54 protein-coding genes and 3 tRNA genes (1 of these 57 only partly in view) are annotated in these 56,619 nt (G+C 68.5%); 14 read left to right on the top strand and 43 right to left on the bottom strand.

All coding sequences use genetic code 11. The features are described 5' to 3' along the window. The 3 genes from G5C66_RS08535 to G5C66_RS08525 form a co-directional block, all read right to left on the bottom strand. A protein-coding gene (locus G5C66_RS08535; RefSeq protein ID WP_165110537.1) for a glycerophosphodiester phosphodiesterase family protein crosses the window boundary here: on the bottom strand, window positions 1-512 show its beginning. 559 nt of this gene lie to the left of the window's left edge; 512 of the gene's 1,071 nt are visible here — the first part of the coding sequence; the start codon lies at window positions 510-512; the stop codon falls past the left edge of the window. A gap of 30 nt (window positions 513-542) precedes the next feature. Then, entirely contained in the window at window positions 543-1,004 is a 462-nt protein-coding gene (locus tag G5C66_RS08530) for a DUF4232 domain-containing protein (RefSeq protein ID WP_165110536.1), read from the bottom strand. A 305-nt stretch (window positions 1,005-1,309) separates the two neighbouring features. Continuing rightward, complete coding sequence (locus G5C66_RS08525) at window positions 1,310-1,711, bottom strand: winged helix-turn-helix transcriptional regulator (RefSeq protein ID WP_165110535.1); 402 nt, start codon at window positions 1,709-1,711, stop codon at window positions 1,310-1,312. Between the two features lie 109 nt (window positions 1,712-1,820). Between G5C66_RS08525 and G5C66_RS08520 the strand changes: the two genes are divergently transcribed. Then, the gene (locus tag G5C66_RS08520) at window positions 1,821-2,702 is read left to right on the top strand and encodes an alcohol dehydrogenase catalytic domain-containing protein (RefSeq protein WP_165110534.1); all 882 of its coding nucleotides are present in this window, start codon (window positions 1,821-1,823) and stop codon (window positions 2,700-2,702) included. A 54-nt stretch (window positions 2,703-2,756) separates the two neighbouring features. On the opposite strand, the gene G5C66_RS08515 is transcribed toward G5C66_RS08520, so the two are convergent. The 15 genes from G5C66_RS08515 to rplJ all read right to left on the bottom strand — a co-directional run bounded on the left by G5C66_RS08515 (window position 2,757) and on the right by rplJ (window position 23,578). Further along, window positions 2,757-6,632, bottom strand: a complete 3,876-nt coding sequence (locus G5C66_RS08515) for a DNA-directed RNA polymerase subunit beta' (protein WP_165110533.1) — start codon at window positions 6,630-6,632, stop codon at window positions 2,757-2,759. An 88-nt stretch (window positions 6,633-6,720) separates the two neighbouring features. Continuing rightward, window positions 6,721-10,191 carry a DNA-directed RNA polymerase subunit beta gene (gene rpoB, locus G5C66_RS08510; protein WP_165110532.1) on the bottom strand — a complete coding sequence of 1,157 codons (3,471 nt, stop codon included), beginning with the start codon at window positions 10,189-10,191 and terminating at the stop codon, window positions 6,721-6,723. Window positions 10,192-10,529: 338 nt separating this feature from the next. Continuing rightward, complete coding sequence (locus G5C66_RS08505) at window positions 10,530-11,459, bottom strand: J domain-containing protein (protein WP_165110531.1); 930 nt, start codon at window positions 11,457-11,459, stop codon at window positions 10,530-10,532. Between the two features lie 8 nt (window positions 11,460-11,467). Continuing rightward, window positions 11,468-12,100, bottom strand: coding sequence for a hypothetical protein (locus G5C66_RS08500; RefSeq protein ID WP_165110530.1), 633 nt, complete (start codon window positions 12,098-12,100; stop codon window positions 11,468-11,470). Window positions 12,101-12,240: 140 nt separating this feature from the next. After that, window positions 12,241-13,509: an MCE family protein gene (locus tag G5C66_RS08495; protein ID WP_165110529.1), complete on the bottom strand. Its 1,269-nt coding sequence runs from the start codon at window positions 13,507-13,509 to the stop codon at window positions 12,241-12,243. Beyond that, the gene (locus G5C66_RS08490) at window positions 13,506-14,999 is read right to left on the bottom strand and encodes an MCE family protein (RefSeq protein ID WP_165110528.1); all 1,494 of its coding nucleotides are present in this window, start codon (window positions 14,997-14,999) and stop codon (window positions 13,506-13,508) included. The genes G5C66_RS08495 and G5C66_RS08490 overlap by 4 nt, the downstream gene beginning before the upstream one ends. After that, complete coding sequence (locus G5C66_RS08485) at window positions 14,999-16,141, bottom strand: MCE family protein (protein ID WP_165110527.1); 1,143 nt, start codon at window positions 16,139-16,141, stop codon at window positions 14,999-15,001. The genes G5C66_RS08490 and G5C66_RS08485 overlap by 1 nt, the downstream gene beginning before the upstream one ends. Next, window positions 16,138-17,112, bottom strand: a complete 975-nt coding sequence (locus tag G5C66_RS08480) for an MCE family protein (RefSeq protein WP_165110526.1) — start codon at window positions 17,110-17,112, stop codon at window positions 16,138-16,140. The genes G5C66_RS08485 and G5C66_RS08480 overlap by 4 nt, the downstream gene beginning before the upstream one ends. Beyond that, window positions 17,109-18,161, bottom strand: a complete 1,053-nt coding sequence (locus G5C66_RS08475; protein ID WP_165110525.1) for an MCE family protein — start codon at window positions 18,159-18,161, stop codon at window positions 17,109-17,111. Before G5C66_RS08475 ends, G5C66_RS08480 begins: the two co-directional genes overlap by 4 nt. After that, window positions 18,158-19,519, bottom strand: coding sequence for an MCE family protein (locus G5C66_RS08470; protein ID WP_206443863.1), 1,362 nt, complete (start codon window positions 19,517-19,519; stop codon window positions 18,158-18,160). The genes G5C66_RS08475 and G5C66_RS08470 overlap by 4 nt, the downstream gene beginning before the upstream one ends. Continuing rightward, window positions 19,516-20,343 carry an MlaE family ABC transporter permease gene (locus G5C66_RS08465; protein WP_165110524.1) on the bottom strand — a complete coding sequence of 276 codons (828 nt, stop codon included), beginning with the start codon at window positions 20,341-20,343 and terminating at the stop codon, window positions 19,516-19,518. Before G5C66_RS08465 ends, G5C66_RS08470 begins: the two co-directional genes overlap by 4 nt. 12 nt (window positions 20,344-20,355) lie before the next feature. After that, a complete protein-coding gene (locus G5C66_RS08460; protein ID WP_165110523.1) occupies window positions 20,356-21,141 on the bottom strand; it encodes an MlaE family ABC transporter permease in 786 nt (261 codons plus the stop codon). Next, window positions 21,141-22,124 carry an ABC transporter ATP-binding protein gene (locus G5C66_RS08455; RefSeq protein ID WP_165110522.1) on the bottom strand — a complete coding sequence of 328 codons (984 nt, stop codon included), beginning with the start codon at window positions 22,122-22,124 and terminating at the stop codon, window positions 21,141-21,143. Before G5C66_RS08455 ends, G5C66_RS08460 begins: the two co-directional genes overlap by 1 nt. Window positions 22,125-22,516: 392 nt before the next feature. After that, window positions 22,517-22,906: a 50S ribosomal protein L7/L12 gene (gene rplL / locus G5C66_RS08450; protein ID WP_045547017.1), complete on the bottom strand. Its 390-nt coding sequence runs from the start codon at window positions 22,904-22,906 to the stop codon at window positions 22,517-22,519. Window positions 22,907-22,996: 90 nt separating this feature from the next. Next, window positions 22,997-23,578, bottom strand: a complete 582-nt coding sequence (gene rplJ / locus G5C66_RS08445) for a 50S ribosomal protein L10 (protein ID WP_165110521.1) — start codon at window positions 23,576-23,578, stop codon at window positions 22,997-22,999. A 245-nt stretch (window positions 23,579-23,823) separates the two neighbouring features. On the opposite strand from rplJ, the gene G5C66_RS08440 reads away from it, so the two are divergent. Then, on the top strand, window positions 23,824-24,813 hold the full coding sequence (locus G5C66_RS08440) for an aldo/keto reductase (RefSeq protein ID WP_165110520.1): 990 nt from the start codon (window positions 23,824-23,826) through the stop codon (window positions 24,811-24,813). A gap of 110 nt (window positions 24,814-24,923) precedes the next feature. Next, a complete protein-coding gene (locus tag G5C66_RS08435) occupies window positions 24,924-26,177 on the top strand; it encodes an MFS transporter (RefSeq protein ID WP_165110519.1) in 1,254 nt (417 codons plus the stop codon). Here the strand turns inward: G5C66_RS08435 and G5C66_RS08430 are convergent. The 3 genes from G5C66_RS08430 to G5C66_RS08420 are packed head-to-tail and all read right to left on the bottom strand — an operon-like array spanning window position 26,122 to window position 28,293. Then, window positions 26,122-26,832, bottom strand: coding sequence for a maleylpyruvate isomerase family mycothiol-dependent enzyme (locus tag G5C66_RS08430; RefSeq protein WP_165110518.1), 711 nt, complete (start codon window positions 26,830-26,832; stop codon window positions 26,122-26,124). The genes G5C66_RS08435 and G5C66_RS08430 overlap by 56 nt on opposite strands. A 32-nt stretch (window positions 26,833-26,864) precedes the next feature. Then, entirely contained in the window at window positions 26,865-27,737 is an 873-nt protein-coding gene (locus G5C66_RS08425) for a phosphotransferase family protein (RefSeq protein ID WP_165110517.1), read from the bottom strand. Window positions 27,738-27,747: 10 nt separating this feature from the next. Then, window positions 27,748-28,293: a CGNR zinc finger domain-containing protein gene (locus G5C66_RS08420; RefSeq protein WP_338144114.1), complete on the bottom strand. Its 546-nt coding sequence runs from the start codon at window positions 28,291-28,293 to the stop codon at window positions 27,748-27,750. 64 nt (window positions 28,294-28,357) lie between these two features. Between G5C66_RS08420 and G5C66_RS08415 the strand changes: the two genes are divergently transcribed. Next, window positions 28,358-29,563 carry an MFS transporter gene (locus tag G5C66_RS08415; RefSeq protein WP_165110515.1) on the top strand — a complete coding sequence of 402 codons (1,206 nt, stop codon included), beginning with the start codon at window positions 28,358-28,360 and terminating at the stop codon, window positions 29,561-29,563. 10 nt (window positions 29,564-29,573) lie between these two features. Here the strand turns inward: G5C66_RS08415 and G5C66_RS08410 are convergent, their stop codons facing one another. The 6 genes from G5C66_RS08410 to rplK form a co-directional block, all read right to left on the bottom strand. Beyond that, entirely contained in the window at window positions 29,574-30,329 is a 756-nt protein-coding gene (locus tag G5C66_RS08410; RefSeq protein WP_165110514.1) for an amino acid ABC transporter ATP-binding protein, read from the bottom strand. After that, window positions 30,329-31,141 (bottom strand): amino acid ABC transporter permease, encoded by an 813-nt coding sequence (locus G5C66_RS08405; RefSeq protein WP_338144113.1) that lies wholly within the window; start codon window positions 31,139-31,141, stop codon window positions 30,329-30,331. Before G5C66_RS08405 ends, G5C66_RS08410 begins: the two co-directional genes overlap by 1 nt. Continuing rightward, complete coding sequence (locus G5C66_RS08400; protein ID WP_165110513.1) at window positions 31,138-31,929, bottom strand: transporter substrate-binding domain-containing protein; 792 nt, start codon at window positions 31,927-31,929, stop codon at window positions 31,138-31,140. Before G5C66_RS08400 ends, G5C66_RS08405 begins: the two co-directional genes overlap by 4 nt. Window positions 31,930-32,007: 78 nt before the next feature. Further along, entirely contained in the window at window positions 32,008-33,582 is a 1,575-nt protein-coding gene (locus tag G5C66_RS08395) for a carboxylesterase family protein (protein ID WP_165110512.1), read from the bottom strand. A gap of 150 nt (window positions 33,583-33,732) precedes the next feature. After that, window positions 33,733-34,449, bottom strand: a complete 717-nt coding sequence (gene rplA, locus G5C66_RS08390; RefSeq protein ID WP_165110511.1) for a 50S ribosomal protein L1 — start codon at window positions 34,447-34,449, stop codon at window positions 33,733-33,735. A 62-nt stretch (window positions 34,450-34,511) separates the two neighbouring features. Beyond that, window positions 34,512-34,940, bottom strand: a complete 429-nt coding sequence (rplK, locus tag G5C66_RS08385; RefSeq protein ID WP_165110510.1) for a 50S ribosomal protein L11 — start codon at window positions 34,938-34,940, stop codon at window positions 34,512-34,514. A gap of 235 nt (window positions 34,941-35,175) precedes the next feature. Here rplK and G5C66_RS26435 point away from each other — a divergent pair, with 235 nt between their 5' ends. From G5C66_RS26435 to G5C66_RS08370, 3 genes are all read left to right on the top strand, one after another. Further along, complete coding sequence (locus G5C66_RS26435; RefSeq protein ID WP_165110509.1) at window positions 35,176-36,375, top strand: lytic murein transglycosylase; 1,200 nt, start codon at window positions 35,176-35,178, stop codon at window positions 36,373-36,375. A 111-nt stretch (window positions 36,376-36,486) separates the two neighbouring features. Continuing rightward, a complete protein-coding gene (locus tag G5C66_RS08375; protein WP_165110508.1) occupies window positions 36,487-38,199 on the top strand; it encodes an alpha-glucosidase in 1,713 nt (570 codons plus the stop codon). Between the two features lie 108 nt (window positions 38,200-38,307). Continuing rightward, window positions 38,308-39,465, top strand: coding sequence for a glycosyltransferase family 4 protein (locus G5C66_RS08370; RefSeq protein WP_165110507.1), 1,158 nt, complete (start codon window positions 38,308-38,310; stop codon window positions 39,463-39,465). Window positions 39,466-39,640: 175 nt separating this feature from the next. Here G5C66_RS08370 and nusG read toward each other — a convergent pair whose 3' ends face one another. From nusG to G5C66_RS08355, 3 genes are all read right to left on the bottom strand, one after another. Continuing rightward, window positions 39,641-40,438 carry a transcription termination/antitermination protein NusG gene (gene nusG, locus G5C66_RS08365; RefSeq protein WP_338144112.1) on the bottom strand — a complete coding sequence of 266 codons (798 nt, stop codon included), beginning with the start codon at window positions 40,436-40,438 and terminating at the stop codon, window positions 39,641-39,643. Between the two features lie 62 nt (window positions 40,439-40,500). Next, entirely contained in the window at window positions 40,501-40,746 is a 246-nt protein-coding gene (gene secE, locus G5C66_RS08360; protein ID WP_420901732.1) for a preprotein translocase subunit SecE, read from the bottom strand. A 46-nt stretch (window positions 40,747-40,792) separates the two neighbouring features. Beyond that, window positions 40,793-40,865 (bottom strand) — tRNA-Trp (locus G5C66_RS08355). A gap of 129 nt (window positions 40,866-40,994) precedes the next feature. Here G5C66_RS08355 and G5C66_RS08350 point away from each other — a divergent pair. The 5 genes from G5C66_RS08350 to rlmC are packed head-to-tail and all read left to right on the top strand — an operon-like array spanning window position 40,995 to window position 45,559. Further along, window positions 40,995-42,278 (top strand): aspartate aminotransferase type Ic, encoded by a 1,284-nt coding sequence (locus G5C66_RS08350; protein ID WP_165110504.1) that lies wholly within the window; start codon window positions 40,995-40,997, stop codon window positions 42,276-42,278. Then, the gene (locus G5C66_RS08345; RefSeq protein ID WP_338144111.1) at window positions 42,275-43,336 is read left to right on the top strand and encodes an adenosine deaminase; all 1,062 of its coding nucleotides are present in this window, start codon (window positions 42,275-42,277) and stop codon (window positions 43,334-43,336) included. The genes G5C66_RS08350 and G5C66_RS08345 overlap by 4 nt, the downstream gene beginning before the upstream one ends. Before the next feature lie 15 nt (window positions 43,337-43,351). Further along, on the top strand, window positions 43,352-44,026 hold the full coding sequence (locus G5C66_RS08340) for a DUF4190 domain-containing protein (RefSeq protein WP_165110503.1): 675 nt from the start codon (window positions 43,352-43,354) through the stop codon (window positions 44,024-44,026). A gap of 3 nt (window positions 44,027-44,029) precedes the next feature. Next, window positions 44,030-44,428, top strand: coding sequence for a DUF4190 domain-containing protein (locus tag G5C66_RS08335; protein ID WP_165110502.1), 399 nt, complete (start codon window positions 44,030-44,032; stop codon window positions 44,426-44,428). Window positions 44,429-44,431: 3 nt separating this feature from the next. Then, complete coding sequence (rlmC, locus tag G5C66_RS08330) at window positions 44,432-45,559, top strand: 23S rRNA (uracil(747)-C(5))-methyltransferase RlmC (protein WP_165110501.1); 1,128 nt, start codon at window positions 44,432-44,434, stop codon at window positions 45,557-45,559. A 226-nt stretch (window positions 45,560-45,785) separates the two neighbouring features. Here rlmC and G5C66_RS08325 read toward each other — a convergent pair whose 3' ends face one another. From G5C66_RS08325 to G5C66_RS08275, 11 genes are all read right to left on the bottom strand, one after another. After that, a complete protein-coding gene (locus G5C66_RS08325) occupies window positions 45,786-46,814 on the bottom strand; it encodes a UDP-N-acetylmuramate dehydrogenase (protein ID WP_165110500.1) in 1,029 nt (342 codons plus the stop codon). Beyond that, complete coding sequence (locus G5C66_RS08320) at window positions 46,807-47,205, bottom strand: MaoC/PaaZ C-terminal domain-containing protein (RefSeq protein ID WP_165110499.1); 399 nt, start codon at window positions 47,203-47,205, stop codon at window positions 46,807-46,809. Before G5C66_RS08320 ends, G5C66_RS08325 begins: the two co-directional genes overlap by 8 nt. Further along, a complete protein-coding gene (locus G5C66_RS08315) occupies window positions 47,205-47,612 on the bottom strand; it encodes an FAS1-like dehydratase domain-containing protein (RefSeq protein WP_165110498.1) in 408 nt (135 codons plus the stop codon). The genes G5C66_RS08320 and G5C66_RS08315 overlap by 1 nt, the downstream gene beginning before the upstream one ends. 215 nt (window positions 47,613-47,827) lie before the next feature. Beyond that, window positions 47,828-47,998, bottom strand: a complete 171-nt coding sequence (gene rpmG / locus G5C66_RS08310) for a 50S ribosomal protein L33 (RefSeq protein WP_091042824.1) — start codon at window positions 47,996-47,998, stop codon at window positions 47,828-47,830. Window positions 47,999-48,044: 46 nt separating this feature from the next. Next, window positions 48,045-48,118 (bottom strand) — tRNA-Met (locus G5C66_RS08305). A 50-nt stretch (window positions 48,119-48,168) separates the two neighbouring features. Next, a tRNA-Thr gene (locus G5C66_RS08300) sits at window positions 48,169-48,241 on the bottom strand. Between the two features lie 73 nt (window positions 48,242-48,314). Continuing rightward, window positions 48,315-49,745 carry an amidase gene (locus G5C66_RS08295; protein ID WP_165110497.1) on the bottom strand — a complete coding sequence of 477 codons (1,431 nt, stop codon included), beginning with the start codon at window positions 49,743-49,745 and terminating at the stop codon, window positions 48,315-48,317. A 28-nt stretch (window positions 49,746-49,773) separates the two neighbouring features. Beyond that, complete coding sequence (locus G5C66_RS08290) at window positions 49,774-50,451, bottom strand: LrgB family protein (protein WP_165110496.1); 678 nt, start codon at window positions 50,449-50,451, stop codon at window positions 49,774-49,776. Next, a complete protein-coding gene (locus tag G5C66_RS08285; RefSeq protein WP_165110495.1) occupies window positions 50,448-50,837 on the bottom strand; it encodes a CidA/LrgA family protein in 390 nt (129 codons plus the stop codon). Before G5C66_RS08285 ends, G5C66_RS08290 begins: the two co-directional genes overlap by 4 nt. Further along, window positions 50,834-51,772 carry an ROK family protein gene (locus tag G5C66_RS08280; protein WP_165110494.1) on the bottom strand — a complete coding sequence of 313 codons (939 nt, stop codon included), beginning with the start codon at window positions 51,770-51,772 and terminating at the stop codon, window positions 50,834-50,836. The genes G5C66_RS08285 and G5C66_RS08280 overlap by 4 nt, the downstream gene beginning before the upstream one ends. Before the next feature lie 207 nt (window positions 51,773-51,979). Continuing rightward, window positions 51,980-53,011 (bottom strand): pirin family protein, encoded by a 1,032-nt coding sequence (locus tag G5C66_RS08275; RefSeq protein ID WP_165110493.1) that lies wholly within the window; start codon window positions 53,009-53,011, stop codon window positions 51,980-51,982. Between the two features lie 157 nt (window positions 53,012-53,168). Here G5C66_RS08275 and G5C66_RS08270 point away from each other — a divergent pair, with 157 nt between their 5' ends. Then, complete coding sequence (locus tag G5C66_RS08270) at window positions 53,169-54,287, top strand: glycosyltransferase (protein WP_420901735.1); 1,119 nt, start codon at window positions 53,169-53,171, stop codon at window positions 54,285-54,287. Window positions 54,288-54,383: 96 nt separating this feature from the next. Beyond that, window positions 54,384-54,614 carry a hypothetical protein gene (locus G5C66_RS08265; RefSeq protein ID WP_165110491.1) on the top strand — a complete coding sequence of 77 codons (231 nt, stop codon included), beginning with the start codon at window positions 54,384-54,386 and terminating at the stop codon, window positions 54,612-54,614. On the opposite strand, the gene G5C66_RS08260 is transcribed toward G5C66_RS08265, so the two are convergent. Beyond that, window positions 54,615-55,502 carry a DMT family transporter gene (locus G5C66_RS08260; RefSeq protein ID WP_165110490.1) on the bottom strand — a complete coding sequence of 296 codons (888 nt, stop codon included), beginning with the start codon at window positions 55,500-55,502 and terminating at the stop codon, window positions 54,615-54,617. Window positions 55,503-55,571: 69 nt separating this feature from the next. Next, window positions 55,572-56,619 (bottom strand): hypothetical protein (locus G5C66_RS08255; protein ID WP_165110489.1); only part of this gene is annotated, 1,048 nt, incomplete at its 5' end.

Raw genomic sequence — 56,619 nt, 5'->3', positions numbered from 1 at the left:
GCCTCGACCTTCGTCTCCACGTTCAGCGTGACCTGGCCGGCGTGGTAGCTGTTGACCAGCGCGAACACCTCCGAGAGCAGCGGCATCCGCTCCCCCGGCGACAGCTCCTGCTCGGGGTACTGCGGCTGCCGCAGCGACCCGCAGTCGATCGTGCGCACCTGCGCGAGCGTGAGGTCCTTGATGTAGGTCCGGTTCGGCACGTACGGGAACTCCGGATCACCGGGGAACGCCGGCGCGGTGTCGACGCACTTGGCCGGGTTCGGGTCCCGGTCGTGCGTCACCACCGCATACCCGTCCTCGGTGATCTGGACGTCGAGCTCGAGGGTGCTCACACCCAGCTCGAGCGCCCGCGCGAAGGCCGGCAGGGTGTTCTCCACCGTCAGCGCGATGCCGCCGCGGTGTGCCTGGAGGTCGAAGGTGCGCGGGTCGTTCTCGGCGTACGCCGGGGCGCTGACGACGCTCGCCAGGAGCGCTGCGGACACGAAGAGGAGGCCGGCTCGGACACGTCTCATGCGCGCCAGGATCCCGCCTGCGGATGGCCGCTAGTGGAACGCGCGATGAGACAGGAGCGACACGTTCTTGTCGGCACAGCCGGTCGTCTCGTGACGGACGAACTGGGAGTCGTAGGAGTCCGGGACGTAGACCCGGAAACCGTCCACCTTGGTCGGCTTGCAGTCCGAGGCCGGGTAGTTCTGGGCCGTCGACTCGGCGACCGCGCTCACCGCGACCTGCCCCGGCTTCATGATGATCCTGCGCCAGGAGCCCTCACGTCTCGCCGGCGCCCCGACCTGGGTGCCGTCGCCGCCCCCGACGTACGAGAGCCCGCCGAAGCCGCCCAGGGAGCATGCGTGGTCGGAGACGTTGGTCAGCGTGATCTCGCCGAACCGCGACCCCGCACCTGCCTCGGTGGGTCGGTAGCCGGCCTTCAGGTCGGTGTTGGCGCACTTCGGCGTCACCGGGTCCGCCGCCGGGTCGGAGGAAGAAGCTGAGGACTCAGTCCTCACCGGCGAACCCCCCGTGGCCGCCGGTGAGGACTGAGTCGGGGACGATGGTGTGCTGCTCTGCGAGGTCGAATCCGCGGTCCCGGAAGCAGATGGTGACGCGTCGACCGCCCCGTCCATCGTCGACCCGCAACCTCCCACCGCGAGCACGCCGAGGATCCCGACTACGACCACCATCAGCCGAGCGTGCCGCATCTTTGCTCCTCGAGTAGCAGATGCCCAGCCGGACAAGCCGGTTGGTTGACCCATCGTCCTACCCCTGAGACGCGCGGACGCCACGGTTCGTTGCGTCCGATCTCGAGAAAATCTCAGACCTTCGAGTCGTACGCCGTGCGGGCCTCGTCCACCTCGGCCATGTGGTCCTCGGCCCACTCCTTGAGGTGCGCGAGGACGGGCAGCAGCGTCTGCCCGAGCGGAGTCAGCTCGTAGTCGGTCCGCACCGGCACCGACGGCGTGACGGTGCGCGTCAGCAGGCCGTCGCGTTCCATCTTCCGCAACGACTGGGTCAGCATCTTCTGGCTGACCCCTTCGATCTGCGAGGCCAGCTCCGAGTACCTCAGCGGCCCACGCAGCCCGAGCGCCACGATCGCCAGGCTCACCCACTTGTCGCCGATCGTGTCCAGCAGCCGCCTGCTCGGACACAGCGCCGTGAACGCGTCGAATCCGCTCTGCTCGAATCCACTGGGCCGCTCGGCCGTCGTCGTCCCCATGGCAGACCTCCAGGTGCGTACGCCACTTCAAAGTGCCTTCTTCCCAAAGGAGAGTAGGGCACCGAAAGTAGTGCGTGCAACCAGTTGACCAGACCCAAGGACGAACACCATGTACGCACTCATCTCCCGTGCCGGCGACCCGACCCCGCACCTCGAGGAGCTCCCGGCGCAGCCGCTCGGCCCCGACGAGATCCGGGTCGAGGTGGCCGCCGCCGGCTTCACCCTCTTCGACGCCTTCGTCGCCGCCGACCACGCACCCATCGGGCTCCCCGACGTGGTCGGCCTCGGCTTCGACTTCAGCGGTGTCGTCACCGAGATCGGCGAGGCGGTCTCCGGCTTCGCGGTCGGTGACCGGGTCGCCGGCTTCCACGGCAACCCGGCGGCAGGCGCCCGCGCCCACGCGACGGAGGTCGTGCTGCCGGCCGCCGACGCGGCGCCGCTGCCCGAGGGGCTCACGCTCGATGCCGCTGCCGCGGCTCCGCTCAACGCGCTCACCGCCCGCCAGGCGCTCGACCTCCTCGGCCCCGAGCGGGGCAGCCTGCTCGTCACCGGTGCCGCCGGAGGCGTCGGCCTGTGGGCACTGGCGCTCGCGAAGTCCGACGGCTGGGCCGTCGACGCTCTCGTGCGGCCCGGCACCGAGCACCTCGCCACCGGCGCCGACCGTGTCGTCACCGAGATCGAGCCGCACGCCCACGACGCCGTCCTCGATCTGGCGGCGCTCAACGACCCCGCCCTGGCAGGCGTACGCGACGACGGCCGCTACATCAGCGTCAAGCCCGGCCGGGAGCCGGAGCCCGAGCGCGGCATCGAGGTCTCGACCGTGATGAGCCATGCCGACGGGGCGACTCTCGCCGGCCTGCTGCGGCTGGCGGCCGACGGCACCGTACCGACCCGGATCGCTGCGACCCGTCCGCTCAGCAAGGCCGCCGAGGCCTACCAGGAGGCGACGGCGGCACCGGGCTCGGACGGCCGATGGCTCCTCATCCCCTGAGCAAAGGCGAAGGCCCCGCCACCCGAAGGTGGCGGGGCCTTCCAGACCATTCGATCAGCTCTGGTAGGAGCCGAAATCGAAGTCGTCCAGCGCGACGGCCTGGCCGCCGGTGTTGCCGAACTCGTAGTCGTAGTTGTCGTAACCGGTCACGGAGTACGCCGCGGCACGAGCCTCGTCGGTCGGCTCGACCTTGATGTTGCGGTAGCGCTCCAGGCCGGTGCCGGCCGGGATGAGCTTACCGATGATGACGTTCTCCTTCAGACCGCGCAGCGAGTCGGAGCGGCCGTTGATGGCAGCGTCGGTGAGGACGCGGGTGGTCTCCTGGAAGGAGGCCGCCGACAGCCAGGACTCGGTGGCCAGCGAGGCCTTGGTGATACCCATCAGCTCCGGACGACCCGAGGCCGGCTTGCCGCCCTCGGAGACCACGCGCCGGTTCTCCGACTCGAAGTCGATGCGGTCGGCCAGGTCGGACGGCAGCAGGTTGGTGTCACCCGACTCGAGCACGGTGATCCGGCGCAGCATCTGCCGCACGATGATCTCGATGTGCTTGTCGTGGATGGACACACCCTGCGACCGGTACACGGCCTGGACCTCGTCCACGAGGTGCTGCTGCGTCTTGCGGACACCGAGGATACGGAGGACCTCCTTGGGGTCCGGCGTACCGATGGTCAGCGCCTGGCCGACCTCGATGTGGTCGCCGTCGGCGACCCGCAGACGCGAGCGACGGGAGACGACGTACTCCTTGACGTCCGAGCCGTCGTCCGGGGTGACCAGGACCTTGCGGGCCTTGTCGGTCTCCTCGATCTCGACGCGACCGGCGACCTCGGAGATCGGCGTGACACCCTTCGGCGTACGCGCCTCGAAGAGCTCGACGACACGCGGCAGACCCTGCGTGATGTCGTCGGCCGAGGCCACACCACCGGTGTGGAACGTACGCATGGTCAGCTGGGTGCCCGGCTCACCGATGGACTGCGCGGCGATGATGCCGACCGCCTCACCGATGTCGACGAGCTTGCCGGTGGCCAGCGAGCGGCCGTAGCACTTGGCGCACGTACCGGTGCGGGCCTCACAGGTGAGGACCGACCGGACCTTGACCTCGGTGATGCCGGCGCGAACCAGCTCCTCGATCTTGACGTCGCCCAGATCCTCACCGGCGACCGCGAGAACCTCGCCGGTCTCCGGGTGCTCGATGTCGACGGCAGCCGTGCGAGCGTACGCAGCGGTCTCGGCGTTGTCGTCCTTGACGACGACGCCGCCCTGGTCGACACCGATGACCTTCGGCAGACCGCGCTCGGTGCCGCAGTCGTCCTCACGGATGATGACGTCCTGCGAGACGTCCACCAGACGACGGGTCAGGTAACCCGAGTCGGCGGTACGCAGCGCGGTGTCGGCCAGACCCTTACGAGCACCGTGGGTGGAGATGAAGTACTCCAGGACGGAGAGACCCTCGCGGAAGTTCGACTTGATCGGCCGCGGGATGATCTCGCCCTTCGGGTTGGCCACCAGGCCTCGCATGGCGCCGACCTGACGGATCTGGTTGAAGTTACCCGAAGCGCCGGAGGTGACCTGCATGAAGATCGGGTTCTTGCGGTCGAACGCCTCCTCCATCGCAGCACCGACGACCTTGGCGGCCTCGGTCCAGATCTCGACGAGCTCCTGACGGCGCTCCTCGTCGGTGACCAGACCACGCTCGAACTGCTTCTGCACCTTGGCAGCCTGCTTCTCGAAGCCCTCGAGGATCTCGGCCTTGTTCGGCGGCGTGGTGACGTCGTCGATGGAGACCGTGACACCCGAACGGGTGGCCCAGTGGAAGCCGTTGTCCTTGAGCGCGTCCAGCGACGCCGCGACCTCGACCTTGGTGTAGCGCTCGGCCAGGTCGTTGATGATCGCGCCGAGCTGCTTCTTACCGACCTCGTAGTTCACGAAGGGGTAGTCGGCGGGGAGGGTGTCGTTGAAGATCACCCGGCCCAGCGTGGTCTCGAGGACGAGCGGGTCGCCCGCGGTCCAGCCCTCCGGCACGTCGTAGCCGATCGGCGGGACGATGTCGTCGAGGCGGATCTTGATCTTCGACTGCAGCGTGATCTCGAGGTGGTCGAAGGCCATGATGGCCTCGGCCGGGGACGAGAACGCACGACCTTCGCCGACCTCACCCTCGCGGTCGGAGGTGAGGAAGTAGAGACCGATGATCATGTCCTGGGTCGGCATGGTGACCGGACGACCGTCGGACGGCTTGAGGATGTTGTTGGTCGACAGCATCAGGATGCGAGCCTCGGCCTGGGCCTCCGCCGACAGCGGCAGGTGGACAGCCATCTGGTCACCGTCGAAGTCCGCGTTGAACGCGGTGCAGACGAGCGGGTGCAGCTGGATGGCCTTACCCTCGATCAGCTGCGGCTCGAAGGCCTGGATGCCGAGTCGGTGCAGGGTGGGCGCACGGTTCAGCAGAACCGGGTGCTCGGTGATGACCTCTTCGAGGACGTCCCACACGACCGGGCGGGCGCGCTCGACCATCCGCTTGGCGGACTTGATGTTCTGAGCGTGGCTCAGGTCCACCAGACGCTTCATCACAAACGGCTTGAACAGCTCCAGCGCCATCTGCTTCGGCAGACCGCACTGGTGCAGCTTGAGCTGCGGACCCGACACGATGACCGAGCGGCCGGAGTAGTCGACGCGCTTACCGAGCAGGTTCTGACGGAAGCGACCCTGCTTGCCCTTGAGCATGTCGGAGAGCGACTTCAGCGGACGGTTGCCCGGCCCGGTGACCGGACGGCCACGACGGCCGTTGTCGAACAGCGAGTCGACGGCCTCCTGCAGCATCCGCTTCTCGTTGTTCACGATGATCTCGGGGGCACCGAGGTCGAGGAGACGCTTGAGGCGGTTGTTGCGGTTGATCACACGACGGTAGAGGTCGTTGAGGTCGGAGGTCGCGAAGCGGCCACCGTCGAGCTGCACCATCGGGCGCAGGTCCGGCGGGATGACCGGGACGGCGTCGAGCACCATGCCGGTCGGCTGGTTGCCGGTCTTGCGGAAGGCGTCTACGACCTTGAGGCGCTTGAGCGCACGGACCTTGCGCTGACCCTTGCCGGTGGCGATGGTCTCGCGCAGGTTCTCGACCTCGGCGTCGATGTCGAAGTTCTCGAGGCGCTTCTGGATCGCCGTGGCGCCCATGTGGCCCTCGAAGTACTTGCCGAACCAGGTCTTCATCTCGCGGTAGAGCAGCTCGTCGCCCATGAGGTCCTGGACCTTCAGGTTCTTGAAGGTGTCCCAGACCTCGTCGAGGCGGTTGACCTCACGCTCGGTGCGGTCGCGCAGCTGCTTCATCTCGCGCTCGGCGCCGTCCTTGACCTTGCGCTTGGCGTCGGACTTGGCGCCCTCGGCCTCGAGCGCGGCCAGGTCGGTCTCGAGCTTCTTGGCGCGGTCGTTGATCGCCACGTCGAGCCGGCCGGTCAGCATCTTGCGCTGCTGGTCGACCTTGGCCTCGAGCGAGGACAGGTCGCGGTGACGCGCGTCCTCGTCGACCGAGGTGATCATGTACGCCGCGAAGTAGATGACCTTCTCCAGGTCCTTCGGGGCGAGGTCGAGCAGGTAGCCCAGCCGCGACGGAACGCCCTTGAAGTACCAGATGTGGGTCACCGGAGCGGCGAGCTCGATGTGGCCCATGCGCTCGCGGCGTACCTTGGAGCGGGTGACCTCGACGCCACAGCGCTCACAGATGATGCCCTTGAAGCGCACGCGCTTGTACTTGCCGCAGTAGCACTCCCAGTCCCGGGTGGGACCGAAGATCTTCTCGCAGAAGAGGCCGTCACGCTCGGGCTTGAGCGTGCGGTAGTTGATGGTCTCAGGCTTCTTGACCTCGCCGTGGCTCCACGCGCGGATCTCGTCCGCGGTGGCCAGGCCGATCTTGAGCTGATCGAAGAAGTTGACGTCGAGCACGGTGGCTTCCAGTTCCTTCGTTAGTTCTTGGAAAGTTCAAAGGGGACTGAGAGGGGGGAGGTGCGCCCGCAGGCGCACCTCCCGCTCGTCAGACTTCCTCTACGGAAGAGGGCTCGCGGCGGGACAGGTCGATGCCGAGCTCCTCGGCGGCGCGGAAGACGTCTTCCTCCGCGTCACGGAGCTCGATCGCCGAACCGTCCTGGCTCAGCACCTCGACGTTCAGGCACAGCGACTGCATCTCCTTGACGAGAACCTTGAACGACTCCGGGATACCCGAGTCGGGGATGTTCTCGCCCTTGACGATCGCCTCGTACACCTTCACGCGGCCGGGCACGTCGTCCGACTTGATGGTCAGGAGCTCCTGCAGGGCGTAGGCGGCGCCGTACGCCTCCATCGCCCAGACCTCCATCTCACCGAAGCGCTGGCCACCAAACTGGGCCTTACCGCCGAGCGGCTGCTGGGTGATCATCGAGTACGGACCGGTCGAACGCGCGTGGATCTTGTCGTCGACCAGGTGGTGCAGCTTCAGGATGTACATGTAGCCCACGGCCACCGGCTCCGGGAACGGCTCGCCGGAGCGACCGTCGAAGAGGCGGGCCTTGCCGTCGGTGCCGACCACACGCTGACCGTCCCGGTTCGGGAGGGTCGAGGCGAGCAGACCGGTGATCTCGTCCTCACGCGCACCGTCGAAGACCGGCGTGGCCACCTTGGTGCCCGGCTCGGCCTTGTCGGCGTGGATCTTGATCAGGCGCTGCTTCCAGGCGCTGTCGTCGGGGTCGTCGGAGAGGTTGAGGTCCCAACCCTGCTTGGCGAGCCAGCCGAGGTGGAGCTCCAGGACCTGTCCGATGTTCATACGACGCGGAACACCGAGCGGGTTGAGCAGAACGTCGACCGGGGTGCCGTCCTCCATGAACGGCATGTCCTCGACCGGCAGGATCTTCGCGATGACACCCTTGTTGCCGTGACGGCCGGCGAGCTTGTCACCCACGGAGATCTTGCGCTTCTGCGCCACGTAGACACGAACCAGCTGGTTCACGCCCGGGGGCAGCTCGTCGCCCTCCTCACGGTCGAAGACGCGGACACCGATGACGGTGCCCTCCTCGCCGTGCGGAACCTTCATCGAGGTGTCGCGGACCTCGCGCGCCTTCTCACCGAAGATCGCGCGGAGCAGGCGCTCCTCCGGGGTCAGCTCGGTCTCGCCCTTCGGGGTGACCTTGCCGACCAGGATGTCACCGGTGGTGACCTCGGCGCCGATGCGGATGATGCCGCGCTCGTCGAGGTCGGCCAGCATCTCCTCGGAGACGTTCGGGATGTCCCGGGTGATCTCCTCCGGGCCCAGCTTGGTGTCGCGGGCGTCGACCTCGTGCTCCTCGATGTGGATCGAGGTGAGGTAGTCCTGCTGCACCAGACGCTGGGACAGGATGATCGCGTCCTCGTAGTTGTGGCCCTGCCACGACTGGAAGGCGACCAGGAGGTTGGCACCCAGCGCCATCTCGGCACCCTGGGTCGCCGGACCGTCGGCCAGCGGGGAGCCGACCTCGACCCGGGCGCCCTCGTCGACCAGCGGCTGCTGGTTGACGCAGTTGCCCTGGTTGGAGCGCTCGAACTTCGCCAGCTTGTAGGTGGTGTAGGTGCCGTCGTCGTTGAGGGTCTCGATGACGTCGGCGGAGACCTCCTTGACGACACCGGCCTTCTTCGCGACGAGCACGTCACCGGCGTCGACCGCGGCGCGGTACTCGATGCCGGTGCCGACCAGCGGCGAGTCGCTGCGGACCAGCGGAACGGCCTGACGCTGCATGTTGGCGCCCATGAGCGCACGGTTGGCGTCGTCGTGCTCGAGGAACGGGATCAGCGCGGTCGCGACCGACACCATCTGGCGCGGCGAGACGTCGATGTAGTCGACCTCGTCGGCCAGGAGCTCGGAGACCTCGCCGTCGCGCTGGCGGACCAGGACGCGCTCGGTGGCGAACCGCATGTTCTCGTCGACGGCCGCGTTCGCCTGCGCGATGACGTACTTGTCCTCGTCGTCGGCGGTCAGGTAGTCGATCTGGTCGGTGACGACGCCGTTGACGACCTTGCGGTAGGGCGTCTCGACGAAACCGAACGGGTTGATCCGGCCGAAGGAGGCCAGCGAGCCGATCAGACCGATGTTGGGACCTTCAGGGGTCTCGATCGGACACATCCGGCCGTAGTGCGACGGGTGGACGTCTCGGACCTCCATGCCGGCGCGGTCACGGGAGAGACCACCCGGGCCGAGAGCCGACAGACGACGCTTGTGCGTCAGGCCCGCGAGCGGGTTGTTCTGGTCCATGAACTGCGACAGCTGCGAGGTGCCAAAGAACTCCTTCAGCGCAGCGACCACGGGACGGATGTTGATCAGGGACTGCGGGGTGATCGCCTCGACGTCCTGGGTCGTCATCCGCTCGCGCACGACGCGCTCCATACGAGCCAGGCCCGTACGCAGCTGGTTCTGGATCAGCTCGCCGACCGTCCGCATCCGGCGGTTGCCGAAGTGGTCGATGTCGTCGGCGGCGATGTCGATCGTGCCCTGCGGGGTCTCGAGCTGCGTACGCCCGTCGTGCAGCGCCACGACGTACTTGATCGTCGCGACGATGTCGTCGACGGTCAGGGTCTGCTGGTCGAAGGCCTCGGTAAGACCGAGCTTCTTGTTGACCTTGTAGCGACCGACCTTGGCGGTGTCGTAGCGCTTCGGGTTGAAGTAGTAGTTGTTCAGCAGCGTCTGCGCGGCCTCACGCGTCGGGGGCTCGCCCGGGCGCAGCTTGCGGTAGATGTCGAGCAGCGCGTCGTCCTGGGCGGTGGTGCTGTCCTTCTCCAGGGTCAGCATCATCGACTCGTACTCGCCGAACTCCTCGCGGATCTGCTCGTTGGTCCAGCCGAGGGCCTTGAGCAGCACCGTGACGTTCTGCTTGCGCTTGCGGTCGAGGCGGACGCCGACCAGGTCGCGCTTGTCGATCTCGAACTCGAGCCAGGCGCCGCGGCTCGGGATCAGCTTGGCGGTGTAGATGTCCTTGTCGGACGTCTTGTCGGCGGTGCGCTCGAAGTAGACGCCCGGGGACCGGACGAGCTGCGAGACGACGACACGCTCGGTGCCGTTGATCACGAAAGTGCCCTGGTCGGTCATGAGCGGGAAGTCACCCATGAAGACCGTCTGGCCCTTGATCTCACCAGTGTCGTTGTTGGTGAACTCCGCCGAGACGTAGAGCGGTGCGGAGTAGGTGAAGTCCTTCTCCTTGCACTCCTCGACGGTGTACTTGGGGTCGTAGAAGACAGGACTCTCGAACGAGAGGGACATCGTCTCCGAGAAGTCCTCGATCGGAGAGATCTCCTCGAAGATCTCCTGAAGACCGGACTTGTGAGACACGTCCTCACCCGCTGCTTCGCGGGCGGCAACCTGCTCCTGCCAGCGCTCGTTGCCGATCAGCCAGTCGAAGCTGTCGGTCTGGAGGGCGAGGAGCTGAGGAAGCTCGAGAGGCTCTGAGATCTTAGCGAAAGAGATGCGGCGAGGGGTGGAGTCACCCGACGAGGTGCGCGCGGCCAAGAGGAATCCTTCGACAAGGTTCGCAGGTGGATTCGCGCTGCCGACCACCGAACAGCCACCGGGCAGGCTGAGGGGCATATGAAGGCATGCGCAAAGCGCCATAGTAGGGCACAAAAGCGCACTTCACAACACCGGGCCTCATTTTAAAGTCCGGCGTCTCTTCATTCACACCTGCGGCACCCGAACGTCAGCCTGGTCGATCGTTGCCTTGTCGTGCATCGCGGATGATCATGCGCCCCTTCGGCACCCCGGGTCAAGCATCCGCGCCAATCGGTCCGCTCGCCGGAAAGGTTATTCCAATCACTTGACAGGTAGCGCAAAGGCGCGGATGGCGGCCACTAGTCCTTGCTGGGCTGCGTCTCGACCTTGTCCACCAGCCACTCGTCGCCGACCTTGGCCATCGTGAGCATGGCGTACTCCTGGTAGCCGATCGGGGTGCTCCGCTGGGCGTTGGTGACCTGGCGGTCGACCAGCACCAGGATCTGCACGGTGTCCTCGGAGACCCGGATGACGCCGGCGTCGACCGGGGCGAGCGTCTTCACCACGGTCTTCGTCTCGGGGACGTTGTCGACGAGGACCGCGAAGAGCCGGTCGTAGTCCTCGCGGTAGTCCTTCGTCATCACGTCGTGAGCCTTGCTCTTCGACTCGTCCATCTTGCTGTAGTCGTAGGACAGCAGCGGGATCACGGCCTTCTTGGCCGCCTCGAGCGCCTCGGCGCCCTGCTCCTCGACGAGCAGCTTGTGGTTGCGGGTGATCTGCTTGCCCACCGCACCCTGGACCGTGCTGGTCGTGACGTTGTTGTTGGAGACGGTCTCCACCTTCTCCTGCCCGAAGAAGACCACACCTGCGGCGACGACCGCGGCCACTGCGAGCACGCCGGCGGCGACCAGGGCCCACGTGGGCAGCGCCGGGAGCGTACGTCCGGCGGACTCCTCCGCCTCGGCGACCGGCTCCTCCTCGTCGGCGTCGGGTGCGTCGTCAGCGGCGTCGTCCTCGACGGGCGCGGTCTCCACGGCGTCGTCCTCAGCCTGAGCCTCGGCCTCGGCGTCCTCGTCCGTGGCGGCGGCCTCCTCGAGCGCGGCGAGCTCGGCGTCGTACGCGGCCCGCTTGTCGGCGTCCAGCAGGACGGCGGCGGCCTCGTTGAGGGTGCGGAAGCGGCGGTCGGTCGGGTCGAGGTCGGCGATCGCGGACTTCCACGCCGCCCGGATGTCGTCGGTGGCGGCATCGGGCTCGACGTCGAGCAGGTCGTACCAGGTCGGAGAAGTCATCGTGGACCTCATGGTGTCACCCCTTCACTGCTTTCCGAAGTAGGAGTCTCTTCGGCGGGGTACCAGTCGTCGACCAGCCACTTCCCGTTCTGCTTCACGAGCTCCACCTCCGTCCGCGCGAGCTGGCGCGCCGACTCCACGCGCTCCTCGGACCCCTCGGACTTCGGGTAGCTGATCGCGAGCTCGGCGACGACCAGCACGGTCGCGCTGTCCTCGTCGAGACCGGCGACCGCCGTGCCGTGCACGTCGGTGGTGCGACCCACGCCCTGCTGGACGACGGTCGCCTCGGCGAACGCTACGTTGCCGAGGAAGCTCTTCTCGAACTTCGGCGTCAGCAGCGCGCCGACCTCCTTGCGGTAGTCGGGCATCGTCTTCTTGTCGCTGCCGATGTCCTCGGGACCGTAGGTGTTGACCCGCGCGACGAACTTGTCGGCCGCGGCCATCACCTGCTCGCGCTGGCTCACCACGGACTCGTCGGCGCCGCGGGTCAGCTGCCAGCCGACGTAGCCGACGGCGGCGATGATGACGGCGACCAGCAGGGCCAGGATGCCCCAGCGGAGCAGAGCGCCCTGCCTCGGCGCTTCCTGGTCGGTCTGTGAGCCGGTCTCCGCATCGGGGCCGGGGTCGGTCGTGGTGCTCAAAAGGATCACTCTCTGTGGTCAGTGGCTCGACGAGCCATTTCCAAGCATCCTCACCGTACGCCGCAGGCGAGTCGGTCGATGCGGCAGCACTCCCGGGGCCCCGACCCCGGTCGGCTGCGTGTTGGTCGAACGCGTCCGGACTACTCGGTCTCCATCGGCTGGAGGTAGAGCCACTTCCAGGCGTCGTCGCCGTAGGAGGACGGGGCCGCGGTCGACACCGAGGTGTCCTCCGCGTCGTCCCAGGTCAGCGTGCCCGTCTCCGGGTCGAAGGTCGCCACGGAGCTGGGCGCACCGACCGCGGCGCGCGGGACCTGGCTGGAACCACGGGCGTTGGAGTGGGACGGGTCCTCGGTGCAGGTGACCTGGGTGTTGAACGGACGGCTCTGCAGGTCCAGCGGGCTACGCTTCTTGGTGCTCTCGTAGCCCTGCTTGCACGGCGGCTGCGTGGTGATGGCCATCCCGAAGTGCGCCTGGGCCAGACCCGGGTGGCCGACGTCGACGACGGCGAAGCTGCCTTCCACGACGATCGGGAAGATCGAGAGGATGTGCTTGACGCCCGGCAGGTTCTTCCGGACGACCTTGCCGGTCACCAGGACCTGGTTGAGAAGCTCGCCGATCTCCACCTGGTTCTGCTCCAGGAACAGGCGCAGTTCCGTGGCGCCTGCGGAACCACTCTCGATCAGCTTGATCAGGTCCTTGTTGGAACCGGCCAGCGTGCCGGTGAACAGCTCCAGGTCGGTCGCGAACGACTTGATCGCCGAGGAGCTGTCCAGCTGTCCCTGGAGGACGGTGTTGCTGTCCCGGATCAGCTGCGTGGTGAGCCCGAAGTTCTGGTCGGCGGTCTCGACGAAGGCGGTGCCCGTGTCGATGATGGTCTGCAGATCGCGCCCGGTGCCGGCGAAACCCTTGCCCAGCTCGTCGACCGTGGTGGTCAGCGCCTGCTTGTCGACGGAGTTGACCGTCGTGGTGATGTCCTCGAGCAGCTTCTCGGTCGGCAGCGGGGTCATCGTCGCCGCGCGGGCGATCTCCGAGCCGTCCTCGAGGTAGGGGCCGCCCTTCGACTGCGGCTGCAGCTCGACGTACTGCTCACCGACGGCGGAGCGGTTGCCGACCACGGCGAGGCTGTCGGCCGGGATCTTGTCCTTCCACTCGTTGTCGATCTTCAGCGTGACGTCGACACCGCTGCGGTTGAGCACCAGGTCACCGACCTGGCCGATCTTGACGCCGCGGTAGTCGATCTCCGCATCCTCGTAGATGCCGCCGGACTGCGCGAAGTGGGCCATCACGACGTAGTGGTCCTTGACGAACAGGGACCCCAGGCGGGCGTAGCGCGCACCGACGAAGCTGACCCCGAGAAGGGTGATCAGCAGGAAGACCATGAGCTGCATCTTCGTACGGCGGGTGATCATGAGACGCCCTCCATGTTGGTGTTGCTGGGGGTGCTCAGCGCCGGGATCATCAGCGAGGTCAGGCCCGGATCGAGCTCCTTGCTCAGCTCGTCGTAGGTCACCGCGTGCGTGCCCGGTGTCGCCCCGGCTCGGCAGAAGAGCAGCAGTACGCAGCCCGAACCGTCCCCACCGGACGTCCCACCGCTCGTGCTCGGGGTCAGATCGAGGTCGAGCCCGAGGAGGTCGGTCAGCGTGCTGATCAGACCGGACGGCAGCGCGTTGCAGGCCCGGCGTACCTCGGCGGTGGTGCCCTTGCCCGAGAGGGCTCCGGTCAGCACCTCCTGGCACGCCGACAGCGACTTCGCGAAGGCGCCGTCACAGACCTTGTCCAGCGCCCCGTTCAGCGCGTCGAGGAGCTCCTGACCCTCTCGGCCCTGGAGGTGCCGGATGACCTCGTCCTTCGCCCAGCACACGGTGGCGGGGACATCCGGCGCGTTGTCGAGCAGGGTGTCGAGGTTGAGGTCGAGCGTGACGTCGAGGTTGACGAAGTCACCCTGGTGCAGGTTGCGGGCGGTCTGGGGCGAACCACCGACCGCAGCGTCGACGAACGGGTACGTAAGGATCGTGTTCATCGCCCGGACGAAGTCGTCCCCGGAGTCGGCCAGGTTCGACAGGACCGGCTCGAGGTCCTTGATGATGGCGATGGTGTTGTCCTTGGACGCCCTGATCACGCGTACGCCGGTCTCCCCGAGCCGCTCCAGCGCCTGGAGCATCTTCACCAGGTCGGCGCGCTGCTTGTCGATGCTCGAGAGCGCCGAGGGCAGCTCGTCGAGCGCCGCGTCGATGGAGCCCATCTGCGCGTTGGTGGCCTTGGCCAGAGCGTCGAGCGCCTCGATGGCCGCGACGATCTTCTCCTTGTTGTTGTCGAGATCGCGCGCCAGCTTCTCCACCTGGTGGAGAACGGAGCGGGCCGAGTCCTCGCGACCGGCGAGAGCCCTGTTGAGCTCGGTCGAGATCGTCTTCAGCTGCGCGACGCCGCCGCCGTTGAGCAGCAGGCTCAGCGCACTGAAGACCTCTTCGACCTCCGGGTTGCGACCGGTCTGGGACAGCGGGATCACGGAACCGTCGGCCAGCTTCGTCGCCTCGGGCTCCGCCGGCCGCTCCAGCGAGATGAACTTCTCGCCGAGCAGCGACGTCTGCTGGATCGAGGCGCGCACGTTGGCGGGCAGGTCCACGTCCTTCTTCAGCAGCATCTCGACCGTGGCGACACCGTCATCGAGCCAGATCTTCTCGATCTTGCCGACGTCGATGTCCTCGAGCTTGACGGTCGACTGCGGCACCAGGTCGAGGGTGTCCTGGAACTGCGCCGTCACCGAGATCGCATCGTCTCCGGCGTCCACGCCACCCGGGAGCGGGAGGTCGTAGACGGAGAAGCTGCCACAGCCGGTCAGCACCAGGGCGCCGACGATCACGCCGACGAACGCCTGGAGAGCACGCTTCATGGTCGTCATCATTCGGTCACCTCCACCAGACCGCCGAGCGACATGTCATAGGGCACCCCGTAGGACGAACCCGTGCCGGGTCCGATCGCCGCGGAGCGGTTCAGGCCCGGCATCTGCCGGATCTGGCTGCAGATCTCGGCGCTGCTGCCGTTGGTCGCCTGGTCGACGAGGCTGCACAGGAACGCGGCGGGGTTCTGGGTGATCTCGTCGATGACCATCGACATGTTGGCCTGGGTGTCGAGCGTCCCGGTCTCCGGGTTGTAGGCATGCCCCAGGTTGGTCAGGGCCAGCGGCGCGGTCCGCAGGCTCTCGTCGAGCGCCTTGCGCTGCTTCACGAGCACCTTGCTGACCCGGTTGAGACCCTGGATGTCTTCACGCAGGATCGACTTGTTCTCCCTGACGAACTGGGTCACCTTGGTCAGCGCCACCGACAGGTTCCTCAACGAGGTGGCGAGCTCTTCGCGCTCGCCCTCGAGCATGGAGGAGACCTCTGCGAGCGCCTGGGCGAAGTCGCGTACGGTCTGGTCGTTCTCCGCGAGCGTGCCGATGAAGCCCTCGAGTTGTTCGGCCGAGTCGAAGAACTGCTCGTCACGGTTGTCGAGCGTCTCGGTCAGCTTGCCGAGGTCGCCGACGGTCGAGTTGATCTTCTCGCCCTGGCCACCGAGGTTCTTCGCGGTCTGCTGCAGCAGGTCGGTGAGGGCGCCGTTCTTGTTGGCGCCGTCCGGGCCGAGCGCGACGACCAGGTCGTCGACGCTGGAGTAGATCTGGTCGAGCTCGACCGGGACCGAGGTCTTGTCGGTGCTCAGCACCGCACCGTCGGCCATCTTCTCGCCGCCGTCGTAGGCAGGCGTCACCTGGACGTAGCGGTCACCGACGATGGAGGGCGAGATGATCACTGCCTTCCCGTCGGCCGGCAGGTCGACGTCCTCCTCGTACTCCATGGTGACCTTGACGTCGGTGCCGTTCGGCTCGACCGAGGTCACCTTGCCGACGGCGACGCCGAGCACCCGCAGGTCACTGCCCTCGTAGAGGGAGACCGTGCGCGGGAAGTGCGCCACCAGCGTCTTCTCGCCGGTGTCGCGGACCAGCGCCCAGGCGCCGACGCCGAGGACGAGAGCACCGATGATGATCGGGATCACGAACTTGTTCATGGGGTCCTCCCAGTGACTGCCGGGACGGGAGGCATGTTCTGGACGTAGGTGTCCCACCACGGGCCGTTGCCCAGCGTGTTGTTGAAGACCCGGTAGAACGGGGCCATCAGGCGCAACGACTTCTCGAGGTTCTCCTCGTTCTTCGTGAAGACGTCGAGGATCACGTCGAGGCTCTCGAGCGCGGGCTTGAGATCTGCGCGGCTGTCGTCGACCAGCTGGGAGAGCTCCTTGGAGAGCTGCTGGGTGGACAGCAGCAGGTTGTGGACCGCGTCGCGTCGCTCCACCAGAGCCATGAAGAGCTGGTTGGCGTCGTTCATCAGCGTGATCAGATCTTCGTCGCGCTCGTCGAGCACCTTGGTCACCCGGTCGAGCTGGGTGAGCAGCGACTCGATGCGCTCGTCCTTGGCGGCCAGGTTGCGGGAGAGGTCCGAGACGCCGGTGAGGGCGGCCTGGAACTCCTCCGGGGTCGACCGGGTCAGGTCGGCGAGCGTGGTGAGCGCGGCAGCGAGCTGGTCCTTGTCGATGTTGGCGGAGGTGTCGGCCAGGCCCTCGAACGCCTGGACGACGTCGTAGGGCGACTCCGTACGGTCCACCGGGATGGTGGCTCCCGCCTTCATCTGACCCTCACCGGCCGGCTGGAGCTCGAGGAACATGTCGCCGAGCAGCGTCTTCACGCGTACGCTGGCACCGGAGTTCTCGCCGAAGCTGACCTTCTCACGGATCTTGAAGCCGACCTTGACCTTGTTGCCGTCGAGCTCGATCGAGTCGACCTTGCCCACCCGGACACCGGCCACCCGGACCTCGTCGCCGGCCTTCAGGCCACCGGCCTCGGAGAAGTTGGCGTAGTAGAGGGTGCCGCCACCGATCAGCGGCAGGCTGTCGGCCTTGAACGCCATCACCATCAACAGGGCGAGGACGGCGATCGAGACGGCACCGATCTTGACGGGGTTACGTTCGCGGAACGGAATCATCCGAGATTGCACCTCGCTTGGCCGGGCTGGTAGATCGGGATGTCGAGGTCCTTCCCCTCGGGATCGCGGATCGTTCCCCGCAGACCGCACAGGTAGAAGTTGAACCAACCGCCGTAGGTGGCCGTCGCGCCGATCTTGTCCAGCTTGATCGGCTGGAGCTCGAGGGCGTCGTCGAGCTGCCTCTTGTCCTTGGCGACCTCGTCGGAGAACCTCCGGGCCTCGCGCAGGTCCTCCAGGAGCGGGTCCTTCGCGTCGTGCACCAGACCGGCGGTCTCCACCGAGAGCGCCGAGATCTGGTCGAGGGAGCCGAGGATCGCCTCGCGGTCCTTGTTGAGACCGCCGACGAAGTCACGGAAGGTCACGATCAGGCTCGACAGCTCCTTCTCGCGGTCGCCCACGTGCTCGAGCACCTCGGTCAGGTTGTCGATCAGGGCGTTGATGATCTGGTCCTTCTCCGCCAGCGTCGAGGTCAGCGACGCGGTGTGGGAGAGCAGGCTCTCCAGCGTGCCGCCCTCGCCCTGGAAGACCTGGACGATCTCGTAGGACAGCGTGTTCACGTCGTTGGGCGACAACGCCTGGAACAGCGGCTTGAACCCGTTGAAGAGCACGGTCAGGTCGAGCGCCGGGTGGGTCTGTCCGACCGGGATCGTCTGGCCCTCCTGCAGCGCCGAGGCGTCGCCGACCAGCTGGTTGGTCAGCGCGAGGTAGCGCTGACCGATCAGGTTGCGGTATTTGATCGTCGCCTCGGTCGTGGTCGCGAGCTGCTGCTCGCTGTCGACCGTGAAGGTGACCACCGCGCTGCGGGCGTCGTCGGAGATCTCGATCTCCTTCACCGACCCGACCTTGACCCCCGAGATGCGTACGTCGTCGCCCTTGGTCACGCCGGTGACGTCGGTGAAGACCGCCTTGTATTCGTCGGTCCGGCCGAAGGTGACGTTGCCGATCGTGATCGCGAGCAGGGCGGTGGCCACTGTCGTGACGACGATGAAGACGAGCAGCTTCCAGAAGTCCTGGAAGGTCTTGGCATCGAAGAGCTTGACCGCGCTCACTGGTAGCTCACCTCCGCTCCACGCGCCGCCGGACCGAGCATCAGTGCGCCGAGGTCGGGGACCTCGTCGGAGGTCATGCCCAGACCAGGAGCGAACAGCTCGTTGATGACATCGGCCTCGGCCGACGTACCGACGTAGGACAGGGCCGAGAACTCGGTGGTCCCGGTGGCTGCACGCATGGTGCCCTTTCCGGTGGGCTCATCGACGCCGTCGTCGACGTTGGGAACCTGGGTGAAGGGGTTCTTCTGGTTCCACGGGGCGTTCGGGAGCTGGCCGCACTCGGCGCCGATGTCCGCGCCGTAGCGCGGCTTGTCCTTGGTCGACCAGGGACGTGACTGGTGCGGGATGGTCTCCAGGGTGATGTGGACCGTGTAGTTGCGGAACACCTCGGTGAACTCGTCGGTCAGGATGTCCATGCCTCCGATCAGGCACGGGAACATCGGGGCGTAGCGGGCGAGCGCCTGGGTGACCGGCCGACCGACCTCACCGAGCTGGATCAGCGTGTCGCCGTTGTCGTCGAGGAATCCGTCGGCGGTGTTGGAGAACGCGGTCACGTCGGTCAGCATCTTGTTGAGCTGGACCTCGCGATCCTCGAGCGTCGTCGCGGTGACGATGGTGTTGCGCAGGATCTGCCCCAGCTCGGGCAGCACGGCCTGGTAGGTGCCGGAGACCTGCGTCGCGAGCTCGAGATCCTCGATCAGCGCCGGGATCTCGGGGTTGAGCCGCTTCAGGTAGGAGTCGAGGGTGTCGAGCGACTCGCCGAGCTTCTCGCCGCGGCCCTCGAGCGCGGTGGCCATCGCGTTGAGCGTCATGTTGAGGTCGGCAGGCTGGATCGTCCGCAGCAGCGGGTAGAGGTCGCGCAGCACGGCCTGGACCTCGGTGGCCATCTCCGTCTTCTCGATCACGGCGCCCGGCTGGATCGGCTCGTCGAAGTCGGTGTCGGGCGGGACCAGCGAGACGTACTTCTGCCCGAAGAGCGTCTTGGGCAGGATCGCGCCGGTCACGTCGGGGTGCACCTTGCTGATCTCCTCGGGGAACAGCCCCAGGGTCAGCTCGGCACCGTCGTCGGTCGGCTTCATCTCGAGGACCTCGCCGACGATCAGGCCACGGACCTTGACGTCGGCGCGCTGGGGAAGCTGCAGCCCGATGCGGTCGGCCTTGAGGGTGATCTCCTCGAAGTTGCCGAACCTGTTGGTGAACTGCGCCCAGGTCAGAACCAGGGCGGTGAGCACCAGGGCGATGAAGGCGATCCCGAGGATCTTGCCCTTCTGCCGCGCCCAGGCGAGGGCCACCGCGCTCCTCTTGTGAGGAGCGGGCACGTGGTGCTCGATGCCTTGACGGCTGAGTGTCTGCGTCATCCCGCCAACCTCACTGTCGTCGTGCTGCCCCAGATCGCCATCGAGAGCATCAGGTCGAGCACGTTGACCGCCACGATGCTCGTGCGTACGGCCTTGCCGACCGCGACGCCGACGCCGGCCGGGCCGCCGGAGGCGTTGTAGCCGTGGTAGCAGTGGATCAGGATCACCACGACCGCGAAGATCAGCACCTTGCCGAAGGACCACAGCACGTCGACGGGTGGCAGGAAGGTGTTGAAGTAGTGGTCGTAGGTGCCGGCGCTCTGGCCGTAGAAGAAGATCACCGTGAACCGGGTGGCGACGTAGGAGGAGAGCAGACCGACCACGTAGAGCGGGATGATCGCGATCAGGCCGCCGATCATCCGGGTGGTGACCAGGAAGGGCAGCGAGGGCACCGCCATCACCTCGAGCGCGTCGACCTCCTCGGAGATCCGCATCGCGCCGAGCTGGGCCGTGAAACCGCAGCCGACCGTCGCCGCGAGCGCGATGCCCGCGACCAGCGGAGCGATCTCGCGGGTGTTGAAGTAGGCCGACACGAACCCGGAGAACGCACTCGTGCCGAGCTGGTCGAGGGCGGTGTAGCCCGAGAGACCGACCTGGGCTCCGGTGAAGAACGTCATCGCCAGGATGACGCCGACGGTGCCGCCGATGACGGCCAGCGCCCCGGAGCCGAGAGTGACCTCGGCGAGGATCCGGAGGATCTCCTTCTTGTAGCGCCTGAGCGTGCGCGGGAACCACGACACCGCGCGCAGGTAGAAGCCGAGCTCGTCACCGAGGTGGTCGAGGCTCTTGGCCGGCTTCTCGTAGATCGCCTTCATGTTCGCCATTCGTCTCGCCTCCTAACCGGTCTTGCTCGGGATGATCTGCAGGAAGATCGCGGACATCACGAAGTTCACGATGAACAGCAGCAGGAACGTGATCACGACCGACTCGTTCACGGCGTCACCGACGCCCTTCGGACCGCCGCCGGCGTTCATCCCCTTGTAGGACGCCACGATCGCGGCGATCAGACCGAACACGAGCGCCTTGGCCAGGCCCTGCCACAGGTCGGCCATCTGGGCCAGCGCGGTGAAGCTCGCCAGGTAGGCGCCCGGGGTGCCGCCCTGGATGATGACGTTGAAGACGTACCCACCCATGACGCCGACGATCGAGACCAGGCCGTTGAGGAAGACCGCGATCATCATCGCGGCGAGTACGCGCGGGACCACCAGCCGCTGGATCGGGTCGATGCCCAGGACCATCATCGCGTCGAGCTCTTCACGGATCTTCCGGGCACCGAGGTCGGCGGCGATCGCCGAGCCGCCGGCACCGGCGACCAGCAGCGCGGTCGCGATCGGGGCGGCCTGCTGGACGACTGCGAGGACCGCGGCCGACCCGACGAACGACTGCGCGCCGAACTGCGCGACGAGGCCACCGACCTGCAGCGCGATGACGGCACCGAACGGGATCGCGACCAGAGCGGTCGGGATGATCGTCACCGACGCGATGAACCACGCCTGCTGGATGAACTCGCGGAACTGGAAGGGGCGCCGGAACAGGGCTCTCCCCACATCCAGCCCGAATGCGAACAAGGTGCCAGCGGTCCCGATCGGTTTCAGGACCCTGGCAGCGGTCAGGGAAGACATCAGTACGGAGCCTCTGCTGGGTCTGCTTTCACGCCGCCGGGAGCCATGGCGGCATCAGGTCGGAACGAGCCCGGCGGCGGGGTGACACCGTTCTCCCTGCACCAGGCGCCCGGCGGACGCTGGTAGCGGCGAGGGATGCCGTTGGACGGCTCGAGCTGCAGCGGGATCGGCGGGAGCGGCGGCAGGCCCATGTCCTTCTCGGCGGCCAGCTCGTCGGCGTCCTTCTCCTCGGACATGCCGATCGGGCCGATCGTCTGGGCGTTGAGGAACTGGCGGACCACCGGCTCCTCGGAGCTGAGCAGCATCTCGCGGGGACCGTACATCGCCAGGTGCTTGTGGTAGAGCAGGCCGATGTTGTCCGGCACCGTACGCGTCGAGTTGATGTCGTGGGTGACGATGAGGAAGGTCGCGTCGATCTGCGCGTTCAGGTCGATGAAGAGCTGGTTGATGAATGCCGTACGCACCGGGTCGAGGCCGGAGTCGGGCTCGTCGATCAGCAGGATCTCGGGGTCGAGGACGAGGGCACGCGCCAGGCCGGCACGCTTGCGCATACCGCCGGAGATCTCACCGGGAAGCTTGTTCTCGGCGCCGATGAGACCGACCAGGTCCATCTTCTCCATGACGATGTTGCGGATCTCGGACTCGCTCTTCTTGGTGTGCTCACGGAGCGGGAACGCAACGTTGTCGAAGAGGTCCATGGAGCCGAACATGGCGCCGTCCTGGAAGAGGACACCGAACAGCTTGCGGACCTCGTAGAGGTCCTTCTCCGAGCAGCTGGCGATGTCGACGCCCTCGATGATCACCGACCCCTGGTCCGGCTTGATCAGACCGATCAGGGTCTTGAGAAGCACCGACTTACCGGTGCCGGACGGCCCGAGCATCACGCTGATCTCGCCCGCGGGCAGCGTCAGCGTGACGTCCTTCCAGATGAGCTGCTTACCAAAGCTCTTGGTCAGCCCTTCGATCTTTACGTCTACACCCATCCGGGCCGGCTCCCTTCCTGTTCGCGGAGGTCTCCCTCAAGTCCCCCACTGCCCGACTAACGGCAGAGTGTGACGGGGGTTACGCACTTCCTGCGACACGCGTCACACTTTTGTAAACCATAGCGGCTGCGAACGGCGACGGTGATCGCCACCCGAGACGGGTCCTCTCGGCGAACACATCAGCGGTCGGATCACGACCTTCGCGCTCGGCGTGTGTTCAAGATAACGAAACAGAACGCGGGAGGCTACTCCCGAGTAGCCTCCCGCGGTTGGAACGATCGGAACGCTGCGCTGCAGCTTGACCGATCTGTGGCGGAACTGTTTCCGCGATGTAGCAAGCCGGGCCCGGCGGAAACCGCCAGGCCCGGCTGCGAAGGGCCGAAGCCCTCAGATCACTTGACGGTGACCGTGGCGCCGGCGGCCTCGAGGGCCTCCTTCGCCTTGTCAGCGGTCTCCTTGTTGGCGCCCTCGAGGACGGCCTTGGGCGCACCCTCGACCAGCTCCTTGGCCTCCTTCAGACCGAGGGAGGTGAGGCCGCGCACCTCCTTGATGACGTTGATCTTCTTGTCGCCAGCGGACTCGAGGATGACGTCGAACTCGTCCTTCTCGGCAGCGGCCTCGCCGGCCGGGGCGCCCGGGGCGCCGGCAGCAGCGGCAACGGCAACCGGAGCGGCAGCGGTGACACCGAAGGTGTCCTCGAAGGCCTTAACGAACTCGGAGAGCTCGATGAGGGTGAGCTCCTTGAAAGCGTCGAGCAGCTCGTCGGTGGAGAGCTTCGCCATGATGGCATTCCTTTCGTGGTGGCCCAGGACGGTTGGTTATCGGATCCGCGCCGGGGCCGGGTTACAGGTGGTGTTAGTTACGACCGGGGCTCACGCCTCGGCCGGAGCCTCCTCGGCGGCAGCCGGCTCAGCGGCACCACCTGCGAGGATCGAGGGGTCCTCCGCGGCCTTGGCCTCGAGAGCGGCAGCGAGCTGCGCGGTCTTCGAGGGCAGAGCGTTGAAGGCGTACAGAGCCTGGGACATCGTCGCGGTGAACGCGCCCGCAAGCTTGGCGAGCAGGACCTCGCGCGACTCGAGGTCGGCAAGCTTGCCGACCTCAGCAGCGTCGATGGCCTTGCCGTCGAGGTACCCGCCCTTGATGACAAGGTTGGGGTTGGCCTTGGCAAAGTCACGCAGACCCTTGGCCGCCTCGACGACGTCACCCTTGATGAAGGCGATCGCGGTCGGGCCGGTCAGCAGGTCATCGAAGCCTTCGATGCCGCTCTGGGAGGCAGCGATCTTGGCCAGCGTGTTCTTGACCACGGCGTAGTTTGCGCTCTCACCGAGCGAGCGACGAAGAGTCTTCAGCTCGCCAACGGTGAGACCACGGTACTCGGTCAGCACGACGCCGCTCGAGGCGCTGAACTCGTCAGCGATCTCGGCAACGGCGGCCTGCTTGTCAGCCCGCGCCATGGGTCTCCTTCTTCCGGGAATCGATCCCACCGGCGAGGGCCCGCGAATGACAAACGCCCCGAGCGCAGGCTCAGGGCGTGACGTACGATCTCGTCTTGCTCATCACCTACGCTGGCCGTCCGCATCTCAGCGGTACCTTCGATCGGGTGCATGCGCACCTGACAACCGGCGGTCTCTGGTTTCGAACAACAATTATGCGTGCGCCGCAGAGCGCCGCCAAATCGGCGGCCAGTACCTTTGCGATCATGGAGAGCCACACCTTCGGAAGGATCGGGCGCTCGGCGTCGGTCATCGGTCTCGGCACCTGGCAGCTCGGTGCCGACTGGGGCGAGGTCAGCGAGTCGGACGCGCTGGCCGTGCTCGAGGCGGCGGTGGGCGATGGGGTGACCTTCCTCGACACCGCGGACGTCTACGGCGACGGCCGGAGCGAGCAGGTGATCGGACGGTTCCTGAAGTCTCACGACGGGATCTTCGTCGCGACGAAGATGGGGCGACGAGCCGAGCAGGTGCCTGCCAGCTACACGCTCGACGCCTTCCGTGAGTGGCTGGACCGGTCCCGATCGAACCTCGGGGTCGACACGATCGACCTGGTGCAGCTGCACTGCCCGCCCTCGGAGACGATCGAGTCCTCGGCGACCTACGACGCGCTCGACACGCTGGTCGCGGAGGGTGTGATCGCCGCGTACGGGGTCAGCGTCGAGACCTGCGACCAGGCGCTGGCTGCGATCGCGCGGCCCCACGTGGCCTCCGTCCAGATCATCCTGAACGCGTTCCGGCTCAAGCCGCTGGACGAGGTGCTCCCCGCCGCCGCGGAGGCCGGGGTCGGGATCATCGCGCGGGTGCCGCTGGCCTCCGGGCTGCTGTCGGGGCGCTACACCGAGTCGACGACCTTCGCGGCCGACGACCACCGCACCTACAACCGCCACGGCGAGGCCTTCGACGTCGGCGAGACCTTCTCCGGCGTCGACTTCGCCACCGGCGTCCGGGCGGCTCAGGAGTTCGCCTCGCTGGTGGCCGAGCACGGCCCCGAGGGTGCGACCCCGGCCCAGGTCGCCCTCGCCTGGGTGGCCCAGCAGCCCGGGGTCACCACCGTCATCCCCGGCGCCCGCAACCCCGCCCAGGCCCACGCCAACTCCGCCGCCGGCTCCCTCCCGCCGCTCTCGGACGCGCTGCTCTCCGGCGTACGCCGGATCTATGACACCCACTTCCGCGAGGCCGTGCACTCCCGCTGGTGATCCCCGCCGAAGCGTCAGCCGCGTCGGCCGAGGCGTCGCCCGACCGGGCTGACGTCTCGGCTGGCGCTAAAAATAGTGAGCCTTGGTAACGAATAGGGCAGAGTAAAGGGGTGACGACCGAGACGACGAGCGAGGAGTTCCGGTTCCGAGACATCGCGGTGGTGGCGTACGCACCGTCGATCGTCAGCTCCATGGGGCACGGGGCGGTGATGCCTGTGCTCGCGCTCCGGGCCTCCGACCTGGGTGCGGACGCGTCCATGGCGGCGTTCGTGGTCGCCCTGCTCGGGATCGGGTCGCTGGCCACCTCGCTGCCCGCAGGGTCGCTGGTGGCGCGGATCGGCGAGCGGCGCACGTTGATGGCAGCCGGGGCGCTCGACGCGGTCGCGATGACCGTGGCGTTCCTGAGCAGCTCGGTCGCCGTGCTCGCCGTCGCCGTCTTCGTGAGCGGGATGAGCTGGACGGCGTTCCTGATCGCACGGCAGGGCTTCCTCATCGACGCGACCCCGCTCTCCCACCGGGCCCGGGCGATGTCGCTGCTCGGCGGGTCGTTCCGGCTCGGCGTCTTCGTCGGGCCACTCCTCGGCGCCGGCCTCATCCACCTCTTCGGTGTCCCGGTGGTCTTCCTGTTCGCGGCCGCGATGTCGCTGACCTCGGCGGTGATCGGCGGCTGGATGCCCGAGCTCGGCCGGACGCGCTCGCGCGAGCAGGGGCATCTGAGCGTACGCAGCGTGCTCTGGACCCATCGCCGGACCTTCGCCACGCTCGGCATCGCGGTGGTGATCATCGGGATCTCACGGTCGGTACGCACCGGTCTGCTCCCGCTCTGGGCCGACCACATCCACCTCGAGGCCTCGGTCGTCTCGCTCCTCTTCGCCGGGGCGGCGCTGGTCGACATCGCCCTCACCTTCCCCGGCGGCTGGCTGCTGGACCATCGTGGGCGTCAGGTCGTGGCGATCCCGGTCGTGCTCGCCGTCGGTCTCGGCTGCCTGCTGCTCCCCCTCACCCACGATGCGCTCAGCCTGGGCGCGGTGATGGCGCTGATCGCCATCGGCAACGGCCTCGGCTCGGGCATCGTGATGACGCTCGGCGCCGATGCCGCACCCGCTGACGGGCGCGCCCAGTTCCTCGGCGGCTGGCGGCTGTGCGGCGACCTCGGTGGCACCGGCGGCCCGCTCCTGGTCTCCGGCCTGGCCGCGGTCTTCTCGATCGCCGCCGCACCCCTCGCGCTCGGGCTCTTCTCGCTCGCGGGGGCGGTCTGGGTCGGTCACTGGACCGGCCACGCCGACCGAGCCCGCCTTGCAGCTGCAGCTACGGAACGATCGCCCGAGACAGTGCCTCAGCCAGGGCTGCCTCGTCGCCGGTGACGGTCAGCTCGGCAGCGGTGGGCGGCGTACGCCGCCAGAGAAGCAGCGCCAGGTCGCGAGCGGGGCCGGCGACCGCCACCTTCTGCACCGCGTTCGGGGCCCCGATCGCCCAGGTCCGGTCGACATCGGTGGCGGTGAGCTCGATGCGGGTGACGACCTTGCGGATGCGCTTGAGAGCGATCTGCCGCGGGTACATCACGGTCAGCACCTCGTCGACGGTGTCCGCCCAGAGCTCCGGCGTCGCCTCGGGCGCTCCGAGCCCGAGCGCCCAGCGGATGTCCCAGAGGTGGATCAGGGTCTCGTGCACCTGGCGTCGGAACCAGAACGAGGCCGGCCCGAGGCCGTCGTCGGTCAGACCGTTGAGGATCCGGCCGGCCGTCTCCGGGCCCAGCGTCGAGAGCGTCTCGCGCAGCTCGGCGGCCTGTGCCTCGTAGTTCGCAACCAGGTCGAGCGGCACCGGCAGCGGCACCTCATCCTCGTCGCGCGCCATCGCCGCGGCCCAGTGGTGCACGCCGGCCAGATGGTCGGCCAGGTCCCCCACCGACCAGTCGCCGCAGGACGGCACCGGCAGGTCCGGGTCGGCCTGCTTCAGCGCGGCGGCGAACTCGGACTGCAGCTCGCCGAGGGTCACGAAGTAGTCGTCAGGCGTGGGCACGCCGCCGACCCTACTGTCATCAGAGGCCCGCCTCAGCCGCATCTCGTCAGGACCGCGGCCAGCCTCTCCTCCAACCGGGTCAGCTCGGCCGGGTCAGTGATGAACGACGCCCTTCCCGGTGGCGGCAGGAAGCCGACGACGTCCATCACGTCGAAGTACGGCTGCCGCGGGCGGCCGGTCGTCGTGACGTACGCATCGGCGAAGCGGTCAGCGATCTCGGTGCCGTGCGTGAGGGCGAGGTTCGTCGAGCAGTGGGCCACGTCCAGCCAGGCCGGCCCGATCGAGGTCTCGACCCAGTCGACGACCCCCGTGATCTCGTCGCCGTCCCACAGCACGTTGCGCGGCTGGAAGTCACGATGGATGAAGCAGGGCTCGTACGCCGGTGGTTCACCACGCAGCAGCTCGAACGCGTCCTCCCACAGGCGGGCATCGCTCGCCCACTCCGGGACGACGTACTTCGCCTCCCACGCCCACGACTGGTAGCTGCGTACGTCGATCGTCGGGCGGACGGCATGGATGCTCGCCAGCATGCCCGCGAGCCGGGCCAGCGAGGCGTCGTCCTTCCGGTCCGGGGCGATCGCTCCCGGCAGCAGCGTCATCAGGTGCGCGGGATGTCCGCAGTGCTCGCCCGTCGCGTCGAGCGCGAGCGACCGAGGCGCGGGCACCGCGGTGGTCGCGAGCATCCGCTGGATCTCGCTCTCCCGGGTGGTGAGCGGCTCGCCGTGCGTACGCCACGGCTCGTTGGTCATCAGCCGGAGCACCGCAGGCTCGCGGCCTGTCGCCGTGACCGCCAGCATGGTCGAGGTCCATCCACCGGAGAGACGGCGTACGTCACCGACCTCCCCCAGCGTGCGTCGGGCCCACTCGAGCGCGGCGGACCAGTCCACCCCGGGATCGGCTCGCATGCCGCACACTCTAGGAGGTCGCCCGGCGGGCGCGGTGCGCGGCAGCCTTCACGCGGCTCTGGCAGCGGGTAGAGCAGAAGCGTCGGCCGGCGTTCTTGGAGGTGTCCACGAACACGCGGTCACAGGGGTCGGCCTGGCACACGCCCAACCGGCCGGCCAGGTCGGAGCCGATCGCCAGCGCGAGCCCGGCGGCGATGCCTGCACCCCAGCCGACGACGAGACCCGGCTCACGGCCGTGGAAGTGGAGAGCCCACCCTCCGCCGCGGGCCCTGTCGAGCTGCGGGACCGAGCCCATCTCTCGCAGGAGCGCATTGACCGTGGTGGCGGCGGTGTCGAGATCTCCTCTCGCAGCGGCCTCGAACACGACGCGCAGCGACTCGGCGAGGGCGACCATCCCGTCGGCCGCGGTCGCGTCGACCCTCGGGGAGTAGTCGGGACGGGTCAACAGGTCGCGCACGAGATCGGCACGCCGGCCGGGCGGCGGAGGTTCGACCGCTCGGGCGCCGTCGCGGCCTGGCGTCAGGGCGTTGACGAGCTTGCAGGCCTGATCGGTCACGGTGTGCACGTGACTGTCGAAATGTATTTGACCAGTCACCATCGTCGGATCTACCGTCTCGCTCATGACTGTCATTCAATCATTGACCAGTCACCAGCGCGCGCGATGGCCGCGGTCTCTCGTCGCGCTGGTCATCGCCCGAGCGGTCAACCGCCTGGGTTCGTTCGCGATGGCCTTCATGGCGGTCGCCCTGGTCGAGGTGCACGGCGCATCCCTCACCACGGCCGGAGCCGTCGTCACGGCGTTCGGAGCCGCCACCATCCCGTCGCGGCTGCTCGGCGGCTGGATGGCCGACACCGTGGGCCGTCGGCCGACCATCGTCGCAGGACTCGTCGCCTGCGCCGCGGCACAGCTGGTCATCGCCGCGTCCCCGGGGGTCGCCGGTGCGCTGGTCGGCGCGACGCTGCTCGGCCTGGCCTACGAGATCTACGAGCCGGCCTCGCAGGCGCTGATCGCGGAGTCGGTCGACGTCGACCTGCGGCCCCAGGCGTACGGACTCTACGGCGCCGCGATGGCAGTCGCCGGCGTGGCAGCAGGCGCGATCGCGGCCCTGGTGGGCGGCGTCGACCTGCGCCTGCTCTTCGTCGCCGACGCGATCACCTGCCTGTGCGCTGCCGCGCTCGTCCTCGCGCTCGTGCGCGACACCGGTGCTCGGGCCGCGGGTCCGCGGCAGCGCGGCCGGAGTCCCTGGCGCGACCGCCGGCTCCTGACGATGCTCGCGCTCGGCACCGGCTTCGCGACCGCGTGGATCCTGAGCACGATAGCGCTGCCGCTCACGGTCTCCGCACGAGGCCACGGCGCCGCGGCCACCGGCTGGCTGCTCGTCGTCGCCGCCCTGGTCACGATCGCCGGCCAGCGGATGCTCCGCGGCGCCGCCGCCCGACCGTTCCCTCTCATCCGCGCCGGACTGCTCCTGATGGCCGTCGGCTTCGCCGTGATCGCGTACGCAGCACCCCTGCCGCTCCTCGCCGTCGGCACCGCGATCGTGGCGCTCGGCGAGGTCCTGCTCCTGGGCCCGCCGATCGCGCTCGTGGCCGGGCTGGCGGCCGACGCGTCGCGGGCGGGCTACCTGGCGGCGTACGGGACCTGCTGGGGGATCGCGCAGACGGTCGGCCCGCTGCTCGCGACCGGCCTGATGTCGCACGCGGTGCCGACGGTCTGGCTCACCGGCGCCGGTCTCTGCCTCGCACTCGCGGCGGTGACGGCACCCGTGGCGGGCTGGATGTTCACCGAGCTACCCTTCGACAGGCTCAGGACATCGCCTCGGTGAACATCCAGCCTCAGAGCACGCGGGAGAGGAACGCCTGGGTGCGCTCGTGCTGCGGGTTGCCGAGGACGTCGGCCGGGAGGCCCTCCTCGACGATGACGCCGCCGTCCATGAAGACGACCTTGTCGGCGACCTCGCGGGCGAAGCCCATCTCGTGGGTGACGACCATCATCGTCATGCCCTCGGAGGCGAGGTCCTTCATGACCGCCAGGACGTCCCCGACGAGCTCGGGGTCGAGCGCCGAGGTCGGCTCGTCGAACAGCATCATGTCGGGGTTCATCGACAGCGCCCGCGCGATGGCGACGCGCTGCTGCTGACCACCGGAGAGATGCGCCGGGTAGGCGTCCGCCTTGTCGGAGAGCCCGACCTTCTCCAGGTTGGCCCGGGCGACCTTCGTCGCCTCGGCCCGGCCTCGCTTGAGCACCTTCTCCTGGGCGACGGTCAGGTTGCGCAGGACCGTCATGTGCTGGAAGAGGTTGAACTGCTGGAAGACCATGCCGATCCGGGCGCGCAGCGCGTCCACGTCGGCGTCCGGGTCGGTGATCTCGTCACCCTCGACCAGGATCGTGCCGCTGGTGGGCGTCTCCAGGAGGTTCACGCACCGCAGCAGCGTCGACTTGCCGGAGCCCGACGGGCCGATGACACACACGACCTCACCGCGGGCGACGTGGAAGTCGATGCCCTTGAGCACCTCGTTGTCGCCGAAGTACTTGTGCAGGTTCTGTACGTCGATCGCAGCCGCAGCGCGATCGGTTGCGGCAACACTCATCAGCGGGCCTTCCCGGACTTGGCTTCCATGCGGCGTACGACGATCGAGAGCGGCACCGTGATCAGCAGGTAGCACAGCGCGATCGTGACCATCGGGGTCAGGTTGGCGAAGGCGTTCATGTTCTCCCGGCCGAACGCGGTCAGCTCGTACTCGTCCAGCGACATCCCGAGGATGTAGACCAGCGAGGAGTCCTTGGTGAGCAGGATCAGCTCGTTGGTCAGCGGCGGCAGGATGATGCGGAACGCCTGCGGGATCACGATCGTGACCATCGCGCGCGTGTGGGTCATCCCCAGAGTGCGGGCAGCTTCATACTGCCCCTTGGGCACTGCCTGGATGCCCGCGCGGATCGTCTCGGCCATATAGGCGCCACCGACCAGACCGAGGGCCAGCGTCACCGTGACGATGTTGCCGAGGTTCACACCGAAGGCGATCGGCAAGCCGAGGCCGAGCACCAGGAAGACGACCAACGCCGGCAGCCCACGGAAGAGCTCGATGATGCCGGTGGCGATCCATCGATACGGACCCACGCTCGAGAGCCGCATCAGCGCCAAGACCAGTCCCAGCGCCAGGCCGAAGGCGAAGCCACAGGCGGTGTAGATGATCGTGTTCTTGAGCGCGATCAGGATGACATCGGGAAACAGCTGCGAGGCGATGCCCGTGTCGACAAACGCACGCCTGATCTCACCCCAGTCCGCGATCAGGGCAAGGACGACGACCAGCAGCACCAGGATGGCGTACTGGACGTAGCGGACGAGCGCCGCGCGCTTGCGCGGCGACATCCGCTTCTTGGGAACTACCGCCGCGCTGGTCACTGCGCGGCAGCCTCCCCGAACCACTTGGTGTAGACCTTGTCGTAGGCGGCCTTGTCGTTGATCGCCTTGTTGAGCACCTCGAGCAGCTTGTCGTTGCCGCCCTTCTTGACCGTGAAGCCGTACGCCTCACCGGTCTGGAACTCGCTGGTGATCTCCATGTCCGTGTTGGACTTGACGAAGTCGTAGAGCAGGCCGTTGTCGTTGACACCGGCGTCGGCCTTGCCGGACTTGACCGCCTGCATCATCAGCGCGGAGTCCTCGAGCGTGATGATCTTGGCGTCCTTCGGAGCGTTCTCCTTGACGTAGTCGGCTCCGGTGGTCGCCTCCTGGACGGCGATGGTCTTGCCGGCCAGGTCGTCGAGCGAGGCGTAGCCGGCGCCCTTCTTGACCAGCAGCGCCTGGGTCGCCTCGAAGTAAGGCTCGGTGAAGTCCATGACCTTCTCCCGCTCCTCGTTGATCGTCATCGCGCCGGCGGCGACGTCACACTTGCCGGAGTTGAGCGCCTCGCCGGAGACGATGGTCTCCCATCCGATGTTGACGACCTCGGTCTCGAGCTTCTCGGCGTCGGCCGCGATCTTGAGCACGTCGATGTCGAAGCCGACGACCTCGCCGCCCTCGTTGAACTCGAACGGCTTGTAGGGCAGGTGCGTGCAGATGGTCAGGGTGTCGGCCTTCACCAGCTTCGCACCCGACGGGGAGGTGCCACCCTCCTCGCCGCCACCACAGGCGGCGAGCGCCAGCCCGAGGGAGGGAACGGTCAGGGCAGCAGCGAGCTTCCGCAGATTCATGCGCCGAACTCTACGACGCTTTAGACGCCGATGGCCCGCCACCCCTCGGGGCGGCGGGCCATTCGAGGTGGTCGGACGTCAGCCGAGAATGCCGTCCCAGAAGGAACAGTTGCTCGTCTCGACGGTGTCCACCAGACGAATTCCACCCTCGCCCGGAGCCAGCTGGAGCACGTCGCCGGAGCGCCGGAACGCGGGCCAACGCGCCGCACCCGGATCGGCCGGACGACCGTGGTGGGCGAACGACGTCCAGTAGGAGACCATCGTGTCGGACAGCTCTGTCTGTGCCTCGTCGAGCTCACCGAGCAGACCCGGGAAGAGGTACGTCAGCTCGGTGGCGTGCTCGGCACCCTCGTCGTATCCCGGCAGGTCGATCAGCGGCGGCGCGCCCCGGTCGGCGAACTGGTAGGCGAAGACGTTCACCCCGGCATCGGTGAGCAGCCGGAACGCATCCTGGTGGGCGCAGGTCGAGAGCGCACCGGCGGAGTCGGTGCGGATCGCGGCCAGTGCGTGGCGCGGGTCGTCGTAGGCATCGGCCGGGTAGAGCGCGAGGACGGCGTCGGCCGCGGGGCCGTAGGTGCTGCGTACGACCTCTTCGTACTTCTGCGCGGTGATCGGCTGGGGATATTCGAGGCCGACGTAGAGGCGCATCTCGTCCAGGGTCGACCCGTGCATCACCGGGACCCGGTTGAACCGCCCCGACGCGATCGCGTCGGGGTAGGTGCGCGGCAGGACACGTGGGTCACCGACGACCGGACCTGCGTTGAGCCGCGCGGCAGCGAACGCCTCGATCAGATCCTTGACCGGCGTGGCCCGCAGACAGTCCGCCACGTCAGCGACGTCCCCGCAGCCCACCGCGGCCGCCAGTCGCTGCCCCTCGGCTTCCGCACCGGCGTCGGTCCGGGCGGGCGCGGCACAGGAGCCGCTCTGCGGGATCGCCTTGTGGAACAGCCCGGCAGCAGCCGGCGAGGCGATCTGGGCACAGGTGTCGATCGAGCCGGCGGACTCCCCGAAGACCGTCACGTTGCCGCGGTTGCCGCCGAACGCACCGATGTTGCGCTGCACCCACCTCAGCGCGGCCTGCTGGTCGAGCAGGCCGTAGTTGCCGGACTCATACGCTCCGTCCAGCTGCTGGTGCGCGAGCCAGCCGATCGCGCCGAGGCGGTAGTTGGCGGTCACCACGACGACATCTCCCTGGACGGCCAGCTTGCTCGCGTCGTAGTTCGAGCTCGACCCGGTGGTGTTGCCGCCGCCGTGGAACCACACCATCACCGGCAGCTTCCGCTTCACCGGCCGGTCCGGGACGAAGACGTTGAGGAACAGGCAGTCCTCGACGTACGTCGTCCCTCCCCCGTACGCCGGGGCGATCTGCGCACACTGGCTGCCCGGCTCGGTGGCCCCCCGCACTCCGGACCACCGGGCAGCCGGCGCCGGAGCCTGCCAGCGCCGCTCGCCGATGGGCGGCGCTGCGTACGGAATGCCCTGGAAGGTGCGGTAGCCGTCGTGGGCGAGTCCCCGGACCACGCCCTTGTCGGTCGCGATGACCGTGTCGGATGTGTCGGATGTGTCGGATGGGGCCGCCGCCGCGCCGGTGAGGCCGGTCATGGTGACCGCCGCTGAGACGAGCGCAGGGAGGAGGACGCGAAGTCTGAACACCGATGTTCCTTTCGTCGACCTCCCGACAGTAGGAGGCCGCGGACCCGGTGGGCAGTGCCGGAGGAACAGAAACCTGACGTGCGCAGCGCACAAATGCATCGAGCGCCGCTGCCCGGGGGCAACGGCGCTCGATGGGTTGGTCAGAGAGGCTCAGGCCTCGTCCTCGACCGCAACGTTCTTGATGCGGTTGGGGTCGACCTGGACACCGGGGCCCATGGTGGTCGAGAGGGTGACCTTCTTCAGGTAGCGGCCCTTGGAGGAGGACGGCTTCAGACGAAGCACCTCCTCGAGAGCAGCGGCGTAGTTCTCAGCGAGCTGAGCCTCGGAGAAGGAGGCCTTGCCGATGATGAAGTGAAGGTTGGCGTGACGGTCGACCCGGAAGTCGATCTTGCCGCCCTTGATGTCGGAGACGGCCTTGGCCGGGTCCGGGGTGACGGTGCCGGTCTTCGGGTTCGGCATGAGGCCGCGGGGGCCGAGCACGCGGCCGAGACGACCGACCTTGCCCATCATGTCGGGGGTCGCGACGACGGCGTCGAAGTCGAGCCAGCCACCGGAGACCTTCTCGATGAGGTCGTCGCCACCGACGACGTCCGCACCGGCGGCACGAGCGGCCTCGGCCTTGTCCGGAGCAGCGGCGAAGACGATGACGCGCATCGTCTTACCGGTGCCGTGGGGCAGGCTGACGGTGCCGCGCACCATCTGGTCGGCCTTACGGGGGTCGACGCCGAGACGCATGACGACGTCAACGGTCTCGTCGAACTTCTTCTTGCTGGAGCCCTTGGCGATCTTGATCGCGGCCAGCGGGGCGTAGAGCTCGTTCTTGTCGAACGTCTCCGACGCCGCGCGGTAGGTCTTGCTGCGCTGCATGGTGATTCCTTCGGTAGTTAAGAGGAGATGTGGTTAGCGAGCCAGCGCGGCTCTCCCACGTATCAGTCGGTGGTGACGCCCATGGAGCGGGCGGTGCCCTCGACGATCTTCATCGCGGCGTCGATGTCGTTCGCGTTGAGGTCGGGCAGCTTGGTGGTCGCGATCTCGCGCACCTGGTCCTTGGTCAGCTTGCCGACCTTGTCCTTGTGCGGGACGGACGAGCCCTTCTTCAGGCCGGCGGCCTTCTTGATCAGCTCAGCGGCCGGCGGGGTCTTCGTGATGAAGGTGAACGAGCGGTCCTCGTAGATGGTGATCTCGACGGGGACGACGTTGCCGCGCATGGACTCGGTCTGGGCGTTGTACGCCTTGCAGAACTCCATGATGTTGACGCCGTGCGGACCGAGCGCGGTACCGACCGGCGGGGCCGGGGTCGCGGAGCCGGCCTGCAGCTGCACCTTGACGAGCGCTGCGATCTTCTTCTTCGGAGGCATTCTTGAGATCTCTTCCTTCTCGTGGTCATGACGAAGCCGTTCGTACGTTTCGGCCTCTGCCACCTGCTGTGTTGCTCTCGCAACCGGTCAATTGTCGGTGATCGAGGTCGGTTCCACGAAATCAGCGACAGGCCCGGGTCCGGCGCAGGTGCGGGTTCACTGACCGGACCCCTCTTCATGACGTCCGCCACATCGTCCTGACATACTCCCCCGGGGATTTACAAAGGGAGCTCAGTTGTTCAACCGACGTCGTCTGTCCATGTTCGCCGCGCTGGTGCCGCTGTCCGTGCTCTCGGCCGCCTGGACCGCCGCCAGCACCGGCGCCGGCTTCGATCCCGTCGAACCGGTGACGCTGCCCGGCGGCGAGCCCATGGCGACCTCGGTGATCGACCAGCCCGCGAGCGTCACCGAGCCGGCTCCGTCCCAGGGTGCCCGCAAGGGCGCACGGACCGGCACGATCGCCGTCGCGATGGCGCAGGGACGCGACATCCCGATGCCGGCGCTGGCCGCCTACCAGCGTGCGGCCGCCGTGGTGACCACCGCCGACAGGGCCTGCGCCCTGGACTGGACGCTGCTCGCCGCCGTCGGGATGGTCGAGTCCGACCACGGCCGCCTGAAGAGCAGCCGGCTCGACTCCGCGGGGAAGGCGACACCGCCGATCTACGGCCCCGCGCTGACCACGCCCGCGGGCGACCCCTCCCCCGACACCGACGGAGGCTCCGTCGACAAGCTCCCCAGCGGCGACCGTGCCGTCGGGCCGATGCAGTTCATCCCCACGACCTGGCCGTTGGTCGCCGTCGACGGGGACGGGGACGGCGTACGCGACCCCCAGGACATCGACGACGCCGCCCTGGCCGCCGCGGTCTACCTCTGCTCGGGCGACGAGGACGTCTCCACCGATCGCGGGAAGCACGCCGCGCTCAGTCGCTACAACCAGAGCCAGGCGTACGTCACCACGGTCCTGAAGATCGCCAAGGGCTACGCCGACAGCCCCTACGGCGGTGACGACGTGGAGCTCGCCGCCGCTGCCCCGGCCCATGCCGAGCCCAGCCCGTCCGGCCATGGGCCGAACGCGGGGAAGAAGACCGACAAGAAGCCCGGGAAGAAGAAGCCCGCCACCACCGCGCCGAAGCCGTCCGCCGGAGCCAAGCCCTCCGCTACGCCGAGCTCGAGCCCGTCGCCCACGCCCACCCCCAGCCCGACGCCGTCCGACGACGGCAGCTGGGCCTCGATCTCCGAGCGGCGCGGTATCTGCGCCGCCGAGCTCTCCTCCCGCTTCCCCGACCTCGCCGCCGGCTGGGACACCAACCGTGCCGTGGACTCCTGCAGCATCCGGCTGCTCGGCAAGACCGTCACTGAAGCCCGGGCTGCCGTGCCCGGTGTCGTCACCGACATCACCGGGTACGTCGAGTGGCTCATCGACACGCTGCCGTGAGGCTTCCTCGCACCCCCGAGCGCTTTGCGCTCCGGATAGGCTCGCAGCAAGGCCACAGTCGCCCAGGTCACTCTCGACACTGGCATGGTGGCAGACGCGAGGCGGTGGCACATGGCCACACCCGGCGTGGGTCGATCGCCGGACCACGAGGCGTGGTGGCGGTCGGCAGTCGTCTATCAGATCTACCCCCGCAGCTTCGCCGACTCCGACGGTGACGGCGTCGGCGACCTGACCGGAATCGTCGAGCACCTGGACCACATCCAGGAGCTGGGGATCGATGTCATCTGGCTGTCCCCGGTGTATCGGTCGCCGCAGCGGGACAACGGCTACGACGTCAGCGACTACCAGGCCGTCGATCCGCTCTTCGGCACCCTGGAGGACCTCGACCGGCTGCTCGCTGCGGTGCATCTGCGGGGTATGAGACTGATCATGGACCTCGTCGTCAACCACACGTCTGACCAGCACCCGTGGTTCCTCGCCTCCCGCGGCTCCCGTGACGTTGCCACCTCCGGGTGGTACTTCTGGCGGGACGCACGGCCAGGGACCGTGCCCGGGGAGCCCGGGTCGGAGCCGAACAACTGGGGCTCGTCCTTCGCCGGCTCGGCATGGACGTGGGCGCCGGAGCGCGGTCAGTACTACCTGCACCTGTTCTCGGCGTCCCAGCCGGATCTGAACTGGGACAATCCGGAAACCCGCGAGGCCGTCTTCACCATGATGGACTGGTGGCTCGATCGCGGGGTCGACGGCTTCCGGATGGACGTCATCAACTTCATCTCCAAGGATCCCCGACTTCCAGACGGGCCGCTCACCCGCGACGGATACGGCGACGGCATGCCGTACTTCAGTCACGGCCCCCGGATCCACGCTTATCTGGCCGAGATGAAGAGCCGCGTCTTCGACCCTCGGCCGGGGAGCTACCTCACCGTGGGCGAGATGCCGGGCGTGACGCCCGAGCAGGCCCGCGAGTTCACCGACCGGGACCGCGGTCAGCTGGCCATGGTGTTCCAGTACGAGCACGTCTCCCTGGACGCGGACGGCGACAAGTGGACCCAGCGGCGGATGAGCGTGAACGACCTGCGCGACACACTCTCGAGGTGGCAGACCGCCCTCGGCGACACCGGATGGAACAGCCTCTACTGGAACAACCACGACCAGCCCAGGGTCGTCTCACGCTACGGCAACGACGCCACGTACTGGCGTGAGTCGGCCACCGCGCTCGCCACGGTGCTGCACCTGCACCGGGGCACACCGTACGTCTACCAGGGCGAGGAGATCGGCATGACCAATGCCGAGTTCGCCGGCATCGACGACTACCGGGACATCGAGTCGCTCGACTATTACGCCAGAGCGGTCGGTACGCACCGCGAGGACGTCTCCGTCGTGCTCGACACCCTGCGACGCCGAAGCCGGGACAACGCACGTACGCCGATGCAGTGGAGCGCCGCGCCCGGTGCCGGTTTCACGACGGGGAGCCCCTGGATCGGCGTCAATGCCAACCACAGTTGGTTGAACGTCGCCTCGCAGCGTGGCGTACCGGGTTCGATCTATGAGTACTACCGCGCCCTGATCGCGCTGCGGCATCGCCTACCGGCCGTGGTGGACGGGCACTTCGCCGCTGTGGAGACGGGCCGTGACCAGATCTACGCCTTCCGGCGCCACCTGGGCGACACGGCTCTCACCGTCTACGCGAACCTCTCCGACCAGCCGGTCTCCCTCGACCGCAAGGACCGCTTGGCTCGCGACCTGGTGCTGGCCAACTATCCCGCGAGCAGGCGCGATCCCGACCGGCTCGAGCCCTGGGAAGTCCGCGTCTACGTGAGGTGAGCCTTCACCGGCTAGACTGAGGCCAAGACTGCAGGACACCTGCCGCTCGCCGCGGACATCGCGGAAGCACATGGCAGCGGTGTCGGCAGCGACTCGCAGAGTGGGCAGATGCCTTCGTATCACGGCGATCGTCCGAAGACAGTCGGACCCATCTACTTCATCTGGAACCCACACCAGCCGCTGCCAGCAGGCACCGGGGGCACCGAGAACTACACGATCGGGCATGTCCGCGAGCTCAATCGCCGCGGAATCAACGCCCATATCGTCACCATCGGAGTCGGCATCACGGACGGCCGCGACGAGTTCACGGACATCCCGTTCCTCTCGATGGCGCGCGTCGCGGATGTCGGCGACCTGGACGGCGTGGTGATCTTCGTCGCCGAGTTCCCCGTCGTGGAGACCAAGCGACCGGCGTACCAGATGCTGCACGTGCCACCTCCGGGCGCCGACGCCGACCGAGTGCGCGTCGCGGCCACGATGCAGGACCGATCGCTGATCGCGACCAGCCGGTTCTCGGCCCATCTGTGGGCCGAGTTCCTCGATGTCGACGTCGACACCATCAGCATCGTCTACCCGTATGCCGAGCAGTGCTTCAGCACCGAGTTCCGCCCACCCGCGGAGGAGGCTGAGATCCGCATCCTCTACGCGGGCCGGCTGAGCCCGGAGAAGGGGATCTACACGTTGCTGGCGATGCTCGACCTTGCCCCGACCGGTCAGGAACGAGCCTTCACCTGCACGGCGACGACCGCCGGCGCCGACAAGCCACAGGGCCGCAACATCGAGCGCGTCCTCGAGGCCCATCCCAGCGTGCGGCTCGTGCCCCGCAGGACCACGCCGGGCGCGATGGCCACGTTGATGGCGCGGCACGACATCATCGTCATGCCCTCCAACAGCCAGTACTGGCACGAGACCTTCGGCATCGTCTCGATCGAGGCCCAACACTCAGGTTGCCGCGTGGTCGCCTCCGACGACGGCGGGCTCCCCGAGACGGACTGCGGCTCGATCACGCTGGTCGCGCCCGACGACCCCGCCGCGCTGGCGCGAGGCATCCGCTCGGCTGCCGCTCTCGGCGCGGTCGACGAGCTCGTCAGGATCAACGCTGCGGCTCGGTTCACCGTCGACAACTCCGTCGACGGGCTCATCGACGTGCTCCTGATGCCTGCTTCGATCACGCCCGCTGCCGTCGTACGCGACTTGGAGACTCTCGTGCGGTTGCCGGCGGCCAGCGATCCGCAGGGGTTCTCGACGTCGCCGGCGCCGGTCTGACCCGGAACAGCCAAGGAAATGCATCAGGCCCCTTGCTCGCGGATGCGGGCAGGGGCCTGACTGTTACGGGAAAGTGGGTCTCGACCCGCTTACTCCACTTCGCAAGCTCAGTGGTGACGCTCGCTCGACCTTTTCGCGTTACGACCCTGCTCGCTTCGCTCGCAGGGTCGTAGGCTCAAACCTTCTCGATCTGGTTGAACGAGAGCTCGACCGGGGTCTCGCGGCCGAAGATCTCGACGAGAGCCTTGACGCGCTGCGACTCGGCGTTGAGCTCGGTGATGGTCGCGTGGAGGGTGGCGAAGGGGCCGTCGACGACGGTGACCGAGTCGCCCTCGGCGAAGTCGACGACCTCGACCGGCTTCTTGGCGGTGCCGGTGGCACCGGCGCTGGCGGTCGCGGCCTCACCGGCGGCGGCAGCCTCGGCCTCGGCCTGCGCGACGACGGCGGGGGCGAGCATGTTCTCGACCTCGGTCATCGACAGCGGCACCGGCTGGTGGCTGTGGCCGACGAAACCGGTGACCGACGGGGTGTGGCGTACGGCGGCCCAGGACTCGTCGGTGAGGTCCATCCGGACCAGGACGTAACCCGGGAGAACGGTGCGCTTGACCATCTTGCGCTGGCCGTTCTTGATCTCCGGGACCTCCTCGGTGGGGACCACGATCTCGTGGATGTAGTCCTCCATGTTGAGGGAGACGATGCGGTTCTCCAGGTTGGACTTCACCCGGTTCTCCATGCCGGAGTAGGTGTGGATCACGAACCAGTCGCCCGGCTTGGCCCACAGCTCACGGCGGAACGCCTCGAGCGGGTCGTCGTCAGCGGCCTCAGGGGCCTCGCCCTCGACGATCTCGTCGAAGGAGGTGTCGGCGTCAGCGGCCTCGTCGGCCTCGTCGAACTCGGCCTCTGCAGGCACGTCGGAGGCGGCCTCGGCCGTCTCGAGGACCTCGGTCTCCTCGGTGTAGTCCTGCTCAGACACGTCCTGCTCCAAACCGTTGAATGTGTATTTCGGGTGTGTTCCGCGGGCCGGGGCCCACGCGATCACGCGTCGCGGCCGCCGAACACCCAGAACATCAACTTGCCGAACGCGAGGTCAAGACCCGCAGTGACCGCCATCATGACCAGGACGAAGACCAGAACCACGATGAAGTACGTCGTGAGCTGCTGCTGCGTCGGCCAGACGACCTTGCGGAGCTCGGCCACGACCTGGCGGTAGAAAGTCGGGAGACTGGTGCGCTTCTCCGTCTTCTTGTCGTTCGGAGTCGGGACTGCCTTGCTGTCCGTCACGCCGCCACCTTCTCTCGAAAACGTTTCCATCGCTGGTCCGGCTTTGCAGGGCACGAGGGACTTGAACCCCCAACCTTCGGTTTTGGAGACCGATGCTCTGCCAGTTGAGCTAGTGCCCTACGGAGGTCTGCATCAGACGCGCGGTTGAGGGCGCGGCTAACCATGTGGGAAGACCACCAACGGTGAGTCTACGCACTGGGCAATGGCCGCTCCAAAACCGGGGTGCGTTGACCCATAGGATTGCTGGCATGACCTCAGATCCCCGTCCCCTCGCCGAGCTCTCGCGCGAGGAACTCGAAGCGTTCGCAACGGAGCAGCGCACGGCGTACGACAACTTGGTGGCCAAGGGCCTGAAGCTGGACCTGACCCGGGGGAAGCCCTCCGCTGACCAGCTCGAGCTCTCCGACGGCCTGCTCCATCTCCCCAAGTCGACGACGGCCCCGGACGGCACCGACACGCGCAACTACGGCGGGCTGGCGGGCGGCATCGAGATCCGGGAGATCTACGCCGAGCTGCTCGGCCTGGAGACCGACCAGCTCATCGCCGGCGGCAACTCGAGCCTCACCATGATGCGCGACACGCTGATGTACCTGTGGCTTCACGGCGGCGTCGACAGCGAGCGCCCGTGGGGTCGTGAGGAGACGGTGAAGTTCATCTGCCCGGTGCCGGGCTACGACCGCCACTTCACGCTGCTGGAGTGGTTCGGGATCGAGATGGTGACCGTCCCGATGCACGCCGACGGGCCCGACGTCGAGGCCGTCGCCGCGCTGGTCAAGGACGACCCGGCGATCAAGGGCATGTGGCTGGTGCCGACCTACGCCAACCCGACCGGCGACACCACCTCGCAAGAGATCGCCGAGCGGCTCGCCTCGATGCCGACCGCGGCTCCCGACTTCAAGATCTTCTGGGACAACGCCTACGCGCTGCACCACCTGACCCCGGCCGAGACCAAGACCGCCGACGTGGTCTCGCTGGCCAACGCGGCCGGCAACCCCCACCGTCCGCTGGTCTTCGCCTCGACCTCCAAGGTCACCTACGCGGGCGCGGGCGTCGGCTTCTTCGGCGGTTCGAAGGAGAACGTCGCCTGGTGGCTCGACCACCTCAGCCACGGCGCGATCGGCCCGGACAAGGTCAACCACCTGCGCCACGCGGAGTTCTTCGGCTCCGCGGCCGGCGTACGCGAGCACATGGCCAAGCACCGCGACCTCCTGGCTCCGCGATTCGCGGCCGTCGAGGACGCGCTCAGCAACGAGCTGGGATCGCTCGGCATCGCGACCTGGACCAAGCCCGCGGGCGGCTACTTCGTGAGCCTCGACGTGCTCCCCGGCACCGCGACCCGGGTGATCGAGCTGGCCAAGGGCGCCGGCGTCGCGCTGACCCCGGCGGGTTCGGCGTTCCCCGGCAAGGTCGACCCGGAGGACACCAACATCCGGCTGGCGCCGTCCTTCCCGCCGTTGGAGCAGGTCAGCGGGGCCATGGAGGTCGTCACGGTGTGCGTGAAGCTGGCTGCCGCGGAGAAGCTGCTCGCGTGACTGCTGACTCTGGCGAGGCCCGACGCGACCTGCGTACGCTGCCGAAGGCGCATCTGCACCTGCACTTCACGGGTGCGATGCGCCACGAGACCCTGCTCGAGCTGGCCGCCCGCGACGGGATCCGGCTGCCCGAGCAGCTGGTCTCGGAGTGGCCCCCGGCGCTGAGCGCGGCCGACGAGAAGGGCTGGTTCCGGTTCCAGCGGCTCTACGACGTGGCCCGGTCGGTGCTGCGCACCGAGGCCGACATCCGGCGGTTGGTCATGGAGGTCGCCGAGGACGACGTACGCGACGGCGGCAGGTGGCTCGAGATCCAGGTCGACCCGTCGGGCTATGCGGCGAAGTTCGGCGGGATCACGGCATTCACGGATCTGGTGCTGGACGCCGTCCGCGACGCGGAGCGGGCGACCGGGCTCGGGATCGCGGTGATCATCGCGTCCAACCGCACCCGGCACCCGATGGACGCGCGCACGCTGGCGCGTCTGGCCGGGCAGTACGTCGACCACGGTGTGGTCGGGTTCGGGCTCTCCAACGACGAGCGGCGCGGGCGGACCGAGGAGTTCGACCACGCCTTCCGGATCGCCGAGCGCGCCGGACTGCGGTTGATGCCGCACGGCGGTGAGCTGCGCGGGCCCGAGCACATCCGCACCGTGCTGCGGTCGCTGCACGCGACCCGGTTGGGTCACGGCGTACGCGCGGCGGAGGATCCTGAGCTGCTCGACGAGATCGTTCGTGCGGGCGTCGCGCTGGAGGTCTGCCCGACCTCCAACGTGTCGCTCGGCGTCTACTCCGACCTCACCTCGGTGCCGTTGCCGCAGCTGCTGGACGCGGGCGCGACGGTGGCCCTGGGGGCCGACGACCCGCTGCTGTTCGGGTCCCGGCTGGCGGCGCAGTACGCCACGATGCGGGCCGCCCACGAGCTCACCGACGAGACCCTCGCCGACCTGGCCCGGATGTCGATCACCGCCTCCACCGCGCCCGAGTCGACGAAGAAGGGGCTGCTCGCCCAGGTCGACGACTGGCTCACGACGCCCTCGCAGCCCACCGATTCGCCGAGTTAAGACAGAATGTCGGCCATGACGAACCCGTCCGACGATCAGCCCGATCTCAACAAGCCGGCCGACGCCTCCCCCACGCCTCCGCCGAACCCGTCCGAGCCGACTCCCGAGTCGGATCAGTCCGACGTGACCCGGGTGGCGACCCCGCCTGGGTCGACGCCGCCCGCGCCGACCCAGCCGATGTACGGCCAGACCTACGGCGAGCAGCCGTCCAACCCCTACGGCGGGGCGACCTTCGACCAGAACCCGCCGGTTCCGCCGGCTCCGACGGCGGGCTACGGGCAGACGCCTCCGCCGCCGACCTACGGCGGTCAGCCGGGGTACGGCCAGGCGCCCTACGGCGCCCCGGCTGCGTACTCGGCCCAGGTGGGCACCCCGGACTCGGGCGCGACCACCGCCATGGTCCTGGGCATCATCGGGCTCGCGGGCGGGTTCTTCTGCGGTCTCCCGATCGTGCTCTCCCCCTTCGCCCTCTTCATGGGTCTGTCCGCGAAGAAGCGGATCGACGCGGCCGCCGGGGCCCTGACCGGCCGCGGCAACGCACAGGCCGGTTTCATCCTCGGCATCATCGGCACCGTCCTGCTGGTCCTGAGCATCGTCGTCATCACCATCGTCATCATCATCGGCGTCAGCGGCGGCTTCGACGACAGCAGCTACGACAGTGGCTACGACAGCTACGACAGCGAGTTCTGAGAGATGACGAGCACGCCTCCGCCGGGGTACCAGCCGGCGCCCTACGGGATCCCGCAGCCTCCTCCCCACCCCGAGGCCAACTCGGCGATGGTCCTCGGGATCGTCGGGCTGTGCCTGTCGGTCATGTGTGGCGGGATCGGCGTCTTCGTCGCGCCCTTCGGATGGGCCAAGGGCAAGCGGGTGATGTCCGAGATCGACGCCAACCCGGCGGCCTACAGCGGCCGCGGCAACGCTCAGGCGGGGTTCATCACCGGCCTCATCGGGACGATCTTCGGGGCGCTCTACATGCTCTTCTGGATCGCCTACATCATCTTCATCATCGTCATGATCGTCGTCGCCTCCAACGAGACCGACACCACGACGTTCGACAGCATCAACGCGATGCTCAGCAGCCGCATCTGACGAATGGACTGCGGCTACTTCACCTCCGGCGCCTGCCGCTCCTGCCGCTGGCTGGAGATGGCGTACGCCGACCAGCTCGCGCAGAAGCAGCGGCGGGTCGCGGAGGCGCTCGACCCGGTCGGACTCGACGCCGCACGCTGGGAGGAACCGGTCTCCAGCCCGGAGGCCGGTTTCCGCAACAAGGCCAAGATGGTCGTCGCCGGGTCGGTGGAGGCACCGACGCTGGGGATCCTGTCCCATGACGGTCTCGGCGTGGACCTTCTCGCCTGCGGCCTGCACACGCCGGGGCTGCAGGCCGCGCTGCCGGTCCTGTCCCGGTTCGTCACGACCGCCCGGCTGACCCCCTACTCGGTGCCCGAGCGGCGCGGCGAGCTCAAGCACGTGATCGCCACCGAGGCGCCCGGCGGCGAGCTGATGGTGCGCTGGGTGCTGCGGTCCACCGAGGCGCTGTCCCGGCTGCGCAAGCACCTCCCGGCGCTGCTGGACGAACTGCCGATCGCGGTGGCCTCGGTGAACATCCAGCCGGAGCACAAGGCGGTCATCGAGGGTCCTGAGGAGATCTTCCTGACCGCCCGCGAGGCGCTCACGATGGAGGTCAACGGGATCGGCCTGCGGCTGCGTCCCCACTCGTTCTTCCAGACCAACACCGCCGTGGCCGCGGCCCTCTACCGCCACGCCCGAGACCTGGTCTCCTCGGTGTCACCCGCCACCGTGTGGGACCTCTACTGCGGTGTCGGCGGCTTCGGGCTGCACGTCGCAGCCCCCGGTCGCGAGGTGCTCGGTGTCGAGTCCAGCGAGCAGGCGATCGAGGCCGCCGCGTCGACCGCCGCCGAGCTCGGCCTGCCCGGCACGAGCTGGGTGGCCGGGGACGCCGCTGCGTACGCCCTCTCGGCAGGCTCCGCGCCCGACCTGGTCATCGTCAACCCACCGCGGCGCGGCATCGGCCCCGCGCTCTCCGGGTGGCTGGAGGAGTCGGGCGTCGAGCACGTCGTCTACTCCTCGTGCAACGTCGACACCCTCGCCCGGGACCTGGGCGACATGCCCTCGTTGCGACCGGTGTCCGCACGCCTGCTCGACATGTTCCCGAACACCGACCACCACGAGGTGCTCATTCTCCTGCGGCGGTCCTGACGCCGAGTCGGCGCTGATGTCCCGGAATCTCGCGCCGAGTTCAGCGTGGGACATTTGCGCCGACTCGGCGGGATCGGGTCAGGTCCAGAGCGCCGAGGACCAGAGCTGCGAGACCGAGGACGATCGCCATCGCCATCCCGCCAGCGACGACGCCGTCACGCGACCGCGCACAGCTCGTCGTCATCGCGTATCGCCGTCATCGCCTACGAGCCGGGGCTGGTCTCGCCTAGAGCTCCACGCCGAGCATGACGGGCTCGTTGACGAGCACGATCCCGTACGCCGCCTCGACCCCGTCGCGGACCTCCCGCGCCAGGACGAGCAGGTCCTCGGTGGTTCCCTCGCCGCGGTTGGTGAGCGCGAGGGTGTGCTTCGTGGAGAGCGACACCTTGCCCGCCAAGCCGTCGGGTGTATGGCCCTTCTTGAAGCCGGCGTGGTCGATGAGCCAGGCGGCGGAGGTCTTCACGGTGCCGTCGGGCTGCGGGTAGGCCGGAGCGCCCTCGGGCACGTCCTCGGGCGCGACGACGGGGTTGGTGAAGAACGAGCCCGCCGACCAGGTGTCGTGGTCGGCCTCGTCGATGACCATGCCCTTGCTGCTCCGCAGGGCCAGCACGGCCTCCCGGATCTGCTTGGACGGCACCCGGGTGCCCTGCTCGACGCCGAGCGCGCCGGCGAGCTGCGCGTACGCGATCGGGGACCCGGTCTCACCGTCCGTGCCGAGCAGGAACGTGACCGCGAGGACCACGTGGCGCCCGGGCGCGGCCTTGAACCGCGACCAGCGGTAGCCGAACTCGCACTCCTCGGCGGTGAAGCTCTGCACCTCGCGGAGCTCGCGGTCGAAGACCTTGACCGAGGCGATGGTCTGAGAGACGTCCTGGCCGTACGCCCCCACGTTCTGGATCGGCGTCGCGCCCACGCTGCCGGGGATGCCGGAGAGCGCCTCGATCCCGCTCCAGCCCTTGTCGACGGCGGTCGACACGAAGTCGTCCCAGGTCTCGCCTGCCGCCACCGTGACGCGTACGCCAGCCTCCACCGTCTCCACGTCGACCCCGGTGGTCGCCAGCTTGATGACGGTGCCCGGGAAGCCGGCGTCGGCGACGACCAGGTTGCTGCCGCCGCCGAGGACCAGCACGTCCTTGCCGGCCGTGTCGGCCGCGGTCACGGCCTCGATGATCTCCGCCTCGGTGGTCGCGGTGACGAACTCCGCCGCCGGGCCGCCGAGATGGAAGGTGGTGTGTCGGGAGAGAAGCTCAGGCACGCACGGTCACCTTCGGCATGCCCAGGACCTTCTGGTCGCCGGAGACGACGGTCAGGGTGATCGTCGCGACCCCGTCCTCGACCGACTTCACGGTGCCGCTGACCGTCACCGAGGTGCCCTCGTCGTCATCGGGCACGACGACCGGGTTGGTGAACTTCGCGCCGAAGTCGACGACCTCGGCACCGTCGGTCCACTCCGAGACCGCGCGGGCGACCAGGGCCATGGTGAACATGCCGTGGGCGATCACGCCGGGCAGCCCGACGGCCGTGGCAACCCGGTCGGACCAGTGGATCGGGTTGAAGTCGCCGCTCGCGCCGGCGTAGCGCACCAGCGACGCGCGGGTGACGGGGTAGGTCTTCGGGGCCAGCTCGGCGCCTGCTTCGAGAGTCATCAGGCGACCTCCGCCGCTCGGTGGACCAGGGTGGCCGACGTGGTGCACACGACCGCGCCGGAGTCGTCGGTGATCTCCGAGACCGTACCGATGATGTCGTTGCCGCCGATCTGGCGCAGCGAGGCGACGCTCAGCGTCGCGGTCAGCACGTCACCCGGCGCGATCGGCCGCGCGTACGAGAACTTCTGCTCACCGTGCACGATCCGCAACAGCTCGACCTCGACGTCGTCGAGGAAGGCGTTCATCGCGTCGAAGGCGAGCACGATCGGGAACGTCGCCGGGACCGGGTCCCCGCTCTCCCAGCTCACACCGGTGGCGGCGGCGAACTCCCGCACCTTCTCGTCGGTGACCCGATAGGGCCTGGTCGGAGGAAACGCGCGCCCTACGAGCGACCCATCAACTGCCATGCGGACAACTCTAGTGGCCTGCCGAGAAGTCGCCCGCGTCGGCCGAGGCGTCACGCGCGCAGGCCGAGAGGGCACCGGCCTGCCGACTCGACCGACGGGAGTGACTTCTCGGCCGACCGGGGTGACTTCTCGGCAAAAGAACGAACGCCCCGCCTCCCGGAACTCGGGGCGGGGCGTTCGGAGCGCCGATCAGCGTCGCGCTCTACTGTGATGCTTCAGCGGGTCTCGCGGTGCGCGGTGTGCTTGCGGCAGCGCGGGCAGTACTTGTTGAGCTCGATGCGGTCGGGGTCGTTCCGACGGTTCTTCTTCGAGATGTAGTTCCGCTCCTTGCACTCGGTGCAAGCGAGGGTGATCTTCGGGCGAACGTCGCTGCTCTTGCTGGCCACGGGAGAATCCTTACGGTGCTGATCGAGGTGATGCGGTCTTTGGCGGTAGCGGGGGCGGGGATCGAACCCGCGACCTCACGATTATGAGTCGTGCGCTCTAACCGCCTGAGCTACCCCGCCTCAACAGGAATCAGGCCCGCAGTATTCCTACTGCGGGTCCCGAACTCCAGAGCCCCTTTACGGAATCGAACCGTAGACCTTCTCCTTACCATGGAGACGCTCTGCCGACTGAGCTAAAGGGGCGTTGCGAGAGAGAACATTACGGCACGGCGCGATGCTCAACAAATCGGCACGACCCCTCCGAGCAACGGTCACATCATCCCAGGTCAGCAGGGTCCTCGGCGCTTCGACCAGGCTCCCAGATGTGCGCGAAACCCATCGCTTCCTCGAGCTCGTAGGACAGTTCGAGCAGCATTCGCTCGCGCCCCGGGGCGGCGCCGAACATCATCCCCTGGGGCAGTCCCGCGAGGGTCTGCTGCACCGGCAGCGATACCGCCGGCCCGCCGGTGACGTTCTGCCACGGCGTGAACGCGACCCAGTCCATCAGCCGCTTCATCACCAGCTCGTAGGCCTGGCTCGGCGCCAGCCTGCCGATCTCAGGCGTCTCGTGGGCGACGGTCGGCGTCAGCACGATGTCGTACGCAGCATGGAACCCCTCCGCGATCGCCTGTGCCTTGCGCAGCCGGACGATGGCGGCGGGGACGTGCTTGGCGTTCTTCATCGTGTGCTGTGCCAGGCCGACGGTGAGGTTGTCGAGCCGCTGGCGGTCCCAGGTCTTGCCGCGGAGCGGGCCGGCGTTGACCAGGGCGACGGCGAGCGTGCCCCAGTAGAGGACGAAGTCGTCGGCGAAGGTCTCGGGCACCGGCGGCGCCACGGTCTCGACGGTGTGCCCGAGCTCCTCCAGCACGGCTGCGGTCTTGAGCGTCAGCTCGGCGACCTCCGGGCTGGCCTCGCGGCCCAGCGCTCCGGTGAAGACGGCGCAGCGGAGCCGATTCGTCCCCGGCCCGGTGACATCGCCGATCAGCGGCAGCGAGGTGTGATGGGCCTTCTCCGCCTCCCGGAAGAACGCGGCCGTGTCGCGCACGCTCCGGGTCAGCACGCCGTCGGTGACGATCTTGAGCGGCAGCAGCCCGTAGAGCGGGTCCTGCGGCAGCCGGTCACGCGTCGGCTTGAGCCCGACCAGACCGCAGGTGCCGGCGGGGATCCGGATCGAGCCGCCACCGTCGTTGCCGTGAGCCATCGGCACCGCACCAGCCGCCACCAGCGCCCCCGACCCCGCCGACGAGGCACCTGCCACCCGGCCGGCGTCCCACGGGTTGCGCACCGCACCCAGCCGCGCGTGCTCGGCGGTGCCGGAGAAGCCGAACTCGGAGAGCTGGGTCTTGCCCAGCGACAGCAGGCCGAGCTTGAAGAGCAGCTTGGTCATCTCGCCGTTGCGGGAGGCCGGCGGCGTGACGTACGAATCCGTGCCGTTCCTGGTGGGCACCCCGGCGACGTCGGTGTTGTCCTTGATCAGGGTCGGCACGCCGGCGAAGAAGCCGGCGCGGGGAGCGCGCGCCTGGACCCGCGCCCGGTCGAAGGTGCGGTAGGCCATCGCGCCGAGCGCGGGGTCGACCGCCTCGATCCGGGCGATGGCCGCCTCGACGACCTCCAGCGTGCTGAAGTCCCCGCGCCGAAGGCCCTCGGCGACCCCGACCGCGTCGAGAGTGCCGAGTACGTCGTCGGTGAAGGCGTGCACGCGAGCCATGAGACCAACGTTAGGGCGTGGGTCGGGGTCAGAGGAGGAAGTACGCCACCAGCGGAACCATGAGACACGTCACCGCCGCGGTGAGCCCCATCGCCAGCCCGGAGAAGGCGCCCTCGACCCGGCTCTCCTCCAGCATCCGGGCGGTGCCGATCCCGTGGGAGACCGCGCCCACGGCCACCCCGCGGGCCCGCGGGTCCCGGATCCGGAGCAGGGTCAGCACCCGCGGGCCGACCATCGCGGCGACGATCCCGATCACGATCGCGAAGGCCGCCGACAGCTCCGGATAGCCACCCAGACGCTCGGTCAGCTCGATCGTCACCGGCGTCGTCACGGCCTTCGGGGCCATCGTCCGCTCCAGCACGTCGCTGCCGCCGAGCCAGCGCACCAGCAGGATGCCGCTGACGATCGACACCGTCGCGCCCGCGGTCAGCGCGACCAGGACGGGCACCACCATCCCTCTCAGCCGGGCGACCTGGTGGTAGAGCGGGATCGCCAGCGCCACCGTCGCCGGGCCGAGCAGGAAGCTGATCAGCGTGGTGGCATCGGCATAGTCGTCATACGTCGTGCCGGTGGCCGTCAGCAGCGCGCCGACGATCACGATCGCCACCGCCACCGGCTGGGCGAGCGGGGAACGGGTCCGCGCCCGCAGCCACCGCCCGAGCTCGTACGCCGCCACCGTCACGAACAGCCACAGGATGACGCTCACTCGATCTCCTCCCCCGGAGCACCATCCGTGCCGACGGCCGACGGGACGCGGCGGAGGAACAGGGTGAGCACCCAGCCCACGGTGGCCAGCCCGAGGAGCCAGGAGCCGAGCAGCGCGACGACGATCGGCACTGCCGAGTCACGGATGACCGCGAGGTAGACGATCACGCCGACGCCGGCCGGGATGAAGAACAGCTGCAGGTGGGAGAGGAAGTAGTCGCCGACCTGGATGACCGGGTCGTCCTCGCCGTCACTGCGGCGCAGCACCAGGACGACGAAGAGCAGCAGCATCCCGACCACCGGGCCCGGCAACGGGATCCCGGTCAGCTCGACGATCGCGGTTCCGGCCAGCTGGCACCCGAGCAGCCAGAGCAGGCCGACGATCACGACGCGTCGGTGATGGACTCGATCGCCATCGCGGCGCAGCCCACCAGACCCGAGGAGTCGCCGTGCAGCTGGGCCATGAAGGTGAGCTCGCGGGTGGCGATCGGGTTGGCGCGGGCGTAGACGCTCTCGCGCACGCCGGCGGTGTAGAGGTCGAAGGCCCCGGCCATGTCGCCGCCGATGACGACGACCTCCGGGTTGAGCAGGTTGACGGCGGTGGCCACGACCTCGCCGAGCTGTCGTCCGCCCTCGCGCAGCAGCCCGCGCGCCACCGCGTCGCCGGCGAGCGCAGCGGCCACCAGGTCGCGTACGTGGCCGGCGGGGACGCCGGAGTCGGTCAGCCGCTGGGCGAGCGCCCAGCCGGACGCGACCGTCTCCAGGCAGCCGGTCGAGCCGCAGCGGCAGGGCCGGTCACCGGCGGCGTCGATGCGGGTGTGACCGATCTCGCCGGCCGCCCCGAGGGCACCTGTGACCACCTTGCCGTCGGTGATGATGCCCATGCCGAGACCGGTCGAGGCCTTGATCACCAGGGCGTTGCGTACGGGATGGTCGGAGTTGAAGAGCTCCGAGCGCGCCAGCGCGTGGGCGTCGTGGGCGAGGATCAGCGGGGCGTCGGTCAACGAGGTGAAGTAGGGCGCCAGCTGGACGCCGTCCCAGCCGCCCATCGCCGGGGTGTCGATGCTCATCCCGAGGTCGGGGTTGACCACGCCGGGGAGGCTCATCCCGATCGCCAGCACCGGCAGGTCGATCGAGGCCACCATCTTGGTCATCCGCTCGACGACCTCGGGCATCAGCGCCTCGGCGGAGATGCCGACCTCGTGGTCGCGGGTGTCGCCAGCCAGCTCGCGCCCGGCGAGGTCGAAGACCGCCGCCTGACTACGGCTGCGGCCCACCGCCACGGCCAGCACGACCCCTGGGTCTGAGGTTTCGTCACTCACGACTGCAGTCTAAGCACGAGCGCTGACCCCACCTAAGGCCGCCGGCTAGGGCATGTCTGGTAAAGACACGGCGGCCGCGAGCGGCGTTTCGGGCCGATCTGGCAAGGCGTCCGCTGCGAAGGCATCCTGGAGGCTGTCGAGCGGCGGCAACGCAGCCAGATCGGATGCGAAACGTCGCGTAGCGGGCGTGGATTTGCCAGACATGCCCTAGGACCGCGAGCGCAGGCGCGCGTTGGGCAGCGGAGGCGCCGGGATCGGCCTCTGGTGGTTCCCCTCGACCAGCCCGAAACGCCCCTCGGCGAGGTCCTGGGAGTCCTCGACCACCTCGCCGCCACCGCGGGTGACCTGGTCCTGCCACTCCTGGCGGTAGCCGACGACCTCGTCGTGGGTGCGCCCGACGAAGTTCCACCACATGATGATCGACTCACCGAACGGCGGACCGCCGAGCAGGAGCAGCCGGGTCCAGGCCTCGCCGGCTTGCAGGACCAACGTGGTGGCGCCCGGAGGCGCGTACGCCAGCGAGTCCTTCGGCACGGTGGCCGAGGCCGGTCCGGACGGGCCGGTGCCGGTCATCGACACCTCACCGGTGTCCACGAGCACACCGTGCTCGAAGCGGGAGTCGACCGGGATCTCGAGCCGGGTGCCGGGCTCGAGCAGGATCTCGGCGCCGAGGATCTCGGAGTAGGTCCGCACCGGCGAGGTGGTGCCGAGGAGCGACCCCAGGAAGACCCGGACCGTCGCGCCGTCGCGCTCGATCGGCGTCGGCCGGTGGTTCTCGAAGGCCGGCTCGACATCGCGGAACTCGTCCGGCAGCGCGACCCACAGCTGCGCCCCGTGCAGGACGGTGGTCTCGGGCGTCGAGTTCTCCGAGTGGGAGATGCCGCGTCCGGAGGTCATCAGGTTGACCTCGCCCGGCCGCACCATCGCCACCGTGCCGACCGAGTCGCGGTGCTCGATCTCCCCTGTGAACAGCCAGGACACCGTCGCCAGCCCGGTGTGCGGGTGGGGCGGCACCTCCATCCCGCCGGAGACGACGACGTCGTCGGGGCCGTAGTGGTCCAGGAAGCACCACGCACCGATCAGCGAGCGCGAGCGAGCGGGCAGCGTGCGGCGTACGTTCATCGCCCGCGGACCACCGAGGGGCACGTCACGGGGAGTGATGATCTGGATCTCGACGCCTTCGTCGCCGGTCCCGCCGACACACTCGACAGGGGTGGGGTGCGCGTCCAGGTTGGTCATGCCTCAACGCTACTCCGGACCGGTCTCCCCTGAACCAATACGCCGCCTCGCCATGCCGACGTCACATCGAGGTCGCCGAAGGGCTACCTCGATGCCACACGATGAGCCCGTGCTCATCGCTCAGCTCGCGAACTTCGTCGGTCCCACCTCCGGCGGGATGAAGACGGCTCTGGAGGCCCTCGCCCGCGGTTATCGCGAGGCGGGCCACGACCGGCTCCTCGTGGTTCCCGGCCCGTACGACGCGGTCACCTCGACCGACCTCGGCGAGGTGGTGCAGCTGAGAGCACCGCGCGTGGGCGGCGGCTACCGGCTGATCATCGAGCCGTGGCGGGTGACCGACGTGCTGACCCGCTACCGCCCGACGAGCCTCGAGGTCAGCGACAAGTTCACGATGCTGCCGGTCTCCCGCTGGGCCCGGCGTCAGGGCATCGGCACGGTGCTCTTCTCGCACGAGCGGCTCGACGAGTACATGCCCACCTACACCGGCATGGACACCACCTCGAAGGTCTCCACCGCGCTGCTCAACCGGATGCTGGTGCGCTCCTTCGACCAGGTGCTGGTGACCTCCGACTACGCCCGGCACGAGTTCGAGCCGCTGGCGGCGACCGTCGGCTGCCCGATCGCACAGGTCCCGCTCGGCGTCGACCTGGACTTCTTCCAGCCCTCGCTCGGGCACCGCGACGACACCCTCCGGCTCGTCCACGTCGGCCGTCTTTCCCGGGAGAAGTCGCCCGACCTCGCCGTCGCCACCGCCGTCGAGCTGCACCGCCGCGGGTTCGACGTACGCATGGACGTCTACGGCGACGGGCCGCACCGCGCCGAGATCGAGGCTCTCGCCGCCGAGGCGCCGGTCGTCTTCCACGGGCACGTCTCCGACCGCCACCAGATCGCGCGAGCGCTGGCGGAGGCCGATGTCGCGCTCTCCGTCTGCCCCCGCGAGACCTTCGGCCTCGCCGTCCTGGAGGCCCTCGCCAGCGGTACGCCGGTGGTGACCGCCGACCGCGGCGGCGCGCGTGAGCTCATCGACCCCCGGTGCGGGGCCTGGGCCGCGGCGCATCCGGCAGCGCTGGCCGACGCGGTCATCGACGTCGCCGAGCGTCCCATCGTCGCGACCCGCCACGCGGCACGGGCGCGGGCCGAGCAGTTCCCGTGGTCACGCACGATCGAGGACATGCTGGAGCTCCACGAGAGCCTCGCCCAGGAGACCGCTCCGACGTATCTGCTCGCCCGGTCGCGGCAGCGGCAGGCGGCGCGGCGCTCCCGACGCTATGCGTGATCGGAGCGAGGTCGTCAGAGTGTCGCTGCACACTGGCTGTTGAGAAGTCGTTACCCTGCTGTGACCCTTCCCAGCCAATGACCACGTGAGGCGCACATGAGCGAGCTGACCACGCAGCAGCGTACGCACTTCGCCGACTCCTTCGGGCCGGTGTGTCGCGCGTACGGAGAAGATCCACTGACCTCCTACGACTATCGAGACGTCACCTGTGGCGAGTGCCGGCATGCCGCGCCCTACATCAGCGCGCTGCCCGAGCACCTCCGGCCCAGGTCGACCACGCGGACGAGGCGGCGCTCCTGGCCGCGCTCGATGCAGGAGCGGGTCTAGCTAGGGCACCCGGATCTCGGCCCGCTCCGGCTGGACCGGCGTCCACCTGACCACCGAGCGTGACCGGGCGAGCCCGACGATGCCGGTGACGAGCAGCGCTCCGGCGGACACCGCGACCCAGGGCGTGGGGGCAGAGGCACCGAAGGCGACGACCGCTGCGACGTACGAGACGGTGGGGTTGGTGATCGTCATCGCCGCCATCGCCCACGGCAGCGGACCGGCGGCGAGCGCCGCCTGGGTGAGCACGATGCCGAGGCCGCAGGTGCACAGCAGGCCGTAGAACGCCGGCAGCGTGAGCAACCCGAGGAAGCCGTCGGCAGCGGCCCGGTCGGCGGTGATCTTCAGCAGCACCGAGGTGGTCGCGAACGAGCACCCGGCCGCGACGGCGGTGGTGGCGGCCGCGATCGGCGGCGGGAAGCGGTGCGCCACCAGCAGGAGTACGCAGATCACGACCGCCGCGCACGCCGCGAAGAGCGCGACGCGACCGACATCGGCGTAGGTGCCGCCGCGGTGGTCGTCGGTGACCAGCAGGATCACACCCCCGCAGATCGCGGCCCCGCTGACCCAGTCGGCGGCCGTCGGAAGGTGGCGGGCGGCGATGGAGGCGAAGACGAGCGCGAAGAGCAGCTGCGTGGGCATCACCGACTGCACCACCGAGATCGACCCGAGGTGGAGCGCGACCGCCTGCACCCCGAAGCCGACCGCGTTGATCACCGCGCCGGTGACCCACAGCGGGTTGCGCACCAGCGCCAGCATCAGCTGCTCGATCCCGTAGATCCCGCCGCTGCGGCCGGGCGCGAGAGCGCTGGCGCGCTGCTGAACCGCAGCCGAGAGCGAGAACAGGACGCATGCGCCGATGGCCAGTCCGACGGCCGCAGCATGATGCATGCTGCGACGCTAGACCTCCCGGGGAAAGCCCACCCGCCGCTCACGCGAGCACGGGATGAACCCTGGGAGTCAGTTCTTCACCTTCGCGCCCATGATCTCGCCGTACTCGACCCCGAGGACCGACGGGTCGCCGTCTGTCGGCACCAGCACCGCGACCGACACCGCCGACCGGATCGACAGGTTCTTGCCAGCCCGGCTGCGGAACTCGTCGTAGGGCGGGTTCCACTCCCACTCGCCATCCTGGCCACCGACGATGGTGTCGGTCGTGAAGTCGAGCATCACGAGCGCACCCTCGGGCGTCTGCACGATCCGGGTGCTCGTCGCGTCGAAGGGCTCGGCGGTCGTCCTGACCAGGTCGACACCCATGTCCGAGGCGTACGCAGCGATCTCGGCGCCGGGGGCGGCGAGCTTCTTGAACCCGTTGAGACCGTCGATCCGCTTGGGCTTCTCGAGATAGGCGTCGATCTTCGCGGCGACCTCCTCGACCCGCTTCGTCACCGCGGCGGAGGCCGGAGCCGCACCCTCGACCTCGGGCGGGACGGCCTTCTTCTTGACCCCGAGGCTGCTGCGTACCTTCCAGGGCGACAGGGCGTCCTGCTGCTCGTAGACGGCCAGCCGGGTCAGCTTCGCCTTCTTCTCGCCCTTGACGTTGACCTCCACGACGGCCCACATCGGGTACTCGTGGAGCTGCACCGACCACACCCGGCCCGGCACCCCCACCCAGGTGGGCGGGCGGTCCCGGACATCGAAGCTCTTGTTGGCCGTGGACGTGAGCTGGTCCTTGGCCAGGACCGGACCGCTGTCGGCCTGGGCCCAGGCCTCGGCATCCCACCTGCCGGGCTGGTTGGCCTTGATCGCCTTGTTGTTGCGCTTGTTCCAGTCCTTCATCAGGTCCGCCACCGCGTCCTTCCGCAGCGAGACCTTGCTGGCTTGCTCGAGCTCGACGGACGCGGGCATCGAGCAGCCGGTGAGCGAGATCGTGAGTACGCCGATCCCGGCGGCCACGCCCAGGCGGCGGTAGAGCCCGCCCGCCGGTGGCCGAGGCGCGGCCGGGCGGACCGGCCCGGGCCCGGCCATGACCGGACGGGCCGGCGGCAGCGGGTGCCCGGGGTGGGTC

This window comes from Nocardioides turkmenicus (assembly GCF_011045035.1).
Classification (GTDB): Bacteria; Actinomycetota; Actinomycetes; order Propionibacteriales; family Nocardioidaceae; genus Nocardioides; species Nocardioides turkmenicus.
Note: the sequence above shows the minus strand (reverse complement) of the source record. Positions and strands in the feature narration are given on the sequence as shown.

What these genes read in the sequence shown, in the direction of transcription:
- G5C66_RS08520 (WP_165110534.1), top strand. Translation starts at nt 1,821, where the DNA reads ATGTACGCACTCATCTCCCGTGCCGGCGACCCGACCCCGCACCTCGAG.
- G5C66_RS08295 (WP_165110497.1), bottom strand. Translation starts at nt 49,745, where the DNA reads ATGGCTCGCGTGCACGCCTTCACCGACGACGTACTCGGCACTCTCGAC.
- G5C66_RS08275 (WP_165110493.1), bottom strand. Translation starts at nt 53,011, where the DNA reads ATGACCAACCTGGACGCGCACCCCACCCCTGTCGAGTGTGTCGGCGGG.
- G5C66_RS08370 (WP_165110507.1), top strand. Translation starts at nt 38,308, where the DNA reads ATGCCTTCGTATCACGGCGATCGTCCGAAGACAGTCGGACCCATCTAC.
- G5C66_RS08490 (WP_165110528.1), bottom strand. Translation starts at nt 14,999, where the DNA reads ATGACGACCATGAAGCGTGCTCTCCAGGCGTTCGTCGGCGTGATCGTC.
- rplJ (WP_165110521.1), bottom strand. Translation starts at nt 23,578, where the DNA reads ATGGCGCGGGCTGACAAGCAGGCCGCCGTTGCCGAGATCGCTGACGAG.
- rplL (WP_045547017.1), bottom strand. Translation starts at nt 22,906, where the DNA reads ATGGCGAAGCTCTCCACCGACGAGCTGCTCGACGCTTTCAAGGAGCTC.
- rplK (WP_165110510.1), bottom strand. Translation starts at nt 34,940, where the DNA reads ATGCCTCCGAAGAAGAAGATCGCAGCGCTCGTCAAGGTGCAGCTGCAG.
- G5C66_RS08440 (WP_165110520.1), top strand. Translation starts at nt 23,824, where the DNA reads ATGGAGAGCCACACCTTCGGAAGGATCGGGCGCTCGGCGTCGGTCATC.
- G5C66_RS08485 (WP_165110527.1), bottom strand. Translation starts at nt 16,141, where the DNA reads ATGAACAAGTTCGTGATCCCGATCATCATCGGTGCTCTCGTCCTCGGC.
- rplA (WP_165110511.1), bottom strand. Translation starts at nt 34,449, where the DNA reads ATGCAGCGCAGCAAGACCTACCGCGCGGCGTCGGAGACGTTCGACAAG.
- G5C66_RS08505 (WP_165110531.1), bottom strand. Translation starts at nt 11,459, where the DNA reads ATGACTTCTCCGACCTGGTACGACCTGCTCGACGTCGAGCCCGATGCC.
- G5C66_RS08410 (WP_165110514.1), bottom strand. Translation starts at nt 30,329, where the DNA reads ATGAGTGTTGCCGCAACCGATCGCGCTGCGGCTGCGATCGACGTACAG.
- G5C66_RS08335 (WP_165110502.1), top strand. Translation starts at nt 44,030, where the DNA reads ATGACGAGCACGCCTCCGCCGGGGTACCAGCCGGCGCCCTACGGGATC.
- G5C66_RS08465 (WP_165110524.1), bottom strand. Translation starts at nt 20,343, where the DNA reads ATGGCGAACATGAAGGCGATCTACGAGAAGCCGGCCAAGAGCCTCGAC.
- G5C66_RS08470 (WP_206443863.1), bottom strand. Translation starts at nt 19,519, where the DNA reads ATGACGCAGACACTCAGCCGTCAAGGCATCGAGCACCACGTGCCCGCT.
- G5C66_RS08270 (WP_420901735.1), top strand. Translation starts at nt 53,169, where the DNA reads ATGAAGACGGCTCTGGAGGCCCTCGCCCGCGGTTATCGCGAGGCGGGC.
- G5C66_RS08480 (WP_165110526.1), bottom strand. Translation starts at nt 17,112, where the DNA reads ATGATTCCGTTCCGCGAACGTAACCCCGTCAAGATCGGTGCCGTCTCG.
- rlmC (WP_165110501.1), top strand. Translation starts at nt 44,432, where the DNA reads ATGGACTGCGGCTACTTCACCTCCGGCGCCTGCCGCTCCTGCCGCTGG.
- G5C66_RS08320 (WP_165110499.1), bottom strand. Translation starts at nt 47,205, where the DNA reads ATGACTCTCGAAGCAGGCGCCGAGCTGGCCCCGAAGACCTACCCCGTC.
- G5C66_RS08260 (WP_165110490.1), bottom strand. Translation starts at nt 55,502, where the DNA reads ATGCATCATGCTGCGGCCGTCGGACTGGCCATCGGCGCATGCGTCCTG.
- G5C66_RS08455 (WP_165110522.1), bottom strand. Translation starts at nt 22,124, where the DNA reads ATGGGTGTAGACGTAAAGATCGAAGGGCTGACCAAGAGCTTTGGTAAG.
- G5C66_RS08525 (WP_165110535.1), bottom strand. Translation starts at nt 1,711, where the DNA reads ATGGGGACGACGACGGCCGAGCGGCCCAGTGGATTCGAGCAGAGCGGA.
- G5C66_RS08350 (WP_165110504.1), top strand. Translation starts at nt 40,995, where the DNA reads ATGACCTCAGATCCCCGTCCCCTCGCCGAGCTCTCGCGCGAGGAACTC.
- G5C66_RS08400 (WP_165110513.1), bottom strand. Translation starts at nt 31,929, where the DNA reads ATGAATCTGCGGAAGCTCGCTGCTGCCCTGACCGTTCCCTCCCTCGGG.
- G5C66_RS08415 (WP_165110515.1), top strand. Translation starts at nt 28,358, where the DNA reads ATGACTGTCATTCAATCATTGACCAGTCACCAGCGCGCGCGATGGCCG.
- G5C66_RS08375 (WP_165110508.1), top strand. Translation starts at nt 36,487, where the DNA reads ATGGCCACACCCGGCGTGGGTCGATCGCCGGACCACGAGGCGTGGTGG.
- G5C66_RS08495 (WP_165110529.1), bottom strand. Translation starts at nt 13,509, where the DNA reads ATGATCACCCGCCGTACGAAGATGCAGCTCATGGTCTTCCTGCTGATC.
- G5C66_RS08265 (WP_165110491.1), top strand. Translation starts at nt 54,384, where the DNA reads ATGAGCGAGCTGACCACGCAGCAGCGTACGCACTTCGCCGACTCCTTC.
- G5C66_RS08425 (WP_165110517.1), bottom strand. Translation starts at nt 27,737, where the DNA reads ATGCGAGCCGATCCCGGGGTGGACTGGTCCGCCGCGCTCGAGTGGGCC.
- G5C66_RS08460 (WP_165110523.1), bottom strand. Translation starts at nt 21,141, where the DNA reads ATGTCTTCCCTGACCGCTGCCAGGGTCCTGAAACCGATCGGGACCGCT.
- G5C66_RS08340 (WP_165110503.1), top strand. Translation starts at nt 43,352, where the DNA reads ATGACGAACCCGTCCGACGATCAGCCCGATCTCAACAAGCCGGCCGAC.
- G5C66_RS08315 (WP_165110498.1), bottom strand. Translation starts at nt 47,612, where the DNA reads ATGGCAGTTGATGGGTCGCTCGTAGGGCGCGCGTTTCCTCCGACCAGG.